Genomic DNA, 40,539 nt, shown 5'->3' with positions numbered 1-40,539 from the left:
GGTGAAGGGCCGCAAGACCGACAAGGAGAAGTTCTCCGGCGCCGAGGCCACCTACACCGTGGAGTGCATGATGCACGACAAGAAGGCCCTCCAGGCCGGTACCTCCCACTACTTCGGCGACGGCTTCGCCACCGCCTTCGACATCACCTTTACCGGTGAGGACAACAAGCCCCACCACCCCTTCCAGACCTCCTGGGGCGTGTCCACCCGCCTCATCGGCGGCGTCATCATGACCCACGGCGACAACAACGGTCTGGTGCTGCCCCCCCGCATCGCCCCCACCCAGGTCATCATCATCCCCGTGGCCCAGCACAAGGAGGGCGTCATCGAGGCCAACGAGGCCGTCATGAACCGCCTGAAGGCCGCCGGCATCCGGGTGAAGATGGACGCCTCCAAGCAGTCCGCCGGCTGGAAGTTCGCCGAGTACGAGATGAAGGGCGTGCCCCTGCGTCTGGAGATGGGCCCCAAGGACATGGAGAAGAACCAGTGCGTGCTGGTCCGCCGGGACAACGGCGAGAAGAGCTTTGTCTCCCTGGACAACATCGAGGAGGCCGTCAAGACCATGCTGGACGCGGTGCAGCAGGGCCTGTACGACAAGGCCAAGAAGAACCTGGACGAGAACACCTATGCCTGCTCCACCGTGGAGGAGGTCAAGGAGAAGATGTCCACCCAGGGCGGCTTTGCCAAGACCATGTGGTGCGGCGACGAGGCCTGCGAGCTCAAGATGAAGGAGATCGCCGGTGTGTCCTCCCGCTGCATCCCCCTGGAGCAGGAGCACCTGGGCGACGTGTGCCCCGTCTGCGGCAAGCCCGCCAAGCACATGGTGTACTGGGGCGTGGCTTACTAATCACCCAAACCCATACGACAAAAAAGGACCCGGAGCATGGCTCCGGGTCCTTTTTGTTTTATTCCTCCACGCCGTACCAGGCCAGCAGGGATTCCACCATGCCGTCCACGATCTTGGCTTGATACTCCGGGGTCTCCATAAGGGCGTCCTCCCGGGGATTGGTCATAAAGCCCATCTCAATGAACACGCAGGGGATGGTGGAGAAGTTGAAGGCGGTCAGGTCGGAACGCAGGACGGTGCCCAGGTTCTTGGCTCCCGTATGCTCGCACACCGCCTCGATCATCAGCTCTCCCAGCCGGGCGCTCTCCTCCACGATGGAGGGGGTGCCCAGCAGGTCCCCGTAGGGCACCAGCACCATGGCTCCGTTATAGTCCGGGTCGGTCCAGCCGTTGGCGTGGATGCTGATGTGTACGTCGGCCCCCGCCTCCTGGGCAATCTTGCACCGGTCGATGCCGCCCAGGGTGATCTCAGACACCTCCCGGGTCATCACTACCTGGGCTCCCAGGGCCTCCAGGGCGTCCCGGAGCTGGAGCCCCACCGCCAGGTTGAGCTGCTCCTCGGTCTGATTGGCTCCGGCGGTGCCGCCGCCGAAGAGGTACTTGGTCTCATCGGACAGGGGAGAGACCAGCTCCCGCTGGCCGGTGCCGGTCAGCGGGGTGACGCAGTGGCCCGGGTCCACGCAGATCACCGCCCCCTCCAGGGGCAGCGGGGTGGGAGTGGGCTCCGGCGTGGGCGTAGGCTCAGGGGTGGGGGTAGGCATAGGCTCAGCGGAGGGCGTCACCACCGGGGTGGGCGTGGCGGCGGCCTGTTCCCCGCCCTGTCCGGCGCAGCCGGTACACAGCAGCGCCGCCAGCAGCGCCAGGCAGCACAGTCGTCTCACTGCCGCCACCCCATCTCCCGCTCGTAGGCCAGGATGGTCTCCAGGTTGGCCTGCTCGTAGGCATTGAACACGCTGGTGTCAAAGGTGGAGGCGTTGAGCCCCTCCACCGGGGTGTACCAGTTCTGGCGGTCAAAATAGTCCTGGATCTCCTGGCTGGAGAACTGATAGCCATACCGGGCATAGATCTCGTTGCGGATCAGGCTTACCTCCTCCTTGGTGAAGGGGGCCAGATCGCTCTTATCGATGTACTGGCTGTCGGTGGGCAGCAGATAGTCGCCGTCCATGGTGTCCGGATCGTCGTCGTCCCGGCTGCCCAGCAGCTCCAGCCAGATGTCGCCCCAGCCCGCCGATGCGGCCTGGCTGTAGGTAATGCCGTAGTAGGTCCACTCCCGCAGGCCGTCGTCGTACCAGTAGGCCTCATAGGGGGAAGATCCGTCGGAGCTGCCGTTGACATAGAGGTTCATCCACTCATCCAGCCAACCCTGATCCCAGGCTTCCCGGAAGGTGGCGCCATTGATCCGGGCAGAGAGCAGCTCGTCCATGTCCAGCTGAATGGGATAGCTGCTCTGCTCCTGATCGGGGGTCTGGGTGGGCTTGTCGTCCTCCTCCGGCGGCTCACTCTCAATGGGCTGCGTCTCCATGACGTCGGAGGGGCTGGGGCTGACCTCAGCATCGGAAGAAGTGGGCTTCAGAATGCCCATAGCCATCACCAGGACCACAATCGCGCCGATCACCAGCACACACAGAATCACCGCCAGGGCAATGTAGCCCCCCTTCCGGCGGGGCGGCTCCTGCTCCGGCCCGGCCATCTCTACAGAGGGCTGCCGGGGCGGCCCCTTGGGCGGCTCGTACCTGGGAGGCTCCACGGGAGCCTGTGGGGCGGGCTGAGCAGGCTGGGGCGGACGGTTCTCGGGCTTGGTGGTGGGCTTGCCGCATTTGTTGCAGAAGGCGGCGGTATCCGCCAGCTCCGCCCCGCAGTATTTACAAAACATGGCGCAGAACCTCCTTCCTCTCAGGCCGGCTCACAGGGTATCCACCTGATAGCCCAGGGTACGGCTCTCGCCGGGGGCCAGGGTGATGCAGAATGCCTTGTCACCCAGCTCCGGGCCCTCTCCCGCCTCGGCGGACATTCCGTGCCAGGGCTCGATGCACACATAGGGCGCCGCCTTGCCCGGCATGGACCACAGAGCCAGCAGCGGGAAGTCGTGGAAGCGCACCCGCACGCCCTTGCCGGACTTTTTGCTGTGCAGCTCCACCTGCCGGGACTTGAGGCCCCGGAAAATCAGGGTATCCATCTCGTCAAAGTATTTGTAGTCCAGGGGGAGCACGTCGGTGTCCTCCAGACAGGGCCGGGTGCGGTTCAGGTCCACCCCGTTGGCGTCGGGCACCAGGGTGGGACAGGTCTCTTTCTGCGCAAAGCGCACCTCGTAGTCGGTAAAGGCCTCCCCCTCCTCCAGGGGGCAGCGGAAGCCGGTGTGGGCCCCCAGGCAAAAGGGCATGGGCTTTTCCCCGGTGTTGGTCACCGTCACAGAGGTGGTAAAGCCGGTGTCGGTGAGCTGCTGGCGCACCACCAGCCGGAAGGGATAGGGATAGACCGCCAGAGTGTCGCCGCTCTCCCGCAGCTCCAGCTCCGCCCAGTCCTCCCCCTGCCCGGCCACCGCAAACTCGCTGGTGCGGGCAAAGCCGTGGCGGTTCATGGAGACCTCCTTGCCCTCAATGCGGACCTTGCCGTCCTTCAGGCCGCCCACAATGGGGAACAGCAGGGGATTGCGCCCCGGCCAGTAGGCCGGATCTCCCGTCCAGATATATTCCAGGCCGTTTTCGTCCCGATAGGACACCAGCTCGCCGCCGTGGGTGGCCACCTTTGCGGTCCGCCCGCCCCGTTTCAGTTCCAGTTCCATCACATACGCCTCCTTGTGTTGCTACCTGCATTATACCGGCCCTTTTCCTCCAATGCAAGGCCGCGATGTTTGACATATGGCCGGTTCGGGGATAAAATAGGAGAGACTTTATAATAGGAAGGAGCAGCCACTATGCTGTTTGCCCCATATGAGCGGTTCCATTATGTCCGTTCCCCCCTGGTGGAGGTCATCTGTCAGCTTCGCTTCCCCACCATTCTGTCCATTGGCGCCAATGAGCCCGCCGCCTTCCAGGAGGCCATCCGGAAGGACTTCCCCAAGTATATGACCCGGCAGGAGCAGCTGCCCCCCAAGGTGGTAAAGAAGGGCAACGCCACCGCCCTGGAGCCCCAGAAGCCCATCACCAACTACCACTTCATCTCGGAGGACGGCCGCTGGAAGATCAACCTGACCCAGAACTTTATCGCCCTGTCCACCCTGTCCTATCAGCGGTGGGAGGACTTTGCCATCCGTCTGGACCAGGCTCTGGCCCAGTTCATCCAGATCTATCAGCCCGCCTACTTTGAGCGCATCGGCCTGCGGTACGTCAACGCCGTGTCCCGGAAGGCCCTGGGCCTGGAGGACCAGCTGTGGGACGATCTGATCCAGAGCCAGTATCTGGGCATCCTGGGCGAGCCCGACGTGGAGGAGAGCGAGATCGTCAAGTGCGCCCTGGATGTGGAGACCCCCCTGGTGGGCGGCTACCGCATGAAGCTCCATGCCGGTCCCGGCCTGGTGGGCGCCAACAATCCCCAGAACGCCAACCAGCCCAAGGAGACCCGGTTCATTCTGGACGGGGATTTCTCCGCCGCCGGTCAGATCAATGCCGACGCCGTGCCCGAGAAGCTGGAGAAAATGCACCGCTTCGCCGTCTGCCTCTTCCGGGGCGCGGTAACCAACACCCTCCACGAGGCCATGGGCCCCACCCCCGTGGCCGAATGACCGGGGAGATGACCATCCGTCCCGCCCATCGGGAGGAACTGGAGGAGATCTGGGCCATGGTGCGCCGGGCAGTGGTCCACATGAACCAGCTGGGCAACCCCCAGTGGGGGGAGGACTACCCCACCCGGGACTTCTACGCCGGGGACATCGACCGGGGCGAGCTGTACGCCGCTGTCATCGACGGCAAGCTGGCCGGTGTGGCCTGCATCAACACCAGCGAATCTCCCGAGTACGATCCCCTGCCCTGGACCACCAGCCGCCCCGCCATGGTGATCCACCGCATGGCCATTGATCCTACCTTCCAGCGCCATGGGGTGGGCTCCGCCCTCTTCGCCTTTGCCGAGGAGGAAGCCCGCCGCCGGGGCATTGCCGCCATGCGTATCGACACCTATTCCCTCAACGACCGGATGCAGGCTCTGATCCGCAAGATGGGCTTTTCCAAGGTGGGGGAGATCCACCTTCACGGCCGGCCCCTCACCTACCCCTGCTTTGAAAAGTCCCTTGCAATTTAAGGGACGCGCGCCTATAATAGACAGGTGTCTTGACACCTAAAGGAGGGAGCGGCATGAAACGACTGCTGCTGGTGGTGGACTACCAGAAGGACTTTGTGGACGGCGCCCTGGGCTTTGCCGGGGCGGAACAGCTGGACGGTCCCATTGCGGAGAAGATCGCCGCCTATCGTGCCGCCGGGGACGACGTGGCCTTCACCCTGGATACCCACCAGGAAAACTACCTGGACACCCAGGAGGGGCGGAAGCTGCCGGTGCCCCACTGTCTGATGAATTCCCAGGGCTGGCAGCTCTACGGCAAGACCGGACAGGCTCTGGACAAGAGCCGGGACATGGTGGTGTGCAAGCCCGCCTTCCCCTCCCTGTGGCTGGGCAACTGGCTGAAGGGACAGCGGTATGACCGCATTGAATTGGTGGGGCTGGTGTCCTATCTGTGCGTGCTGTCCAACGCCATCATGGCCAAGGCAGCCCTGCCCGAGGCGGAGCTGGTGGTGGACGCCGCCTGTACCGCCGGGCCGGACCCCACGCTCCACAAGAATGTACTGGACCTGATGGAGGCCCTCCAGATCACGGTCACCAACCGGGAGGTTTGAACAACCATGAAGCAACACATGAATTATACCTTACTGTGCGACTTTTATGAGCTCACCATGGGCAACGGCTATTTCCAGACCGAGGGCTACGCCCAGCAGATCTGCTATTTCGACATCTTCTTCCGCAACGTGCCTGACGGCGGCGGCTTCGCCATTGCCGCCGGTCTGGAGCAGGTCATCGACTATGTGGAGCGGCTCCACTTCGATGAGGAGGACATCGCCTATCTGCGGGGCAAGGGCTGCTTCTGCGAGGGCTTTTTGGAGTACCTGAAAAACTTCAAGTTTACCGGCGACATCTGGGCCGTGCCCGAGGGCACCCCCATCTTCCCCCGTGAGCCCATCCTCACCGTCCGGGCCCCCGCCATTGAGGCCCAGTTTATTGAGACCTTCCTGCTGCTGACTCTGAACCACCAGTCTCTCATCGCCACCAAGACCAACCGCATCGTGCGGGCGGCCGACGGGCGGCCGGTGAGCGAGTTCGGTTCCCGCCGGGCCCAGGGTCCCGACGCCGCCATTCTGGGCGCCCGGGCCTCCTACATCGCCGGCTGTGCCGGCACCGCCTGCACCCTGGCTGACGAGGTGTACGGCTCCCCCGCCGGCGGCACCATGGCCCACTCCTGGGTCCAGATGTTCCCCGACGAGTACACCGCCTTCAAGACCTACTGCCAGCTCTATCCCCACTCGGCGGTGCTGCTGGTGGACACCTACAACGTGCTGAAATCCGGCGTGCCCAACGCCATCCGCGCCTTCAAGGAGGTGCTGCTGCCCCAGGGCATCACCAACTGCGCCATCCGGCTGGATTCCGGCGATCTAACCTACCTGTCCCGGAAGGCCCGGAAGATGCTGGACGCGGCGGGACTCACCGAGTGCAAGATCGTGGCCTCCAACTCCCTGGACGAGTATATCATCCGGGACCTGCTGCTCCAGGGGGCCAAAATCGACTCCTTCGGCGTGGGCGAGCGGCTCATCACCTCCAAGAGCGAGCCGGTGTTCGGCGGGGTGTACAAGCTGTCGGCGGTGGAGGACAAAGAGGGAAATATCATCCCCAAGATCAAGATCAGCGCCAACCCGGACAAGATCACCAACCCCGGCTTCAAGAAGGTGTACCGCCTCTTCGACAACGAGACGGGGAAGGCCTTTGCCGATCTTATCACACTGTGGGACGAGACGGTGGACGAGAGCAAGCCTCTGGAGCTCTTCGACCCGGACGCCACCTGGAAGCGCAGCGTGTTCACCAACTTTACCGCCAGGGAGCTGCTGGTGCCGGTGTTCCAGGGCGGCAAGCGGGTGTACGACTCCCCGCCCATCGCCGAGATGCGGGCCTGGTGCGCCGGGCAGATCGATCTGCTGTGGGACGAGGTAAAGCGGTTTGAGAACCCCCACAACTACTATGTGGACCTGTCCCAGAAGCTATGGGATCTGAAGCAGAGCCTGCTGACCCGGGAAGGGAAATAAATAAACAGGACTGCCGCAAACTGTGCGGCAGTCCTGTTTTTTGTCTTATTCCAGATCCAGCTCCACCGGGCAGTGGTCGCTGCCGGTGACGTCGGCATGGATGATCTGGTCCTTCACCCGGGGCAGCAGACGCTCCGACACGATGAAGTAGTCGATGCGCCACCCGGCGTTGTTCTTCCGGGCGTTGAAGCGGTAGCTCCACCAGGTATAGGCCCCGGTCTTGTCCGGGTAGAGGGCACGGAAGCTGTCGGCAAAACCGCTCTGCAGCAGGGTAGTCATCTTGCCCCGCTCCTGGTCGGAGAAGCCTGCGTTGCCCCGGTTGGTCTTGGGGTTTTTCAGGTCAATCTCCTCATGGGCCACGTTCAAATCGCCGCACAACACCACCGGCTTCTTCTGGTCCAGGGTCATCAGGTAGGCCCGGAAATCGTCCTCCCACTGCATCCGGTAGTCGATGCGGGCCAGCCCCTCCTTGGCGTTGGGGGTGTAACAGCACACCAGATAGAAGTCCTCATACTCCGCCGTGATCACCCGGCCCTCGGTGTCGTGCTCCGGGATACCCAGGCCGTAGGTCACGGCCAGAGGCTCGGTTTTGGTGATGAGGGCGGTGCCGGAGTAGCCTTTCTTCTCGGCGCTGTTCCAGTAGATGTGGTAGCCCGGCAGGTCCAGCTCGATCTGGTGGGGCTGGAGCTTGGTCTCCTGGAGGCAGACGGCGTCAGCGTCCATCTCCTTGAAGAAGTCCAGAAAGCCCTTGCCCAGGCAGGCCCGCAGGCCGTTGACGTTCCAGGTGATCAGCTTCATTCCCAGTCCTCCGCCTTCCATTTCATGGGTTTTCCGTCGCTGTCCAGCAGCGGGGTGATACCGCCGGCATATCCGTCGTGCATCTCCAGGTAGAGCATACCGGTCTTGGTATCCAGCAGAACCCGGGTGGCATCGGCCACACCCTGGGTGTAGATCACCTGAAAGCGCTTATCCTTTCCCATAGACACGCTCCTTTATTCCTTTCGCATCTCACCCTCCAGATGGGGGAGGAATTTCAGCATAATGGGCAGATAGGTGGCCACAAAGACCACCACCGCCCCAAGAGCCGCCCATTTCCGCAGCTTTTTGGGAGCGGCCAGGCCCAGCATGACCCCGGCGGCGCACAGGTACAGCTTCACCAGGGCCAGGTCCTTCCAGTTCATTTTGGCGATATAAGCATCGGCGGCAGAAAACAGTTTTTTCATAAGATTCCCTCCAGCCGCAGCAGCCATTCCTTCAATTCCAGCCCACCCCCGTAGCCGGTAAGGGTCCCGTTGGCCCCCACCACCCGGTGGCAGGGCAAAAGGATGGGCAGGGGATTGCGGTGGTTGGCCTGGCCCACCGCCCGGCTCCCCTTAGGACAGCCCACCCGGCGGGCCAGCTCCCCATAGGTGATGGTCTGCCCGTAGGGGATGTCCGCCAGGGCGGACCACACCTTGCGCTGAAAAGGGGTACCCTGTGGGGCAAGGGGCAGGTCAAAGTCCCGCCGTTCCCCCGCCAGATAGGCCAGCAGCTCCTCCTTGCCTCGGGCGAGCAGGGGCGTCTCCTCCCCCACCGGAGACATGGGGGAATTGGGCAAATACAGGGCGGTAAGCCCGCCCCCCTCCTCCTCCAGCGCCATAGGTCCCACGGGGGTATCAAAGACCACCCGGTTCATCTCAGTACCGCCGCACCACGGCGGTAACCTTGCCCAGGATGGCGCATCCTTCGCCGTCGATGGGCTCGTAGTCCGGGTTCTCGGGCATGAGCCACACATGGCCGTCCTTCCGGCGGAGGGTCTTCACCGTAGCCTCGTCCTCAAAGAGGGCCACCACGATCTCCCCGCTGTGGGCATCGGCCTGCTGGTGGACAATCACCAGGTCCCCGGGCAGGATACCGGCATACTTCATGGACTCCCCCCGCACCTTCAGGGCAAAATACTCCCCGGGCCGCCCGCCGGTGTCAAAAGTCAGATAGTCCTCGATGCACTCCTGGGCCAGGATGGGCGACCCGGCGGCCACGCTGCCCACCACCGGCACCTTGTCCTCCGGGACTGCCGGAGTCTCCGGCTGGGCCACGGTGATGGAGCGGGTCTTACCCTCCGCCTTGGTGATGAGGCCCGCCGACTCCAGCCCCTTCAGGTGGAAGTGGACGGTGGAGGGGGATTTCAGCCCCACATAGGCCCCGATCTCCCGGACGGAGGGGGGATAGCCGTGTTCCGCCGAGAAAGAAATGATATAATCGTAGATCTGCTGCTGTTTGGGTGAAAGCGCCTTCATGGCAGACCCTCCTTTGTCAAGTTCGTCCGGTTTCAGTATACCATACTTCCTCCAGCATTGCAAACATTTGTTCTAAAATCCCCCATTTTTTCCGCGCAGGCAGCCACCTGTGGAGCCACAGCGACCATCTGTAAAAAATACGTTGCGTACTGCCTGTCCGCTCTTTATAATGGCATCACCACAGGAAGAGGTGACCGATATGCAAGTGGAAGTGAACATCGACGAGACCTATACCCGGCCCAAGGCGGTAATCCTCACCGCCGCTCTCACCGACGAGGTTCGGCAGGCGGTGGAGTTCCTCTCCCACGCCGACGCCCCTCCGATCACCGGTTATCAGGGCGGGACCGTCCGGCTCCTGGACCCGGCGGAGCTGATCCGGGTGTACGCCAGCGCCGGGAAGGTGCTGGCCGCCACCGAGCGGGGGGAATACACCCTCCGTCTGCGGCTGTACGAGGCGGAGGCGCGGCTGGACCCCCATCTCTTTGTACGCATTTCCAACTCGGAACTCATCCATCTGAAAAAAGTGCAGAGCTTTGATCTGAGCCTGACCGGCACCATCCGGGTAAAGCTGTCCGACGGCACGGTCACCTATGTCTCCCGGCGATATGTATCAAAGCTGAAAAAACAACTTGGTCTGTGAGGTGAACCGTATGAAAAAAGAGTTGCTTTTGCGGGGGTTGCTGGGCATTCCTCTGGGGATCGCCATCGGGCATCTCATCACCGTTTTTTCCTCCCTGTTTTGGGGAACCGGCGCCTTTTATCCCTGTATGCCCGCCTTCGCGGCCCAGGTGGGGAGTGAGGCCCAGGCGGTCCTGCTCCAGACCGCCCTGTGCGGTCTGGTGGGCTTCGGTTTTGCCGCCGGCTCCGTGCTGTGGGAGCTGGAGCGGTGGAGTCTGGCCCGGCAGACTGCCGTCTATTTCCTGCTGGGGGCCGCCCTGCTGATCCCCACCGCTTACGTCTGTCACTGGATGGAGCGCAGTGCGGCGGGCATACTGGCCTATCTGGTCATTTTTACGGTGATTTTTTTCCTGATCTGGATCATTCGGTACCTTCTGGCCCTGCGCAGCGTCAAAAAGCTGAACGCCGCCCTGGGGCACGGAGATCAGAGCGGTTCCTGAGCCCTTCCTCCCCCGGTCTGCTCAACAAACACCGACAGCCGCAGCAGGTACTGGTCGTAGCCCTTGCCCGCCAGCTCGTCCAGCAGCACATCCTCCCAGAACAGCTCTCCCAGGGTCATTCCGCAGGTCTGGGCCCAGTCCAGCAGCCGCTGGTAGCCCTCCCGCACGGTGTCGAAGCTGCCGGCGTGGAAGTAGGTCAAATAGCGTCCCGCCGGGGCGGTGAGCATCTGCACCCCCCGGATTGGTCTGTCCACCTGGGTATAGCAGTAGGTATAACCCTCCCAGTCTCCCCGCCGGGTAGCCTCCACCGGCAGGATGGCCCCCAGGGCGTAGGGGCTGGCCACCTGATGGGCCTCGCAGTATTCCAGGTGGCGGGCCAGAATACGGGCATATTTGCCCGCGTCGGTAATGCCGGGGGCGGCGGTGGCCACATACCACCGCTGGGGCCACTCCTCCAACCTTACCTCGCCGGGCTGGACGGCCAGAGCCTGCCGGGTCAGCTCTGCTTTCCGCCGGATCAGGGTCCGCAGCCGCCGCAGCCGGGACAGCTTCTCCGTCAGGGCGGCCTCCTCCTCCTTCAGCAGCTCCAGCAGGGTCTCCGGGCTGCGCCGGTCCAGGTAGGCCTTGATGTCGGACAGGGGCATCCCCAGTTCCTTGAGGCTGGAAATGACCTGGAACACCTCGATCTGCGCGGGAGCATAGTAGCGGTAACCGTTCTCCCCCCGGATGGCGGGAGAGAAGATGCCGGTCTCATCGTAGTGAAACAGGGTGTGCTTGGTGACGCCGCACAGGGCCGCAAATTCCCCGGTGGTAAAGCGCATCTCTGTTTGATCCATGGCGCAAACCTCCCTCTTGACTATCGGGTTACCCGATAGCTTATCATGTTCAATGCTGTTTGTAAATGCTTTAGAAAAAAGGAGGCACAGGCTATGAAAAACCGGTTGGATCAGGACTTTACCCTGGGCGGACTGCTCCGCTTTGCCCTGCCCACCACCATCATGATGCTGGTGACCTCCCTGTACACCATTGTGGACGGGGTGCTCACCTCCCGGCTGGTGGGAGAGAACGCCCTGGCCGCCATCAACATCGCCTATCCCGCTGTCAGCATTGTGCTGGCGGTGGGTATTATGCTGGGTACCGGCGGCAGCGCCGTGGTATCCCACCGGATGGGCGCGGGGGACCTGGAAGGCGCCCGCCGCACCTTTGGTTTTCTGACCCTGGCGGCGGTATGCGCCGGAGTGATATTCGCCCTGCTGGCCGTTTTTGGGGCGGAGCCTCTGGCCCGGCTGCTGGGGGCCAGCGATCTGCTGCTGGCGGACGCCGCCTGCTATCTGCGGATTCTGCTGATGTTTGCCCCCATGGCCATGCTCCAACTGCTCTTTGAGAGCTTTTTTGTGGCGGCGGGCAAGCCCGGCCTGGGGCTGTGGCTCACCATCGCCGCCGGCGTCACCAACGGCGTGCTGGACTGGCTGTACATGGGGCCTCTGGGCATGGGCATCGCCGGGGCCGCCGTGGCCACCGTCACCGGCTACTGCATTCCGGCGGTGTGCGGCGTGCTCTTCTTCCTCACCCGGAAGGAGGGGCTGCGCTTCTCCCGCCCCCGGCCCAACTGGCGGCTGCTGGGCAAGGCCTGCTTTAACGGCTCTTCTGAGATGGTGACCAACCTGTCCACCGCCGTCACCACCTTTTTCTTCAACGCCATCATGATGGAACTGCTGGGAGAGCCCGGCGTATCCGCCATCACCATCGTGCTCTACGCCCAGTTCCTGCTGGTGGCCCTGTTCCTGGGCTTCTCCATGGGCGTAGCCCCGGTGTTCAGCTTCAACCAGGGTGCGGAGCGGTATGACCGGCTGCGCTCCACCTTCCGCCACTGTTCCCGGTTCATCCTGTGCACCGCCGTGGGCATCCTGGCCGCCGCCCTGCTGCTGGCCCCGGTCATCGTGGGGGTGTTCTCCCCTGCCGGTACCCAGGTCAATGCCCTGGCCCTGGAGGGCTTCCACCTCTTTGCTCCCTCCTTCCTCTTCGCCGGGGTAAACATCTTTGCCTCCGCCCTCTTCACCGCTCTGTCCGACGGGCGGACCTCCGCCATTATCTCCTTCGCCCGCACCTTCGGCTTCCTCATGGCCGGGCTGCTCCTGCTGCCCCGGGTGCTGGGAGTCACCGGCGTATGGATCGCGGTGCCGGTGGCAGAGGCTGTCTCCTGCCTGCTGTCCATCGGTTTTCTGTGGCACTACCGGACCAAATTCGGCTACGGGGCCATCCCAGCCTGACAACAAAGGCCGCCCAATCGGGCGGCCTTTGTTTCTGTCGTTTAGCGGTCCCACTTCTCGATGAGGGCCCGCAGCTGATCGGCAAACTTGCCCAGGTCCTTGTTGGTGCCGCCCTTGTTGTGGGAGATGACCTCCATCAGCTTGCGGCCCACCTCCTCCAGCCGCTGGTAGGCGGGGGAGGCGCCGGGGGCGGCTGCGGGCTTCTGCTCCGGCGGCAGGCCGGGGGCGAGCATCTTGTTGGCCAGCAGGTCGTAGACCTCCTCATAGTTGGGGGCGTGAGCAGCCAGCCCCATCTGCCGCAGGGTGTTGGCGTAGATCTCGGTGACCTCCGCGTCGCCGTGGACCACAAAGACCTGCCGGGGCTTGGGATTGTAGCTCTCGATCCACCGCAGCAGGCCGTCCCTGTCGGCGTGGGAGGACAGGCCGTGGAAGTTGACGATCTTGGCTCGGACGGCGATCTCCTCACCGAAGAGCTTCACCGACGTAACCCCGTTGATGAGCCGCCGGCCCAGGCTGCCCTCGGCCTGGAAACCCACAAAGACAACGGTACACTCCGGCCGCCACAGGTTATGTTTCAGATGGTGGCGGATACGGCCGGCATCGCACATACCGGAAGCGGAGATGATGACCCGGGGGGTCTTGTCCTCATTAAGGGCCCGGGACTCCTCGCTGGATTCGGTGATGGTGAGGCCGGGGAACTGGAACAAGGCGCCCCCCTTCAGGGCGGCGATGGCCTCTTCGTCCAGATAGCCGTGGAGATCGCCGGAGAAGATGCGGGTGGCCTCGCCCGCCAGGGGGGAGTCTACCACCACCTGGAAGTCGGGCACGCTTTTTACCAGTCCCTGCTCTTTCATCTCCCGCATGAAGTATAAAAGCTCCTGGGTACGGCCCACGGCGAAGGAGGGGATGATCACGTTGCCCCCCTTGCCCAGGGTCTCGTCGATGATGGCAGCCAGGTCTCCGGTGTAATCCGGGTTCTTGTCCATGTCGTGGAGCCGGTCGCCGTAAGTACTTTCCGTCAAAACATAGTCGGCCTCCCGGATATACTCCGGGTCCCGGATGATGGGCTGGTCCCGGTTGCCGATATCGCCGGAGAATACCACCTTCCGGGTCTCCTCCCCCTCGGTGAGCCACATCTCCACACTGGCCGAGCCCAGCAGATGGCCCGCGTCCACAAAGCGCACCTTCACCCCGTCCTCGATCTGGAGGCGGGTGCCGTACTCACAGGTGACGATGTGCTTGATGGCGGCCTCGGCATCGGCCACGGTGTACAGGGGCTCCACCGGCTCGGCCCCGGCGCGCTTGCCCTTCTGGTTCTGCCACTGGGCGTCGCTCTCCTGGATGTGGGCCGAGTCCCGCAGCATAATGCTCAGCAGCTGCCCCGTGAGACGGGTGCAGTAGATGTTGCCTTCAAAGCCCTGCTTCACCAGCAGGGGGATGCGGCCGGAGTGGTCGATGTGGGCGTGGGTGACCACCACCGCGTCGATGTACCCGGCGTTGAAGTCCAGCTCCTGGTTGTCCCGCTCGTCCCTGCCCTGCTGCAGGCCGCAGTCCACCAGGATCTTCGTCCCGCCGCACTCCACACAGTGGCAGCTGCCGGTCACGGCACGGGCTGCGCCGAAAAAGGTCAGTTTCATGGGGCACCTCCTTGTGCATTTTCTACAAGGTTATTGTACTCCCAAAACCCGCCGGTGTAAATAGTGGAGTGACCGGGTCGGCCCGGGATGATTTCTTTCCTTTTTTGCCGGAATCCGGTATAATACGGGGGAAAGGGCGTGAGTCAATGGAGTTTTCCCAACTCAACTACTTCCGCACCGTGGCCCGCACGGGAAATATCTCCCAGGCGGCCCGGGAGCTGTTTGTCACCCAGCCCAACCTGAGCCGCTCCATTGCCCGGCTGGAGGGGGAGCTGGGGGTCCCCCTCTTTGAGCACCGGAAGGGCAAGGTGGTGCTCAACGAATATGGCCGGATCTTTCTCTCCGGGGTGGAGAACGCCTTCGGGGAGCTGAACGCCTGCATCCAGACGGTACAGCGGTTATATGAAAACAACCAGAATATCCTCTCTCTGGGCTGCTCCATCGACGGCTTTCTCCCCGACATCCTCCAGCCCTTCTCCCGGGCCCACCCGGAGATCGGCATCCGCCAGTACCAGGGGGACGCCTCCCGGCTGGCCCAGCAGCTGGTGGAGCGCACCCTCACCCTGGCGGTCACCCCCTACCCCCTCAACCACAATCTGCTCACCTTCCGCCTGCTGGGGGAGATGGACTACGGCCTGTTCGTCCACCGGGACCACCCCCTGGCAAAGGAAACCGTGGTGGAGCTAAAGGCGCTGGCCGGTCAGCCTCTGATCTGCGACGCCTCCCGGCTGGACGCCAAAACCCTCCGCTCCATCTGCCGGGCCCGGGGTTTTGAACCCACCCTGGCCTACGAGGTGGAGAGCACCAGCCTGGTCTACCGCCTGCTGGAGCAAAAGGCCGGGGTGGCCGTGATGCCGGTATCCCAGATGCTGCGGCTGCGGGCCCTCTTCCCCGACAGCCCTATTCTGGTCATTCCCCTGGAGGAGGGGGTCCCTCCCGCCAGCCTGGGGGTGTCCTACCACAAGGGTTATCCCCTCACCGACGCAGCCAACGCCTTCATCCGGTTTGCCATCGACTTGCTGGTGCAGGAGAAGGTGCGGATGGCCGCCGCAGGTATAACTTCAAAAGCATAATGCTGCGCCGCAAGGGGCATTTTGAAAGTCCCCTCTGTTCCGCTATACTAAAGGTATCACAGCGGAACAGAGGGGACTTTCTCTATACCTATTTTGTATGACTCAGGTCTGTTCTGATTAACGGCGGCAGGGCCGCCCACAACATAGAAAGGATGAACAACCACATGAAACGTCTGGAAGGAAAAGTCGCTATCATCACCGGCGCCAACGCCGGCATCGGCAAGGCCACCGCAGCTCTCTTCGCCCGCGAGGGCGCCAACCTGGTGCTGGCTGCCCGCCGGCTGGACAAGCTGAAGGAAGTGGAGGAGTACGCCGCCTCTCTGGGTGTGAAGGCCATCTCCGTGTCCACCGATGTCAGCGTGGCCGCTGACTGCCGCCGTCTGGTGGATACCTGCGTAGAGACCTTCGGCCGGGTGGATATCCTGGTGAACAACGCCGGTATCGACGACAAGAATATGTCCATCACCAACTGCGACGAGGAGCTGTGGAACAAGGTCATCGCCGTGGATCAGACCTCTGTGTACTACATGATGCGGGAGGCTCTGCGGTATATGGCTCCCGCCGGTTCCGGCTCCATTGTCAACATCTCCTCCATCGGCGCCACCCGCTCCAACGCCGGTGTGTCCTACACCGCCGCCAAGATGGCCGTCATCGGCATGACCAAGAACGTGGCCATCCAGTTCGCCGGCAAGGGCATCCGGGTCAACGCCGTCTGCCCCGGCCCCACCCAGACCGACATCTTTGACCCCGCCAATCTGGCCACCTTCGACAACGAGTTCTGCCACCTGTGCGGCAAGCACTTTGACGGCTCCCTGCCCCGCACCCAGCCCGAGGATCAGGCCAACGCCATCCTCTTCTTCGCCAGCGACGAGTCCAAGGCCATCAACGGCGAGACCCTGGTGGTGGACTACGGCGCCACCATCTAATCCCAAGCTTCTCATCACACAAAAGGCCCCGGCGGCAGACCAAAATAGTCTGCCGCCGGGGCCTTTTGTGGTGAAATATTTAGACAAAGCACAGTCAGTTCATAGGTACGACCCGGATGGCCACGGCTATGGGGGTGCTGCCGCTGTAGATATAGCCCACGGATACCATAGTCTGAATGTTGGGGAAGCTGCCCAGGTTGTACACATCGTAGGTGTAGCCGTAGCTGATTCCGCCCTGGCTGTTGGAGAAGCGGAAGCCGTGGCCCTCCAGCATGGTGATGTAGAGATCCATCACGGTTCTCCGGTTGCTGGACCCGCCAGGGATGTCACTCAGCTTATAGATGTACATGGTGGCGTCCCCGTCGGGATCCTCCTCCATGGTGGGCACGCCAAACATGGCGCCGAAATCGGGCACATTGGGATACTTGCTGTAGGTGGCGTCCATATCCATGTCGCCGGTATTGCCGCTGGAACTTCCGCCGGAGGAGGAACCGTTATCGTCACCGTTACCATCGCTGTCACCGCCGCCTTCCCAACCGCCGCTGGAGCCGCCGCCCAGAGTAATGGTGTAGGTGCCCCGGTCGCCCAGATCGTCAATGACGCGGAAGTCGCCGCCCACAGTGGTGACGGTGGAGGGAGTGGGGCCGCTGTACTCTCTCACGGTGACCTTCACATAGCCGGTGGAGTGGGCCAGGACGGGGTGAGACATGGTGGTGCGGTTGTAGCTTCTGCCGTCGATGACCACGGTGTCGTTCTGGATCAGCACGGTGAAGCCGGTCTTGTTGCGGACCAGCAGGTAGACCTCGATCTCGCTGCCGTCGTCAGAGTAGGGGTATTTCTGGGTCTTGCCGTAGTAGAATTCCACATTTTCGTCGCTGTACAGCTTCTCCTTGCCGCTGACGGCAGGGATGGTGTCGTCGGTCTTGCCGGTGTACAGGTTGGTGGCGTCAAAGCGGGCATAGGTGGTCTTGGAGCCGCTGCCCACGCCGCCCAGGATCACCCGGAACTGTCCGCCCACGGTCTGGACGCTGTTCAGGTTCACCAGGGAGGAGTCGTAGTTGTTAATGGTGACCGTGACGGTGCCGGTGGAGTTGGCCGACACGTCGTCGCTCATGGTCAGATCGTTGAAGGTGTAGCCGTTGAGGCTCACCGCGTCGGCCTGGACGGTGATGGTGCTCCCCGTCTTGTTGGTCACATTCAGATAGAGCTCGGCCTCGCCGGCGTCATATCTGCTCTTCTGGATCTTGGAGAACTTGATGCTGACATTGGAGTCCTCATAGAGGGGCTGGGTGGACAGGGCCCGCTTGGACACGGTGACGGTGCAGGTGGCCTTGACGCCGCTGGAGGCGGCGGTGATAACAGCGGTGCCGGGGGCCACGGCGGTGACGGTACCGTCGGCGGCCACGGTGGCCACGCTCTTGTTGGAGCTGGTCCAGGTCAGAGCCTCAGTGGAGTTGGCAGGGGTGACGGAGGCGGTGAGCTTGCCGCTCTCGCCCTGCTGAATGGCCAGGGTGGTCTTATCCAGGGTGATGGCGGTAATGGTTACCGGCTTCTCCTCCAGGGTCACCTGGCGGCGCTGGTCGGGCAGCGCCATACGGGAGACGATGGTGGCCACCGACGCCCGGTCGATGGGAGTCTCAGGCAGGAAGGTGCCGTACTTGTCGCTGCCGGTGAGGATGCCCGCCCGGTAAAGGGTGTAGATATCCTCATAGTTGGCGGACCCGGCGGCCAGGTCGGGGATGTCCCCGTCCTCGATGGTGTTGATGGCCTTCAGTTCCTCGGCGGGCAGGGCCTTCACCAGGATGCCGGCAAACTGGCGGCGGGTGGCGTTGGCGTTGTAGTCGGTGAACTGGCCGGCGGTGATGATGCCGTTTTCCACCGCGTAGTCCACATACACCTGATACCAGGGTTCCCCCTGCTGGAAGCCGGCCTTGCCGGTGTGGTAGATGCTGTGCAGGCGGCAGGCCAGAGCCAGGGTGGAGCTGATGGTCAGATTCTGGATGGGAGAGAAGGTGTTGCCGCTGCTTCCCTTCACCAGGTCCAGCTCGTAGGCCTTCTGCACGCTCTCGGCGTACCAGCTGGAGGCAGCCACGTCGGTAAATTTCCCGGCGGGATAGTCGTTGACCTTTTTGAAGTGGTCCATGTTGTCTGCCGCCAGAGCCGCCGGCATCAGGCCCGCCATGAGGGCAAGGGCCATCAGCAGGCTCAGCAGTTTGCGTTTCATCTCAGTTCCTCCTTGTCATTGACTTGCGGGCTTGTTATCCCAGGGTGGCAATAATCTCCTGTATGGCGGCGATCCGCCTCTCAGCTTTGTCCATGGACGCGCAGCCCTGATCAAAATAGAGACTCCAGGTATATTTGTTGATCTTGTTCTGGTGCCCGCTGCACTCATTCCACAGGTCATCCCGGGTCACTTTGATCAGCTCCTGAAGGCTGGTGTATCCGTCATAGGAGATAGGAATGGCATCCACATTCTTCAGCACATCCCGGGCCAGATCCAAAAACCCCACAGCCGTCACACCATTGGTCATGATTAAAAGGGTAGATGTGGGACCTACCAGATTGGGCATGGAAGAGTCCTCCACGATCTTGGCCGATCTCTGTCCGCCGGCAATGGCCTCACCGGCTTTGTCGATGTCATTCTTCAGGCTGCTCAGCTGTCCGGGGGTGAGCGCCGGGGTGCCGGGGGTGGGCTCCGGCTCCTTCTCCTCCAGGGTCAGCTGCTTGCGCTGGCCGGGCAGAGCCATACGGGAAACGATGGTGGCTACCGACGCCCGGTCAATGGGCGTCTCCGGCTGGAAGGTGCCGTACTTGTCGCTGCCGGTGAGGATGCCCGCCCCGTACAGGAAATAGATGAGCGCCCCATAGGAGGAGCCAATATCCACATCGGGGATGTCCCCCGGCTCAATCTGGTTGATGACCTTCAGCGCGTCAGAGGGCAGAGACTTGGCCAGGATGCCGGCGAACTGGCGGCGGGTGGCGGTGGCGTTATAATCGGTAAACTCGTCACTGGCGATGATATCGTTTGAGATGGCGTAGTCCACATACACCTGGTACCAGGGCTCCCCCTGCTGGAAGTCGGCCTTGCCGGTGTGGTAGATGCTGTGCAGGCGGCAGGACAAAGCCAGGGCGGAGCCGATGGTGATGTTCTGAGTAGGAGAGAAGGTGGTGGCGCTGCTCCCCTTCACCAGGTCCAGCTCATAGGCGTCCTTCACGCTGCCGGCATACCAGCTGTCGGCTGCCACGTCGGTAAAGGTTCCGACGGTGTAAGTATTGACCTTCTGAAAGTTATCCAGGCTCTCCGCCGCCAGGGCCGCCCCAGGCAGCATGGACACGGACAGCGCCAGGGCCAGCGCCCCGGCGCAGATCTTTTTTCCAATGGATCTCATGTGCTTTGCTCCTCTCATTTGGTGGACCGCATCAATACAGGGTCTTTTCATTTTCGGCAAACAGCTTGTCGTTGATCTCTCCCAACTCCATGTGATGTACGATGCCGAAGCTGATGATGGCATCCCGCTTCAGCCGGGGATAGAGGGGGGCGTAGCCGGCCTGCTTAAGCAGCCGCTGGGCCTCCTCCAGGGTGGTCTCCAGCCCCACGCACAGGCAGAGCAGCCGGTCCCGGGAGGGATTGCGCCGGCCGGCAAAAACCTGGTGGAGATAGACCTCGCTCATCCCCGCCTTCCGGGCCAGGGCCGCCTTGGAAAAGTCCTTCTTCTCATATAACTCCGCCAGCAGCTCCGCAATGCTCTGGTTGGCAAAGAAGGGCTGATTGTCGTGGAGATAAGAGTCAATGTTGGCCTCGCTCATCAGATCATGGCTCAGATCGCCCGTGGTCTTATTTTCCAATCCTATCACTCCCTTTACTTTCAAATGGAAATCGTTTATACTAAATTTACAACAATTTGTACCTGGATACAATATGCCCACTGCATAGTGTACAAGGTTTTTCAGGGGTGATTTCTATTTATACCTGGCTGTCAAATGCGCTTCAGGAAGAGTATGAGTTGGTCCGGATCTTAAAGGAAAGCCCCCGGGGCAGCGTACAGCTCATCCGGCACAACGCCACCGGCAGGCGTCTGATCCTGCGCCGTTTCACCGGCAATCCGGAAGTCTACCGAAAGCTGCTGGACTACACCTGTCCCAATCTCCCCACCGTGTACGAGGTGGCGGAGGAGGGGAACAAGGTCCTGACGCTGGAGGAATTTATTGAGGGCGACACCCTGGGCTTCCTGCTGCAGGAGGCCCTATTTTCACCGGAGGAGACCCGGAAGATCGTCCGGCAGGTGTGCAAGGCCCTGTGGGTCCTCCACTCCATCGGGGCCGTCCACCGGGACGTAAAGCCGGAGAACATCATCCTCCGGGGAGACGAGGCGGTACTCATCGACTTTGACGCCGCCCGTTTACATAAACCCGAGCACAGCAACGACACCCAGATTCTGGGCACCACCGGCTTTGCCGCCCCGGAGCAGTACGGTCTGTCCCAGTCGGACATCCGCACCGACATCTACTCCCTGGGGGTGCTCATCAACGTGATGCTCACCGGAGAGCATCCCTCCAAGAAGCTGGCGGGGGGCAAAATGGGCCGTATTGTGGACCGGTGTACCCACGTCAACCCCCAGCACCGCTACCGCAATGTGCTGCGGCTGATGGAGGTCCTGTGACATGACCGGCGGGACCAGGCCCTGCCCTGTCTGCGGCGCCACCCTCCCCAGCGAGGCCTCCTTCTGTCCCTACTGCATGGAAGCTCTCCGCCCCCGGCGGGAGGCGAAGGCACCGGTCCGCCGGTGGCTCCGGCCACTGAGGCGGGTCCTTTTTCTGCTGGCGCTGGCCACCTTGGCTGCGGCGGTCTGTTTGCTCTATGACGCCGTTACCCCCGACACATACGACGCCTGGGGGGAGCTGACCTACCGTCTGAACGGCAACGATTACCATTTAGCGGCCACCTTCCGTAACGACAGCGCCCCGGAGCCGGAATACACCGTGCAGACCATCGAAGACTGGGATTATGACCGGGCCGCCAAGCTCTTTGTGACCCATGTGGACACCGGCGCCGACGCCGGGCAGGTCTTCCGCCAGCAGGTCGAGACTATCCAGGTCCAGGTGGTCCAGCCCCAGGACAACCCCTCCCCCATCACCTGGCAGCAGCCCACCTATCAGGGCGATCCCGCCGCCGAGGGGATGGCCCTCTCGCCGCTCTATTTTGACGGTCAGAGCCGGGGGGAGGCAGAGGTTCGGTGGGACATCCGCATGAAAAACGGGGACACCATCCTTCTGCGGCACAAGATGGTGATCGAGCCGGTGGATGTAGTGGACTACACCCCGGAGGAGTACGACATGGACACCATTGAGGATCTCCAGGCCCTGGTAGATCAGATCCAGGCGGAGGTCCCCCTGCCCACGGTGGTGCGGCTCAACCTGCCTCCCGTCCACTACGAGGGGGGCCTTATCATCACCGGGCGGCCCATCAACCTGTACGGCGCCGAGGATGACAAAAAGATGCGCACCGCCTTTCTGGGCCCGGTGACGGTGGATGTGGACCAGGGCCCCCAGTGCTTCATTCAGAACATCGACTTCCGGGGCAGCGGCTCGGGCACCGGCCTCACCGTGGAGGCCGACGGCCGGGTGCAGGACTGCCTCTTCACCGGCTGGGACACCGGCCTGCTGGTGGGCGGAGACGACTGGGCCGACCCCACCGGGTGCTGGTTTGAGGACAACGGCGTGGGCTTCCGCTTTGACAGCGTGGGGGACTACGTCAACGGCAATATGCTGGAGGGCAACACCTTCCGGAACAACGGCACCGCCGTGGAGCTGCTCCGGGTACCCGGAGCCAAGATCCTCTACTTCAACGGCTGCGCCTTCTCCGGCAACGGCCTGAACCTCTCCAACCCCGCCGACCACCCCACCGACCTCACCCGGGCCACCTTTGACTGAGGGAGGCGAGTGCTATGAATTTACGCTGCCCTCACTGCGGCACGCCCCTTCCAGCGGAAGCCTCCTTCTGCCCCCACTGCGCCCAAAACCTCCGCACCCGACATGAGGTGGATACACCCGTCCGCTGGTGGCTGAAACCGCTGCGGCGGGCTCTCCTGCTGCTGATGCTGGCCGCCCTTGGCTGGGGAGGCTGGCTGGCGTCCGACGCCCTTGCCCCGGACGTATATAGGGCCTGGGGGGAGCTGACCTATACCCTGAATGGCAGCGACTACCACCTGTTCCTTACCTGCCGCACCGACATAGTCCCCGAGGCGGCCCACACCATGCAGGTGGAGGAGGGCGGGGTCTACGACCGGGTCTCCCGGCTGTTTGTCGCCCATGTTGACTCCGGCGAAGACGCAGGACGGGCCTTCCTCAACCAGACGTCTGAGGTTCAGGTCCGGGTGATCCAGCCGCCGGACAGCCCCTCCCCGGTGAGCTGCTCCCTGCCTCTGGACCCCCAGGACCCCTACGACGGTCTGGCCCTGACCACTCTGGATTTTACCGACCGCAGTCAGGGGCCGGTGGAGGTGGAGTGGACCATCACCATGAAAAACGGGGACACCATCCTCCTCCGCCAGAAGATCGACTTCCAGAGGGTGGATACCGCCCACTACTACCCGGAGGACTACGATATGGACACCATCCAGGACCTCCAGGCCCTGGTGGACCAGATCCAAGCGGAGGTCCCCCTGTCCACGGTGGTGCGGATCCACCTGCCGCCGGTGACCTATGAGGGAGGCCTCACCATTGACCGGCGGGGAATCAACCTCTCCGGCTCCACCGACGGGCAGGGCCGGCGCACCACCTTCTTAGGGCCGGTGGTGCTTGCGCCGGAGGAGGACCCTCTGTGCGACATCGAACACATCGACTTTGTGGGGAACGGCACCGGCACCGGCCTCACCGTGGCCGCCCAGTACCGGGTGCTGGACTGCTCCTTCACCGGCTGGGAGATCGGCCTGCTGGTGGGCGGGGAGGCCTGGGCCAACCCAAAAGACTGCCTCTTTACCGACAACGACATCGGCTTCCGCTTCGACAGCGGCGGAACTTACTGCAATTACACTGACTTTACCAACAACACCTTCCGGAACAACACGGTGGCGGTGGACCTTTTGCGGGTGCCCGGCCTCAGGACCATTGACTTTAAGTTCTGCCTGTTTGACAGCAACGTGGCGACCATCCTCAACCCCAACAACCATGCCATTGATACCGGAGGCGCTACCTTTACATGAAAGAGATGATCCCTATGGAACACAAATGCCCCCATTGCGGCGCGCCTCTCCCGGAGGAGGCCGCCTTCTGTCCCCACTGCGCCCGGAGCATCCGCACCCGGGAGGCGGCCCCCGTCCCCACCCATATGTGGCGGAAGGGTCTGAAATGGGTGCTGGCTCTGGCCATCGTGGCGGCGGCCGCCCTGGTGGGCTGGGCGCTGCTCCATGAGCATCCCACCGGTCTCCCCGCCGGGGAGACCACACCGGTGGTCTTTCAGGAGGACGAGGACGGCATGGTGACGGCCACTCCCGAATATCTGGAGGAGTTCTTCCCCACCCTCACCTGCATCGACTTCCGCACCACCATCAAGACCAGCGACAACATCGACGACTATCTGGTGGACAGCTTCCAGATGGCCACTCTGGTGTCCTCCCGGGGCGCCCAGAACGCCGTGGGGGAACGGGGGATGTACAACGCCGGCAGCGACTCCAATAACCGGGTGGCTCTGATGATCTTTGACGACAACACCCACCTGATGGGCTATTTCATCGGCTCCCCCACCAACCTGGGGGGCGGCAAGTGGCAGATGGACGTGGTGAACTGCGACTACGACTTCACCCACCTCTACGAGGCGGAGCTGGCCGCCTTTGAGGGCAATTGGGAGGAGGATTTCTCCACCTACATCCCGCCGGAGGAGATCGAGTCCTCCGGGGCGGTGTGGTTCCTGAAGGGCTACAACACCGGCCAGGGCCCCGTGCTGCGGGAGGACGACCCCCAGACCTACGCCCTGTGGCACACCCTCCACGGCCCGGAGCCGGAGCGCCAGTGCCGGGAGATCCAGCGGCTGGAGGAGTTCCTGCCCCGTAAGGACCGGTGGATGTGCTACCTGCTGCTGGATCAGGACTACAACCTGCTGGGCTACACCATGCTGGATTACCAGGGGAACGGAGGATAAGTCATGGCGCACAAATGCCCCCACTGCGGCGCACCTTTGCCGGCGGAGTCCTCCTTCTGCCCCCACTGCGCCACCGACATTCATCCCCGAAAACAGGCGAAAACCGCCACTCCCCTGCTGAAAAAACTGCTGCTTGGACTGCTGGCTCTGGCGGTGCTGGCCGCCGTGGGGTTCGGGCTGTGGCTGGCCTTCGCCCCCAAGGCCTACGACGGCTATGGGGAGATCCGCTACGGGGACTATCAGCTCCTGCTCACCCAGCACGCGGACCGCTACACCCCCGTGCCGGAGATGACCATTCCGGGGGAGCCGGAGGGCCAGTACCGGGTGCCCTCCCGGCTGTTTATCAACGACAGCACCGGCAACGACGTCTCCGACGCCTTCCTGGCGGAGGTGGAGGAGGTCAGCGCGGCCTTCATCGGTCAGGAGGACAGCTCCTCCCCCTACCTGTGCTCCCAGCCCGCCTACAACGAGGGAGCGCCTGAGTGCCCCCTTATCTCCCTCATCGACTTCACCGGGGAGAGCGGCACGGCAGAGTTGGTATGGACCTTCCAAATGAAAAACGGAGACACCATTTACCTCCGGCAGACCTATGAGGTGGTTCCCATCCCGGTATATGACTACCACCCGGAGGACTACCCCATGGACACGGCTGAGGAGCTCCAGGCCCTCATCGACACCATCGGCGGCCAGGCGAACGACCCGGTGGCGGTGATCAACCTCCACCTGCCCCCGGTGACCTATGAGGGTGGGATCACCATCCGGGACCGGAGCCTGAACCTGTACGGCTCCGCTGACGAAGGCGGAAGCCGCACCACCTTCACCGGCCCTGTTCAGGTGGTGGCCCCCGACGGCGAGATTGCCTATCTCCAGGACATCGATTTTGTGGGGAGGGGCAGCGGCACCGGTCTCTCCGGCTCCGCTCCCTTCCGGGCCACCAACTGCACCTTCACCGGCTGGGACACCGGGGTTTATGCCTACGGCACCAGCTGGGTCAACGTCATCGGCTGCTCCTTCCAAAGCAACGGCATCGGCTTCCACTTCGACAGCACGGGAGACTACGCCAACCACTCCATGTACAACGACAACCGCTTTTTTGGCAACGATGTGGCGGTGCGGCTGGACAACGTACCCACCGACATAACCCTCAACTTCCAGGGCTCCATCTTCCGGGCCAACGCCCAAAGCATCCTCAACCTCTGCGACCAACCCCTGGATCTGTCCCAGGCCACCTTTGAGTAAAGGAGAATCCCACCATGGAACACAAATGCCCCCTCTGCGGCGCGCCCATACCGGAAAACGCCGCCTTCTGTCCCCACTGCGCGAAGGATATCCACCCCCGTAAGCAGGCAAAAACCGCCAACCCCCTGCTGAAAAAGCTGCTGGTGGGCCTGCTGATCCTGGCGGTGGCCGCCGCCATCGGCGGAGCAGTCTGGTACTTCAACCGGCCCTATGAGCCCCAGGAATTTGACGCCCTGGGAGAGGTGTACTACGAGAGCGGGGAGAAGACCTACCAGCTGCTGGTGGCCTGGCCCGACGACCGCTGCGCCCCCGCCCCCGACATCTACCAGCAGGGCTCCCCCGACGAGCAGTACCGCTGGCCCTCCCGTTGGTACGTCAACGACGCCGCCACCGGCGCCGACGCCTGGGCGGAGTTTGAGCCTCTGGTGGAGCAGGTCACCGTGGAGGTGGTCCCCGACGAGAATGCCGCCGGTCCCCTCACCGCCGGGGAGCCCCGTCATGACGAGGACTACTCCCCCGACGCCGCCATGATCTGCTCCCTGGACTTCACCGGCAATTCCGGGGAGTCCCAGATCGTCTGGACCGTTCAGATGAAAAACGGGGACGTGATCCGGGTCCGCCAGAACATCCACGTCACCGCCATTATCACCCACGAGTATCACTGGGAGGACACCCCCATGGACACCGTGGAGGACCTCCAGGCCCTGCTGGATCAGACCGCCCAGGAGATCGCCCCTTCCGATCTGGTGTACATCTACCTGCCCCCGGTGACCTATGAGGGAGATCTGAATCTGAGCCGCTCCTATGAGTTCTACGGCTACACCGACCAGGGGGCGGACCGCACCACCCTCAAGGGTTCCATAACCATGGACGGCAGCGCCAGCTTCTACTGGATCAACTACTTCTACGACATGGATTTCGTGGGGGACGGCGCCGATACCGGCATCATCGCCCCCGTCAAGGCCTGGGCCACCGGCTGCTCCTTTACCGGCTACAAGACCGGCTTCCAGTCCCAGGGGGAGGCCTGGATCAACGCCACCGAGTGTACCTTCATGGAGAACCAGGTGGGCCTCCACTTCAACGCCACCGGCCAGTCCGCCTCGGACAGCCGCTACCACGACAACCAGTTCATCAACAACGGCACCGCCGTGCTGATGGAGAACGTACCCACTGACATCACCCTGGACTTTGCGGGTACCGTGTTCTCAGGCAACGACACCGACGTGGACAACCAGTGTGACCATCCCATTGATTTGTCCAACGCCATCCTTGATCCGGAAGGATAACCCATATTGATAGACACACAGCCAAACCGACTGATTGCCATCTGGACGAACAAGGGCCTGCTGTCTGCGTATCGCAGACAGCAGGCCCTTTCCTTATCGGTGGGTTTCTGCATTGCAATGGAAAAAGGGCAATGCTATAATAATATACAAAATATCCAGCTTTTGCATAGAGCGATCATTTGAAGAAACTGGGAGCGTGGATCGGGTGAGCTTTGAACAGGTATATCGTGACTATTATCTCAAAGTATTCCGCTATGTAAAGCAGCATACGCTATCCCGCCAGGACGCAGAAGATCTGACCCAGGAGGTCTTTGTGGCTTGCTACCGGAATTTTGACAGCTTTGACCCCCAAAAGGCCTCTGTGGGGACCTGGGTCTATGTCATCATGAAAAACCGCCTGAAAAACTACTACCGGGACAAGAAGGAGTTCCTGTCCCTGGACGATGAGAATATCCCGGAACTGCCCGGGGACACCTCTGTGGCCCAGGCCATCCTGCTGGAAGAAGAGCGGCGGGCCCTGTCCTCTGCCATGAACATTCTGTCTGAGCGTGAACGCACCATCATTGTAGAGCGGTATTTCCATAAAAAGACCTCGGGGGAGATTGCCGGCATCCTGAAGATGACGGACGTCAATGTCCGGGTGACCCTCAAGCGGGCCCTGGAAAAGATCCGGAAATACTTTGAAGCCCACGGACTGTGAGGTGCATGATCCCATGACAAGCGTATTTCGCAAAACCGCGTTGGAGCGGCTCAGCTCCCCCGACCGGCTGGATGGTATGCTCAAGCTCACAAGCCCCATGTCCTGGCTGGGCATTGCCGCGGCGGCCGTCCTTGCGTCCAGCGTGGTCATCTGGTCTTTTGTGGGGCGCATCCCCACAACGGTGGATACATACGGCTTTTTGACCTATGACTATGGCGCCAACTCCCTGTACAATACAGCGGCCGGAGAGGTGTCCTCCCTGCTGGTGCACAGCGGCGACTGTGTAGAGGCGGGAGCGCCGGTGGCGGAGATCCTGACTTCCACCGGACAGACCGTTGTGGTACCTGCGGACCAGTCCGGCATGATCCGGGAGGATCTGGTGGCGCCCGGAGAGTATGTGGTGCCCAATCAGGCCCTGTTCCGCATCTCTCCGGACAGTGACAGCGGGCTGTCGGTGGTCTGCTATGTGAGTCAGGAAACCGCCCTTCAGCTGGAACCCGGCATGGAGGCGGTGATCTATCTGGACAGTGCGGGAGATGCCTGCGGCTGGATGGAAGGTCAGGTGGCCTGTGTGGACCGGGTCCACACCACCGCCGAGTCCATGGCCGCCGTGGTGGGAAACGACGCCCAGACCATCGAAATGCTGATGAGCGCTGGGCCTGTGGTGGCGGTGACCTGTACCCTTCGGGAGGACAGCACCACCGCCAGCGGATATTATTTTTCCGGCGCCGCCGGGGCTGAGCAGGTCCTGTACGGAGGCTCCTCCGCCTCGGTGCAGATCACGCTGGGACAGAGCGCCCCCATCGCCTGGGTCTTTCCCATGTTTGGAGGGGAGGCCTCATGAGCAGATTATACTGCAAAACCCCTACCATCTTTCAAATGGAAGGAACAGAGTGCGGCGCCGCCTCTCTGGCCATGATCTGTGCCTATTGGGGCAAATATGTGCCGCTGGAGCAGATGCGGGTGGAGACAGGCGTATCACGGGATGGCTGCAACGCCCGCAACATCATGTACGCCGCCCGCAAATTCGGGCTGGAATGTCACGGCTACCGCAAGGAGCCGGAAGCTTTGAAGCAGCTGGAGATGCCCTGTCTGATTCACTGGAACTTCAACCATTTTGTGGTGCTGGAGGGCTTTAAGGGGTCCTTTGTCTACCTCAACGACCCGGCCCTGGGCCGGCGCAAGCTGACCATGGAGGACCTGGACGAGGGGTTTACCGGCGTGGTGCTCACCTTCCACCCCACCCCCCAGTTTGAAAAGGCCAAACGGGAAAACACCCTGTTTCCTCTGATCAAACAGCGCATCCGGGGGCAGAAGGGCGCTCTGGCCCAGATGCTGTGTCTGGGTCTGCTGATGATCCTCCCCGGTCTCATCCTACCCGTCTTTTCCCAGGTGTTTCTGGACCGGGTCCTGGGGGCGGGCGCCGTCCCCTGGTTTTACCAGTTCATCGGCTTTCTCATCCTGACCCTCCTGTTCCGGATTCTGTTGGAGGCATACAGCGCCAGGCTCCTGTTGAAGATGCAGAACAAACTGACGCTGCTGTCCTCCCGGGAATTGCTGGAGCACCTGTTCCGCCTCCCTGTGGGCTTCTTTGCCCAGCGCTCCCCCGGCGACCTTTTGGGCCGGGTGGGAAATAACGACAACGTCAACAACTTCATCGCCGGCGATCTGGCAAACATTTTTCTGGACATTTTCGTGGCTGCCTTTTATCTGGTGCTGCTGCTTTTCTACAACCCCCTGATGACCGCCATCGGACTGGTGGGGATTCTGTTCAATGTTGTGATCGCCAGAATCACCGCCAGCCGGATTTCCAACCGGGTGCAGAAGCTGCAGCAGGACAGCGGCAAACTGACCGGCGTGGTGTGCGCCGGTCTCAGCGTTACCTCTACCCTGAAAGCGTCGGGCGCGGAGAGCGCCTACAGCTCCCGTGTCCTGGGCTACCAGGCCAAGGCGGCCTCCACAGAGCAGGCCATCAGCCAGACCCAGTCCGTGACAGGGGCGCTGCCCGGAATGGTGGATAACCTCATCGATGTTCTGCTTTTGCTGGTGGGCGCGGTCTTTGTCATCCAGGGCCACATGACCCTGGGTATGCTGTCGGCGTTCACCTCCCTGTTTGCCTCCTTCTCCGCGCCTGTTGAGACGCTGGTGGCCTTTATTCAGCAGATTCAGACGCTGAAAGCCGATATTGCCCGGGTAGACGACATCCTGCGCCATCCGGTGGATGAGAAATTCCAGGAAACCACGGTGCAGAAATTTTCTCAGGCCAAGCTCTCCGGCCGGGTGGCCCTGGAGGAGGTCTCCTTTGGGTACAGCCATCTGGCCAAACCCCTGGTCACCGGCTTTTCCTTTTCTCTGGAGCCCGGCTGTTCGGTGGCCCTGGTGGGCGGCTCTGGCTGCGGAAAATCCACCATTGCCAAAATCGTCAGCGGGCTGTATCGCCCCTGGGCAGGCAGGGTCCTGCTGGACGGAGTCCCGCTGGAAGAGATCCCGTCGGACGTGCTCCATGCCAGCGTGTCCACCGTAAGCCAGAATATTACCCTCTTTTCCGGTACCATCCGGGACAATCTGACCATGTGGAATCACGCCGTTCTGGAGCGGGACATGATTAACGCCGCAAAGGACGCCTGCATCCACGAATTGATTACCCAAAAGCCGGGCGCATATGAGTTCAGGCTCACCGAGGGAGGAAGCAACCTCTCCGGCGGACAGCGTCAGCGCCTGGAAATTGCCCGTGCCCTGGCGACCAACCCCACTGTGCTCATCATGGATGAAGCCACCAGCGCCCTGGACCCCATCACCGAAAAACAGATCATTGAGAACATCAAGCGCCGCGGGTGTACCTGCATCATTGTGGCCCACCGGCTCAGCGCCGTACGCAACAGCGATGAGATCCTGGTGATGGATGGCGGCAGCATTGTGGAGCGGGGTTCCCATACTCAGCTGGCGGCTCTGGACGGACTCTACTGCCGGTTCATGTCAATGAACTGAAAGGAGGCTGCATCATGCAGACGGAAACCGCCAATCTCATTGGGTTGACCGGCGGCGCATATTACATCACCGAAACTCCCACAGACGCATACCGGGTGCTGTCAGGCAGCGTCCATATCTATGTGGTGCCCTGGACAGAGGGCCAGCCGGGACGCCGGTCCCTGATCTGCACCGCAGAGCAAAATACCATCTTCCCCGCCTTTTCTCACACAGATGCCGAGGGCGGCCTGTGGCGCTTTCTGGTAACACCGGCGGAGGAGCACGCCCAGCTGGAGCGTCTGGAGGGGCTCTCCACCGGACCCCTGCAAAAAAAATTCCTGGGCAGAGCGGGGATCGAGAACCCCGGCCGGGAGACTTACGGCAATCTGCTGGTGGACCGCTACCGCCTGAACCTGGTGCAGGAGGACGGCTACCTGATCCGCACGGACAAGGAAAAAGAGGATGTGCGGGCCCGCACCGATGAGATGATCGCCTCCTTCTTTTCCAAGGAAAAGGACATACCCAGGGAAAACGGGGAGCACCCGGTCTATCAGGTCATGGCAGAGCTGTGCCACCGTATGCGCATCCCCATCGCCCCCTACGAAAAGATCACAGCCTGCTGCCGGCAGGAGATCTCCGTGGAGGAAGTGGCCCGCATTTCTCACATTCCCTGCCGGAAGATTCTGCTGGAGGAAAACTGGCATAAGGCGGACGCCGGGCCCATTATGGTACAATTTGGCCGGGAAAGGGAACCGGCCGCCTGTATTCCCAGAGGGCGGGGCAAGTATCTGCTCTGCCGCAGCGGGAAAAAGGCGGTCCCTCTGACCCGAGCGCTGGCGGAGCAGTGCGATCCCCAGGCCCATGTCATCTACCGCCCCTTCCCCCTTCAGGGAATGACGGCAAAGGACCTGGCAGCCTACTGCTGGTCCTGCCTGTCCCGGGCTGATCTGGCGGTCATCATCGGGCTGACCATCCTGTCCGCCCTCATCGGACTGCTGATCCCCACCTTGAATCAGATGCTCTACGACCGCTTCATTCCCTCCGGACAGATGGGAATGGTGTTTCAGATTTGCTGTCTGGTAGGCGCGTTTATGGTGGGCAATCTGCTCTTTTCCGTGGTAAAAAGTCTGGCCACCTTCCGGCTGGACAGCCGGATCCGGTACGATGTGCAAAACGCGGTCTACCACCGGATCTTTGAATTGCCGGAAAACTTCTTCCGCAACTACGAGAGCGCCGATCTGGCCCAGCGGGTTATGGAGCTGGGCAGCCTGGTCAGCTCTGTGTCCGGGATGCTGCTGGGGCTGGGGCTCAGCCTGATCTCCGCCCTGTTCTACGGCATACGGATGTTTACCTATTCTCCCCAGCTCTCTCTGGTGTCCCTGTCGGTCACGCTGCTGTTCTCCTTGATCAGCTATCTTCTGGCGCGCCGCCGTATGGTCTATCAGGCCCAGATCATGGAGATGGATGGAAAGAGCAGCTCTCTCCTGTTCCAGTTTTTGCTGGGGATCGAGAAGATCAGAACCGCCGGTGTGGAGGAGCGAACCATTTTTGAATATATGCGCGCTTTTATGGAGCAGCGCCGGCTGGAAACACGGCTGGGCCGGCTGTCCAACCTCAGCGTCCTGCTCTCCTCCGCCAGCAGCGGGATCTTTCTGGTATTGATCTATTGGATCGCGGCCCAGTCCGCTTCCATCACCATGGGCAGCTTCGTCGGTTTTAACTCGGCTTTCGGCATGGTCTCCGGCGCCATCAGCAGCCTGTTCAGCGCGCTGATCTCCTATCAGCTGCTGAAACCCACCTACCGGCGGGTGAAGGCCATTCTGGAGACGGTGCCGGAAGGGGGCGGCGACAAGCGTCTGCCCGGCCAGCTCACCGGCAGCATCGACCTGGATCACGTGGCCTTCTCCTACGACCCGGAAACCCCGCCTGTGTTTCGGGACCTCTCCCTTCACATCCGGCCCGGGGAATATGTGGGGATCGTGGGCGCTTCCGGCTGCGGAAAATCCACCCTGCTCAAGCTTCTGCTGGGATTTGAGAAGGCCACCTCAGGCCGGATCTACTATGACGACCAGGATATGGACGAGCTGGACCTGCAGGAGCTGAGAAAACACTTCGGCGTGGTGCTGCAGGACGGCGAGCTCATCTCAGGGAGCATCTTTGAGAACATCACCCTCACCGCCCCCAACGCCGGACGAACCCGGGTGGAGCAGGTGGTGGAGGCGGTAGGCCTGGCCAGAGATATCCAGGAGATGCCCATGGGGCTGGAGACCATGGTCAGCGAACACTGCAACACCATCTCCGGCGGCCAGAAGCAGCGCATTCTCATTGCCAGGGCCATCATCAACAGACCCAACATTCTCTTCTTTGACGAGGCCACCAGCGCACTGGATAACCTGACACAGGCCCAGGTGTGCAAAGCGCTGGAGGAAATGGGCAGCACCCGGGTGGTCATCGCCCACCGGCTCAGCACCATACAGAGCTGTGACCGCATCCTGGTGATGGACCATGGAGATATTGTGGAAGAGGGAAATTATGAACAGCTGATGGCCCAGGGCGGGCTCTTCCATGAGCTGGCCAGCCGTCAGATCCTGTAAGGATTCGCATTCCTTGTAACAAGTCCGGTTTTGGCGTGTATATCAGTTTAGAACAACCATAGCAGTTGATTGGCCGCAGAGCGATCCATGCCGGACCGGCCCGACCAGAACATATACCCGGGGAGGTAATCTGATGGAGCCAGATCAAATCAAAAACATCAACCATATGCCGGAGGAGATCCCGGAGGAACTGAAAGCCATCGACCAGCGGCTGAAGCGGGTGTCCGATCTCCAATGTTTTGATGGATGCTCTGAGGAACTGGGAGAGGACGAACTGGAACTGGTCACGACTGCAGGCAGTTCCAACCCATACAAAGATTTTATCAAGCGAATCGACAACAAAAACCATTGAGCGCCAGCGCTGAGGGGCCGCAGTCTGCGGCACGAAAGGCAATCACGGCAGCCGGCGGGAAGGGGCTAGTAACATGAACAGGCACATAGAGCAGGACTGCGTGCGCTGGGAGGAGGACGATGGGAAACTGCTGTTTTCCATCACAGAAACCCTATCAGGAGATACCGTAACCCTAAGTTTGTCGGGCACACTCTCCTCGGTTGTGGCGCCCGCCTTTGAGGATGAGCTGATGGCTGCGGCCTGCGTCCGCAGCAGGATTGCCGTGGATTTTTCCGGCTTGCAAGTCATCTCCAGCGGGGGCCTGAAGGCCCTGCTCACCGTCCAGCGGCTGCTGGACCAACGTCCCGGCTCCATGCTGAAGCTGTGCGCCATGAGCCCTGCGGTCCACGCCACCTTTGCAGAGATCGGGTTTGACGAACTGTTTGAGATTGAGAGCTGAGGTGAACGTGGATGTTGATGCAAGAGGACTATACAGAGAACCTTCCCTTTGTTTACGCGCTCTGCTGCCCGGCCGACTGGGAGCGGGTGTCCCCCCTGCTGGAGATCCTGCAAAAGAATGACTGCAGGCTCTGTTGGGACCAGCCCTCCGCCGCCGGAAACGCCCCTGTCCCCCAAAACGCCGAGGTCATACTGGCCTTCTTATCCCGGCAGTCGGTGGAGGACCACAGCTTTCGCAGCCGCTTCAACCGCAGCATTCTGGGCGGCAAACCGGTGGCGGCGGTGCTCCTTGAAGCGGTGGAACTCTCCCCCGTCATGAAGGCCCAGCTGGAGCTGGAGCAGGTGACGGCGGTGGACTACGCCGTCTGCCACACCGACGGCGCCTGCTGTCTTGCCCTGCTGCAGCTGCCCGCGATGAAGCCCTGCCTGGAGGAGGGCAAGACCATCCACATCCCCAAGGCCAGTATCAAAAAATATTACCTGAAACGGCGGTCTACGGGAGAGGCCATCCAGATCTCCAAGGACGAGTTTACCGTGGGAAGAAAGCTCACCTGCAGCTACGCCATTCCGGACAATGAGAGCATCAGCCGCATCCATGCGGTGTTTCATCTGAAAAACGGGATCTGTACCGTGATGGACCATCATTCCACCAACAAGGTCTATGTCAACGACCGGGAGTTGGATGAGGAGGAGCAGTTCCAAATCAAGAGCGGGGATGTGCTGGAGTTGGGTACGGAAACCTTTATTGTGGACGTCATAGAGTAAGGAGGCCTCCCCATGAACGTCAGCGCATCCTATTATTCGGATATCGGCGGCCGGAAGGAAAATGAAGACGCCGTTGCGCTGCTGGAGAGCGGCGGCACCATGGCAGGCCTGATCGCAGATGGTCTGGGCGGGCATAAGGGCGGCAAGGCCGCGGCCCAGCTGGCCGTCCAGACAGTGGGGGGCGGCATCATGGGCAAGCCCGTCTCGGTGGTCGCCCTCAGGGGGGCTGTGGAGCAGGCCAACACCCTCATTTGGGAGCAGCGCCAGGCCTCCGGCATGAAAAGCACCCTGGCCGCCGTGTGGTTTGACGGCCGGGCCGCTTTGGCCGCCAATGTGGGCGATACCCGGATCTATCAGTTTCGGGAAGGCAGTATCCTGTATCAGTCCCGGGACCACAGCACCGCCCAGCTGGCCCTGTGGGCCGGCGACATCACCCCGGCCGAGCTGCGCACCTGCAAGGACCGCCACCGGCTCACCCGCGCCCTGGGCGCACAGGATGATGTGACGGTGGATATTGCCCATCTGGAGCTGGCTCCGGGGGACGGGCTGCTCCTGTGCAGCGACGGTTTCTGGGAGAAGATCCAGGAGTCGGAGATGGCATACGACCTCTCCGGCGCCTCCACCGCCCTGCAATGGCTGGAGGCCATGCGCGCCCGCCTTGCCGTCCGGGGCGCCCACACCGGAGATAACCATTCCGCCATCGCCATGCTCATCCGGTGAGCGCGGGAGCAACCGTGTTAAGAGAAGGAGAATACAGGATATGACAGATTACTGCTTACACTGTATGCTGCCCACCGGCGGAGCGGATGTGTGTCCCCACTGCGGATATCAGGGCGGGGATACGGAGCTGCTCCACCACCTCCGTCCCGGCAGCAAACTGAACGGCAGATATCTGGTCGGGCGTTCGCTGGGTCAGGGTGGATTCGGCATTACCTACATTGGCCGGGATCTGCTGTTGGATACCCGGGTGGCCATCAAGGAATATTACCCCAGTGGGATCGCCAGCCGAAACGTGGCTTTTTCCCCTGAGATCACCATCTCTGATCAACGACAGGTGGATTCCATCGAGGAAGGAAAACAAAAATTTCTCAGTGAAGCCCGGGCATTGGCGCAGTTTGCAGATGACCCGGGCGTGGTTACGGTCCGGGACTTTTTTGAAGCCAACAACACCGCCTATATCGTCATGGAGTACCTGGACGGACACGACCTGCGCTCCATTCTGAGACTGACCCGCTTTTCCGCCGACGATATCTTTGAACGGATGCGGCCCGTCATGGACGCGCTGGAAAAGATCCACCAGGTGGGCATCATCCACCGGGATATCAGTCCGGACAACATCATGCTGCTGAAGAGCGGCACCGTCAAACTGATGGACTTCGGAGCCGCCAGACAGCTGGACCTCAGCGGCAACACCAGCGTATCGGTGATCCTCAAAACGGGCTTCGCCCCGGAGGAGCAGTACCGCAGCAAAGGCCATCAGGGGCCGTGGACCGACGTCTACGCGCTGTGCGCCACCATCTACTGCTGTATCACCGGTCTGAAGCCGGACGACGCCCTGGAACGGGCCCAGCTGGATGAATTGAAGTGGCCCTCCGAACTGGGGGTAGAGATCAGCGCCCTGCAGGAGGCGGTATTGAAAAAGGGAATGGCCGTCCGGGCGGAGGACCGGTTCCAGAGCATCGGTGAGATGAAGGAGATGCTCTTCCGGCCCACAGGGGAAAATCATGCGCTGGAGCTGGATGACGACGACGATGTGACCCGTCCCATTCCCCGCCACGCAGATCCTGACCCCCACCACACGCCTCCGGAACCCCAGCCTGTCCCGGGACCAAAAGCCCGAAAAAAATGGCTGCGGCCGCTGGCCGCGCTGCTGGCCGTGGCGGTGCTGGCCGCAGGGATCTGGGGGGCCAGCCGGTTCATCCCCCAGGGAACCGGACGCAATGGCGGCGTCAGCCAGGCGGATATCGATTCGGGCAACTATATGCGGATCATTTTGACCGCCCACGAGGAGATGCCCGTCCACGATTTTGCTCAGGCGGCGGATACGGTGGAGGCGCGGATCGATCTCCTCTGCGACGGCCAGCCCTACGACTTTGCGGTGGAGGACGATCAGATCAAGCTGTTTCTGCCCCGCTCGGTGATCGAGCCGCTGGGGCTGGAAAAGACCATGCAGTGCTACATCAGCCGGCCCATGGAATTCAGTCTGATCAACTTCCAGGAATTCCAAACAGACCGCAGTGACTCCATCCGGGTGACTCCCGCCGATGTGGAATCCATCACCATTGAGACCCAGGCGCCGGAGGATTGCAGCCCGCCCGATCTGGCGGAGGCCCTGGAGAAGGGCGGCCTGGAGAAGCTGGTATTCACCGAGGAATTTGTCCAGAAAAACCGGGATAAAATGGCCCAATGGGGCACCAATATGGTCCTGGCCCAGGATATTGAGAGTTCCTCCAATCTCTGGTACACCTATCTCTATTCAGCGGGGGACGGACGGACCTTCTACATCACCAATACGGACGGCGCGGCATTTGCCCGGCTGCTTCAGCACAACCTGTCCCAGGAGCCCCTGCCAAAACCCTTCTACTACCAGGTGGATGTAAACTACGAGGCAGCGTGGGAGACTCCGGACACCGGCGAACAGGCCGAAACCTTCCAGCGCTCTCCCGACCAGGTGACCGGCCAGACCGTCACCCTGCTCTATCCCTGGGTGGACAGCGATGCCCTCCCCGGGGAAGGACAATGGACCGACGCCTGCGCCGCCATGAAACGCCGTCTGGACCTTCTGGGCGAGGAATACGCATTTGGTACCATCTGCTCCGGGGATACCTATCAGATGGTGGTGAAAACCGGCGGCGAACATATGAGTATCCCGCTGCTTCAGCTGCTGGAATTCAGACAGGTTACCTTTTATCTCAGCGCCGGCTTAAACAATCTGTATGTCCGGCAGCTGGACTGGATCAGCCGCCCGGACGGCACCTACGCCCTGGAGGCCACGGCAGGCGGCAGTGAGGAGGACCTGGCAAACTTCCTCCAGCTGGCTCAGGATGCCGGATATGACAAGATCTATCTCAAGGTCAACAATATTCCCTGGCTTGCCTGCGACCTGGAGGATGGGGCTGACGGCACGGTAGTAACCCTGGATCAGGGCTGCTTCTGGGACAATCAGCCCATCGGAGAGGACCAGCGCTGGCTGGTGCAGCTGCTGACTGCCATTTCCCAGGACGTCAATCTGCCCTCCGGGGCAAGTACGGCCCAGTACCAGTGCAACGAGGACGAGAACGGCGTTGCCTTTGACGATGCCAACTTCTCCATGCAGTACGGCGACCTGACCAAGCAGGTGCGGGACAACATTGAGAACTGTGATGCCGCAGCTCAGTACGAGCAGATGGAAGTGGTCAGCGACAGAATGAACATCCGGGTCTATCTGCACATGAACACAGGCAAGAACTTCGCCTCCCAGGTAGTAGCGCTGACCAAGGCCTTATATGAGCAGTCTGATTTGGAGCACTCCCCCGCCGACGGCCTGTATCTCTATTTTATCGACGAAAATGACGTGCTGAAAGAGCGGGCGCGCATCTGGTTCAGCAAAACCTACGGCACCGGCAGCATCCTGCCCGGCTATGTCACAGGCGGCGGGATCTTTACCGGCGGCCGTATGGAGGAATATCTGGAAGAGCTGCAGTCTCTCATCGAAGATGATCCCTTCTTCCTGGAGAAAAAAGGATCGCCGGACCGCACATTCTGCGAGTATACTGCGTGGTGGTGATCCCAGACAGACACAAAATGGAGGTGTTGTATCTTACAACACCTCCATTTAACCACCTGCGCTGTCAGATCCCAGACAGCAACAGAAGGGGCGGGGCTATTTGCCCCGCCCCAACAGAGACCGGCGTTCCGGATTAGCTAAACTTCTTGATCCACTTGGGAATAGCTTTATCCAGATCCTTGCTGACCTTCTGGATTTCCTTCTCGCTGTAAGTGCGGTAAGGATCGTCATACTTAACGGCGTCGTACAGGCATCTGGCGGCCATCTTGATGCCCTTCCAGGACAGCTTGCCCCACTCGACATTGGTCATGATCCACTTCAGGACGCCAATTTCAGTGACGCCGCCGGTGACGTTCTCCAGGTCGGCCTCGCCCAGCTCATCGCCGGACTTGGCACCGGTATCATAGCCGTACTCCTTCAGGATGCTGTTTACAGCAGCCTCGTCCTCCGCCTGCTCCAGCTTGTCAGCAAACAGTTCCAGGTCCTTCACGTCCTGCTCGGAAAAATTCTTCTGCATCTCCATCTCTGTGTCCTCCTTATAAATTGTATTTGTGTCTTGCTTTTCCTGTTCTGCCTATATATACCCGCGACCTGCAAAACTGTTACAGTGGTTACACAAAATTCAAGTAAAAAAAGAAGGGCTGCTACATGAGCATAAACCACAACTCCAACAGCATCACCAGTCCCCTGGAAAGCGCGCCCATGGCGCCTCTGCGCCCCGTAGGGCTGATATATACACCTCTGACGAAAAAGGCCCTGCTGATCTGCTTTGCGGCCCACAACAGCCAGACGGATAAAAGCGGCCTGCCCTATGTGATCCACCCCCTCCATCTGGCCGAGCAGCTGGAAACGGAGGAGGAGGTGTGCACAGCTCTGCTCCACGACGTGGTGGAGGACTCCCACTATACCATCTGCGATCTGCGGGATGAGGGGTTCCCGGAGGCGGTACTGGAGGCCCTGGGGCTTCTGACCCATGACGAATACACTCCCTATCTGGAGTATGTGGTCCGGCTGCGCAGCAATCCCATCGCCCGCCGGGTGAAGCTGGCGGACCTGACCCACAACAGCGACCTGGCCCGTCTGAACACGGTCACCGTCCGGGACAGACGGCGTGTTCTCAAATACCGCATTGCCCAGGCCATCCTGGAGGACGACCGGTACGATGCGTCTCGTAGCCAGTTCCACAAGCGCCTTCCCCTCTCCCTGGAGTACCCTTTCTTCCTCTCTGTGTTCTATGACCAGCGCGGCACAGTGGAGCGCTACAGCATCGACGTGGAGGCTGAGAAGGAGTATCACTATGGATTGGAGGCGTCCCAGGGAGAGCGGCTTCAAAAGTCCCTGAATCCAAACCGCACCCTGCCGGAGGCCCTGGCAGACTGGGCGGAAGGTGGCTGCACCTCCTGCCGCGTGGAGTCCATGCTCCGGCAGAGGGGCATCACCTTCCAGATTCATACTGCAATGTAAGCCCACGCGGCGGATCAAAAAAAGCGCACTGGAAAGGAAATGCTTCCTGTCCAGTGCGCTTAAATTTTCACAACAAAAAACCCTTGAAAGCCGAAGCTTTCAAGGGTTTTTGGAGCTGCTAGCCAGATTTGAACTGGCGACCTCATCCTTACCAAGGATGCGCTCTACCGACTGAGCTATAGCAGCATAATGGCGACGCGGAAGGGACTTGAACCCTCGACCTCCGGCGTGACAGGCCGGCGTTCTAACCAACTGAACTACCGCGCCATCGTGATATCTATATCCACAGCAAAGGCTGAATATTTGTTTGGCAGGGGCAGAAGGATTCGAACCCTCGGCACTCGGTTTTGGAGACCGATGCTCTACCAGCTGAGCTATACCCCTAAATGGTGGGCCTTCACGGGCTC

40 protein-coding genes and 3 tRNA genes are annotated in these 40,539 nt (G+C 61.5%); 26 read left to right on the top strand and 17 right to left on the bottom strand.

The window, feature by feature from the left end:
• A partial coding sequence (locus IHN22_RS03405) for a proline--tRNA ligase (RefSeq protein ID WP_191433464.1) occupies positions 1-847 on the top strand: 847 nt, incomplete at its 5' end.
• 58 nt (positions 848-905) lie between these two features.
• Here the strand turns inward: IHN22_RS03405 and IHN22_RS03400 are convergent.
• From IHN22_RS03400 to IHN22_RS03390, 3 genes are read right to left on the bottom strand one after another with little or no spacing between them, the layout of a single operon-like run.
• Entirely contained in the window at positions 906-1,727 is an 822-nt protein-coding gene (locus IHN22_RS03400) for an N-acetylmuramoyl-L-alanine amidase family protein (protein WP_191433462.1), read from the bottom strand.
• On the bottom strand, positions 1,724-2,719 hold the full coding sequence (locus tag IHN22_RS03395; protein ID WP_191433461.1) for a YARHG domain-containing protein: 996 nt from the start codon (positions 2,717-2,719) through the stop codon (positions 1,724-1,726). The genes IHN22_RS03400 and IHN22_RS03395 overlap by 4 nt, the downstream gene beginning before the upstream one ends.
• 30 nt (positions 2,720-2,749) lie before the next feature.
• Positions 2,750-3,628 carry an aldose 1-epimerase family protein gene (locus IHN22_RS03390; RefSeq protein ID WP_191433459.1) on the bottom strand — a complete coding sequence of 293 codons (879 nt, stop codon included), beginning with the start codon at positions 3,626-3,628 and terminating at the stop codon, positions 2,750-2,752.
• Positions 3,629-3,760: 132 nt separating this feature from the next.
• Here IHN22_RS03390 and IHN22_RS03385 point away from each other — a divergent pair, with 132 nt between their 5' ends.
• Genes IHN22_RS03385 through IHN22_RS03370 form a run of 4 tightly spaced genes read left to right on the top strand, consistent with a single transcriptional unit; the run spans position 3,761 to position 7,124 of the window.
• On the top strand, positions 3,761-4,567 hold the full coding sequence (locus IHN22_RS03385; RefSeq protein WP_191433457.1) for a TIGR04255 family protein: 807 nt from the start codon (positions 3,761-3,763) through the stop codon (positions 4,565-4,567).
• Positions 4,568-4,575: 8 nt separating this feature from the next.
• On the top strand, positions 4,576-5,079 hold the full coding sequence (locus IHN22_RS03380; protein ID WP_191433455.1) for a GNAT family N-acetyltransferase: 504 nt from the start codon (positions 4,576-4,578) through the stop codon (positions 5,077-5,079).
• Positions 5,080-5,132: 53 nt separating this feature from the next.
• Positions 5,133-5,669, top strand: a complete 537-nt coding sequence (locus tag IHN22_RS03375; protein WP_191433454.1) for a cysteine hydrolase family protein — start codon at positions 5,133-5,135, stop codon at positions 5,667-5,669.
• A gap of 6 nt (positions 5,670-5,675) precedes the next feature.
• Complete coding sequence (locus IHN22_RS03370) at positions 5,676-7,124, top strand: nicotinate phosphoribosyltransferase (protein WP_191433452.1); 1,449 nt, start codon at positions 5,676-5,678, stop codon at positions 7,122-7,124.
• Between the two features lie 45 nt (positions 7,125-7,169).
• On the opposite strand, the gene IHN22_RS03365 is transcribed toward IHN22_RS03370, so the two are convergent.
• The 5 genes from IHN22_RS03365 to lexA are packed head-to-tail and all read right to left on the bottom strand — an operon-like array spanning position 7,170 to position 9,400.
• Positions 7,170-7,922, bottom strand: coding sequence for an exodeoxyribonuclease III (locus IHN22_RS03365; protein ID WP_191433450.1), 753 nt, complete (start codon positions 7,920-7,922; stop codon positions 7,170-7,172).
• On the bottom strand, positions 7,919-8,104 hold the full coding sequence (locus IHN22_RS03360) for a DUF6440 family protein (RefSeq protein ID WP_087189135.1): 186 nt from the start codon (positions 8,102-8,104) through the stop codon (positions 7,919-7,921). Before IHN22_RS03360 ends, IHN22_RS03365 begins: the two co-directional genes overlap by 4 nt.
• A 12-nt stretch (positions 8,105-8,116) precedes the next feature.
• On the bottom strand, positions 8,117-8,347 hold the full coding sequence (locus IHN22_RS03355) for a permease of phosphate ABC transporter (protein ID WP_191433448.1): 231 nt from the start codon (positions 8,345-8,347) through the stop codon (positions 8,117-8,119).
• Positions 8,344-8,799 (bottom strand): methylated-DNA--[protein]-cysteine S-methyltransferase, encoded by a 456-nt coding sequence (locus IHN22_RS03350; protein WP_191433447.1) that lies wholly within the window; start codon positions 8,797-8,799, stop codon positions 8,344-8,346. The genes IHN22_RS03355 and IHN22_RS03350 overlap by 4 nt, the downstream gene beginning before the upstream one ends.
• A gap of 1 nt (position 8,800) precedes the next feature.
• Positions 8,801-9,400 (bottom strand): transcriptional repressor LexA, encoded by a 600-nt coding sequence (gene lexA / locus IHN22_RS03345; protein ID WP_087330099.1) that lies wholly within the window; start codon positions 9,398-9,400, stop codon positions 8,801-8,803.
• 199 nt (positions 9,401-9,599) lie between these two features.
• Here lexA and IHN22_RS03340 point away from each other — a divergent pair, with 199 nt between their 5' ends.
• Entirely contained in the window at positions 9,600-10,040 is a 441-nt protein-coding gene (locus IHN22_RS03340) for a LytTR family DNA-binding domain-containing protein (protein WP_087330097.1), read from the top strand.
• Between the two features lie 10 nt (positions 10,041-10,050).
• Positions 10,051-10,518 (top strand): DUF3021 domain-containing protein, encoded by a 468-nt coding sequence (locus IHN22_RS03335; RefSeq protein WP_191433445.1) that lies wholly within the window; start codon positions 10,051-10,053, stop codon positions 10,516-10,518.
• Here IHN22_RS03335 and IHN22_RS03330 read toward each other — a convergent pair.
• Positions 10,503-11,354 carry a MerR family transcriptional regulator gene (locus tag IHN22_RS03330; RefSeq protein WP_191433443.1) on the bottom strand — a complete coding sequence of 284 codons (852 nt, stop codon included), beginning with the start codon at positions 11,352-11,354 and terminating at the stop codon, positions 10,503-10,505. The genes IHN22_RS03335 and IHN22_RS03330 overlap by 16 nt on opposite strands.
• Positions 11,355-11,447: 93 nt before the next feature.
• Here IHN22_RS03330 and IHN22_RS03325 point away from each other — a divergent pair, with 93 nt between their 5' ends.
• Positions 11,448-12,788, top strand: a complete 1,341-nt coding sequence (locus IHN22_RS03325; protein ID WP_191433441.1) for an MATE family efflux transporter — start codon at positions 11,448-11,450, stop codon at positions 12,786-12,788.
• A gap of 41 nt (positions 12,789-12,829) precedes the next feature.
• On the opposite strand, the gene IHN22_RS03320 is transcribed toward IHN22_RS03325, so the two are convergent.
• Positions 12,830-14,425, bottom strand: a complete 1,596-nt coding sequence (locus IHN22_RS03320; protein ID WP_191433439.1) for an MBL fold metallo-hydrolase RNA specificity domain-containing protein — start codon at positions 14,423-14,425, stop codon at positions 12,830-12,832.
• A 146-nt stretch (positions 14,426-14,571) separates the two neighbouring features.
• On the opposite strand from IHN22_RS03320, the gene IHN22_RS03315 reads away from it, so the two are divergent.
• Both IHN22_RS03315 and IHN22_RS03310 read left to right on the top strand, forming a co-directional pair.
• Positions 14,572-15,498 carry a LysR family transcriptional regulator gene (locus tag IHN22_RS03315; protein ID WP_191433437.1) on the top strand — a complete coding sequence of 309 codons (927 nt, stop codon included), beginning with the start codon at positions 14,572-14,574 and terminating at the stop codon, positions 15,496-15,498.
• Between the two features lie 164 nt (positions 15,499-15,662).
• A complete protein-coding gene (locus IHN22_RS03310; protein WP_191433435.1) occupies positions 15,663-16,424 on the top strand; it encodes an SDR family NAD(P)-dependent oxidoreductase in 762 nt (253 codons plus the stop codon).
• 94 nt (positions 16,425-16,518) lie between these two features.
• Here the strand turns inward: IHN22_RS03310 and IHN22_RS03305 are convergent, their stop codons facing one another.
• Genes IHN22_RS03305 through IHN22_RS03295 form a run of 3 tightly spaced genes read right to left on the bottom strand, consistent with a single transcriptional unit; the run spans position 16,519 to position 20,279 of the window.
• Positions 16,519-18,648 (bottom strand): Ig-like domain-containing protein, encoded by a 2,130-nt coding sequence (locus tag IHN22_RS03305; protein ID WP_191433434.1) that lies wholly within the window; start codon positions 18,646-18,648, stop codon positions 16,519-16,521.
• A 34-nt stretch (positions 18,649-18,682) separates the two neighbouring features.
• A complete protein-coding gene (locus tag IHN22_RS03300) occupies positions 18,683-19,813 on the bottom strand; it encodes an S-layer homology domain-containing protein (RefSeq protein WP_191433432.1) in 1,131 nt (376 codons plus the stop codon).
• A 31-nt stretch (positions 19,814-19,844) separates the two neighbouring features.
• The gene (locus IHN22_RS03295) at positions 19,845-20,279 is read right to left on the bottom strand and encodes a helix-turn-helix domain-containing protein (RefSeq protein WP_300985341.1); all 435 of its coding nucleotides are present in this window, start codon (positions 20,277-20,279) and stop codon (positions 19,845-19,847) included.
• Positions 20,280-20,428: 149 nt separating this feature from the next.
• Between IHN22_RS03295 and IHN22_RS03290 the strand changes: the two genes are divergently transcribed.
• From IHN22_RS03290 to IHN22_RS03220, 15 genes are all read left to right on the top strand, one after another.
• Positions 20,429-21,085, top strand: coding sequence for a serine/threonine protein kinase (locus IHN22_RS03290; protein WP_300985340.1), 657 nt, complete (start codon positions 20,429-20,431; stop codon positions 21,083-21,085).
• Between the two features lies 1 nt (position 21,086).
• Complete coding sequence (locus IHN22_RS03285) at positions 21,087-22,355, top strand: hypothetical protein (RefSeq protein WP_191433428.1); 1,269 nt, start codon at positions 21,087-21,089, stop codon at positions 22,353-22,355.
• 14 nt (positions 22,356-22,369) lie between these two features.
• Complete coding sequence (locus tag IHN22_RS03280) at positions 22,370-23,626, top strand: zinc-ribbon domain-containing protein (RefSeq protein ID WP_191433427.1); 1,257 nt, start codon at positions 22,370-22,372, stop codon at positions 23,624-23,626.
• Positions 23,627-23,640: 14 nt separating this feature from the next.
• Positions 23,641-24,561: a zinc ribbon domain-containing protein gene (locus tag IHN22_RS03275; protein WP_191433425.1), complete on the top strand. Its 921-nt coding sequence runs from the start codon at positions 23,641-23,643 to the stop codon at positions 24,559-24,561.
• Positions 24,562-24,564: 3 nt separating this feature from the next.
• A complete protein-coding gene (locus tag IHN22_RS03270; protein ID WP_087330075.1) occupies positions 24,565-25,800 on the top strand; it encodes a zinc-ribbon domain-containing protein in 1,236 nt (411 codons plus the stop codon).
• A 14-nt stretch (positions 25,801-25,814) separates the two neighbouring features.
• Positions 25,815-27,086, top strand: a complete 1,272-nt coding sequence (locus IHN22_RS03265) for a zinc ribbon domain-containing protein (protein WP_191433423.1) — start codon at positions 25,815-25,817, stop codon at positions 27,084-27,086.
• A 205-nt stretch (positions 27,087-27,291) separates the two neighbouring features.
• Positions 27,292-27,786: an RNA polymerase sigma factor gene (locus IHN22_RS03260; RefSeq protein WP_191433421.1), complete on the top strand. Its 495-nt coding sequence runs from the start codon at positions 27,292-27,294 to the stop codon at positions 27,784-27,786.
• 13 nt (positions 27,787-27,799) lie between these two features.
• Complete coding sequence (locus tag IHN22_RS03255) at positions 27,800-28,630, top strand: HlyD family efflux transporter periplasmic adaptor subunit (protein ID WP_191433419.1); 831 nt, start codon at positions 27,800-27,802, stop codon at positions 28,628-28,630.
• Positions 28,627-30,774: an NHLP family bacteriocin export ABC transporter peptidase/permease/ATPase subunit gene (locus tag IHN22_RS03250; protein ID WP_191433418.1), complete on the top strand. Its 2,148-nt coding sequence runs from the start codon at positions 28,627-28,629 to the stop codon at positions 30,772-30,774. The genes IHN22_RS03255 and IHN22_RS03250 overlap by 4 nt, the downstream gene beginning before the upstream one ends.
• Before the next feature lie 14 nt (positions 30,775-30,788).
• Positions 30,789-33,347, top strand: coding sequence for an NHLP bacteriocin export ABC transporter permease/ATPase subunit (locus tag IHN22_RS03245; protein ID WP_191433416.1), 2,559 nt, complete (start codon positions 30,789-30,791; stop codon positions 33,345-33,347).
• Between the two features lie 133 nt (positions 33,348-33,480).
• Positions 33,481-33,699, top strand: coding sequence for a hypothetical protein (locus IHN22_RS03240; RefSeq protein WP_191433414.1), 219 nt, complete (start codon positions 33,481-33,483; stop codon positions 33,697-33,699).
• 73 nt (positions 33,700-33,772) lie between these two features.
• A complete protein-coding gene (locus IHN22_RS03235) occupies positions 33,773-34,138 on the top strand; it encodes an STAS domain-containing protein (RefSeq protein ID WP_087189113.1) in 366 nt (121 codons plus the stop codon).
• 11 nt (positions 34,139-34,149) lie between these two features.
• Positions 34,150-34,902, top strand: coding sequence for an FHA domain-containing protein (locus tag IHN22_RS03230; RefSeq protein ID WP_191433412.1), 753 nt, complete (start codon positions 34,150-34,152; stop codon positions 34,900-34,902).
• 12 nt (positions 34,903-34,914) lie between these two features.
• Positions 34,915-35,622, top strand: a complete 708-nt coding sequence (locus tag IHN22_RS03225; RefSeq protein WP_191433410.1) for a PP2C family protein-serine/threonine phosphatase — start codon at positions 34,915-34,917, stop codon at positions 35,620-35,622.
• 40 nt (positions 35,623-35,662) lie between these two features.
• The gene (locus tag IHN22_RS03220; protein WP_191433407.1) at positions 35,663-38,668 is read left to right on the top strand and encodes a serine/threonine protein kinase; all 3,006 of its coding nucleotides are present in this window, start codon (positions 35,663-35,665) and stop codon (positions 38,666-38,668) included.
• Positions 38,669-38,801: 133 nt separating this feature from the next.
• Here the strand turns inward: IHN22_RS03220 and IHN22_RS03215 are convergent, their stop codons facing one another.
• Entirely contained in the window at positions 38,802-39,191 is a 390-nt protein-coding gene (locus IHN22_RS03215) for a hypothetical protein (protein WP_191433405.1), read from the bottom strand.
• Positions 39,192-39,316: 125 nt separating this feature from the next.
• On the opposite strand from IHN22_RS03215, the gene IHN22_RS03210 reads away from it, so the two are divergent.
• Entirely contained in the window at positions 39,317-40,132 is an 816-nt protein-coding gene (locus IHN22_RS03210; RefSeq protein ID WP_191433403.1) for a hypothetical protein, read from the top strand.
• Positions 40,133-40,242: 110 nt separating this feature from the next.
• Here IHN22_RS03210 and IHN22_RS03205 read toward each other — a convergent pair.
• The 3 genes from IHN22_RS03205 to IHN22_RS03195 all read right to left on the bottom strand — a co-directional run bounded on the left by IHN22_RS03205 (position 40,243) and on the right by IHN22_RS03195 (position 40,516).
• Positions 40,243-40,318, bottom strand: a tRNA-Thr gene (locus IHN22_RS03205).
• 4 nt (positions 40,319-40,322) lie between these two features.
• Positions 40,323-40,399 (bottom strand) — tRNA-Asp (locus IHN22_RS03200).
• Between the two features lie 41 nt (positions 40,400-40,440).
• Positions 40,441-40,516, bottom strand: a tRNA-Trp gene (locus tag IHN22_RS03195).
• Positions 40,517-40,539 lie beyond the last annotated feature (23 nt).

Origin of the sequence: Flavonifractor sp. An112 (genome assembly GCF_904377885.1) — a bacterium.
GTDB classification, from domain to species: Bacteria; Bacillota; Clostridia; order Oscillospirales; family Oscillospiraceae; genus Flavonifractor; species Flavonifractor avicola.
This window is presented reverse-complemented; position numbering and strand designations above follow the sequence as displayed.

Bases quoted from the DNA above. Each gene is read 5' to 3' on its own strand.
- IHN22_RS03395 (WP_191433461.1), bottom strand. From the start codon at position 2,719: ATGTTTTGTAAATACTGCGGGGCGGAGCTGGCGGATACCGCCGCCTTC.
- IHN22_RS03390 (WP_191433459.1), bottom strand. From the start codon at position 3,628: ATGGAACTGGAACTGAAACGGGGCGGGCGGACCGCAAAGGTGGCCACC.
- IHN22_RS03385 (WP_191433457.1), top strand. From the start codon at position 3,761: ATGCTGTTTGCCCCATATGAGCGGTTCCATTATGTCCGTTCCCCCCTG.
- IHN22_RS03380 (WP_191433455.1), top strand. From the start codon at position 4,576: ATGACCATCCGTCCCGCCCATCGGGAGGAACTGGAGGAGATCTGGGCC.
- IHN22_RS03375 (WP_191433454.1), top strand. From the start codon at position 5,133: ATGAAACGACTGCTGCTGGTGGTGGACTACCAGAAGGACTTTGTGGAC.
- IHN22_RS03370 (WP_191433452.1), top strand. From the start codon at position 5,676: ATGAAGCAACACATGAATTATACCTTACTGTGCGACTTTTATGAGCTC.
- IHN22_RS03365 (WP_191433450.1), bottom strand. From the start codon at position 7,922: ATGAAGCTGATCACCTGGAACGTCAACGGCCTGCGGGCCTGCCTGGGC.
- IHN22_RS03360 (WP_087189135.1), bottom strand. From the start codon at position 8,104: ATGGGAAAGGATAAGCGCTTTCAGGTGATCTACACCCAGGGTGTGGCC.
- IHN22_RS03355 (WP_191433448.1), bottom strand. From the start codon at position 8,347: ATGAAAAAACTGTTTTCTGCCGCCGATGCTTATATCGCCAAAATGAAC.
- IHN22_RS03350 (WP_191433447.1), bottom strand. From the start codon at position 8,799: ATGAACCGGGTGGTCTTTGATACCCCCGTGGGACCTATGGCGCTGGAG.
- lexA (WP_087330099.1), bottom strand. From the start codon at position 9,400: ATGAAGGCGCTTTCACCCAAACAGCAGCAGATCTACGATTATATCATT.
- IHN22_RS03340 (WP_087330097.1), top strand. From the start codon at position 9,600: ATGCAAGTGGAAGTGAACATCGACGAGACCTATACCCGGCCCAAGGCG.
- IHN22_RS03335 (WP_191433445.1), top strand. From the start codon at position 10,051: ATGAAAAAAGAGTTGCTTTTGCGGGGGTTGCTGGGCATTCCTCTGGGG.
- IHN22_RS03330 (WP_191433443.1), bottom strand. From the start codon at position 11,354: ATGGATCAAACAGAGATGCGCTTTACCACCGGGGAATTTGCGGCCCTG.
- IHN22_RS03325 (WP_191433441.1), top strand. From the start codon at position 11,448: ATGAAAAACCGGTTGGATCAGGACTTTACCCTGGGCGGACTGCTCCGC.
- IHN22_RS03320 (WP_191433439.1), bottom strand. From the start codon at position 14,425: ATGAAACTGACCTTTTTCGGCGCAGCCCGTGCCGTGACCGGCAGCTGC.
- IHN22_RS03315 (WP_191433437.1), top strand. From the start codon at position 14,572: ATGGAGTTTTCCCAACTCAACTACTTCCGCACCGTGGCCCGCACGGGA.
- IHN22_RS03310 (WP_191433435.1), top strand. From the start codon at position 15,663: ATGAAACGTCTGGAAGGAAAAGTCGCTATCATCACCGGCGCCAACGCC.
- IHN22_RS03305 (WP_191433434.1), bottom strand. From the start codon at position 18,648: ATGAAACGCAAACTGCTGAGCCTGCTGATGGCCCTTGCCCTCATGGCG.
- IHN22_RS03300 (WP_191433432.1), bottom strand. From the start codon at position 19,813: ATGAGATCCATTGGAAAAAAGATCTGCGCCGGGGCGCTGGCCCTGGCG.
- IHN22_RS03285 (WP_191433428.1), top strand. From the start codon at position 21,087: ATGACCGGCGGGACCAGGCCCTGCCCTGTCTGCGGCGCCACCCTCCCC.
- IHN22_RS03280 (WP_191433427.1), top strand. From the start codon at position 22,370: ATGAATTTACGCTGCCCTCACTGCGGCACGCCCCTTCCAGCGGAAGCC.
- IHN22_RS03275 (WP_191433425.1), top strand. From the start codon at position 23,641: ATGGAACACAAATGCCCCCATTGCGGCGCGCCTCTCCCGGAGGAGGCC.
- IHN22_RS03270 (WP_087330075.1), top strand. From the start codon at position 24,565: ATGGCGCACAAATGCCCCCACTGCGGCGCACCTTTGCCGGCGGAGTCC.
- IHN22_RS03265 (WP_191433423.1), top strand. From the start codon at position 25,815: ATGGAACACAAATGCCCCCTCTGCGGCGCGCCCATACCGGAAAACGCC.
- IHN22_RS03255 (WP_191433419.1), top strand. From the start codon at position 27,800: ATGACAAGCGTATTTCGCAAAACCGCGTTGGAGCGGCTCAGCTCCCCC.
- IHN22_RS03250 (WP_191433418.1), top strand. From the start codon at position 28,627: ATGAGCAGATTATACTGCAAAACCCCTACCATCTTTCAAATGGAAGGA.
- IHN22_RS03245 (WP_191433416.1), top strand. From the start codon at position 30,789: ATGCAGACGGAAACCGCCAATCTCATTGGGTTGACCGGCGGCGCATAT.
- IHN22_RS03240 (WP_191433414.1), top strand. From the start codon at position 33,481: ATGGAGCCAGATCAAATCAAAAACATCAACCATATGCCGGAGGAGATC.
- IHN22_RS03235 (WP_087189113.1), top strand. From the start codon at position 33,773: ATGAACAGGCACATAGAGCAGGACTGCGTGCGCTGGGAGGAGGACGAT.
- IHN22_RS03230 (WP_191433412.1), top strand. From the start codon at position 34,150: ATGTTGATGCAAGAGGACTATACAGAGAACCTTCCCTTTGTTTACGCG.
- IHN22_RS03225 (WP_191433410.1), top strand. From the start codon at position 34,915: ATGAACGTCAGCGCATCCTATTATTCGGATATCGGCGGCCGGAAGGAA.
- IHN22_RS03220 (WP_191433407.1), top strand. From the start codon at position 35,663: ATGACAGATTACTGCTTACACTGTATGCTGCCCACCGGCGGAGCGGAT.
- IHN22_RS03215 (WP_191433405.1), bottom strand. From the start codon at position 39,191: ATGGAGATGCAGAAGAATTTTTCCGAGCAGGACGTGAAGGACCTGGAA.
- IHN22_RS03210 (WP_191433403.1), top strand. From the start codon at position 39,317: ATGAGCATAAACCACAACTCCAACAGCATCACCAGTCCCCTGGAAAGC.